The sequence below is a fragment of the Hallella colorans genome (assembly GCF_003096815.1).
Classification (GTDB): Bacteria; Bacteroidota; Bacteroidia; order Bacteroidales; family Bacteroidaceae; genus Prevotella; species Prevotella colorans.
The window spans coordinates 1-44,247 of the sequence record NZ_QENY01000025.1 but is presented as its reverse complement, the minus strand read 5'-3'; the positions used below and the strand labels follow the sequence as shown (position 1 = coordinate 44,247).

At 45.4% G+C, this 44,247-nt stretch carries 45 protein-coding genes and 1 pseudogene; 28 read left to right on the top strand and 18 right to left on the bottom strand.

Going from position 1 to position 44,247, the window contains the following annotated elements:
* The 11 genes and pseudogenes from C7379_RS11110 to C7379_RS11065 all read left to right on the top strand — a co-directional run.
* Window positions 1-359, top strand: a pseudogene (locus tag C7379_RS11110) (DUF1858 domain-containing protein); the annotation flags it as partial.
* A 14-nt stretch (window positions 360-373) separates the two neighbouring features.
* Window positions 374-1,252 carry a hypothetical protein gene (locus C7379_RS11105; protein WP_116617357.1) on the top strand — a complete coding sequence of 293 codons (879 nt, stop codon included), beginning with the start codon at window positions 374-376 and terminating at the stop codon, window positions 1,250-1,252.
* Between the two features lie 14 nt (window positions 1,253-1,266).
* Window positions 1,267-2,712, top strand: coding sequence for a PepSY domain-containing protein (locus tag C7379_RS11100; protein WP_116617360.1), 1,446 nt, complete (start codon window positions 1,267-1,269; stop codon window positions 2,710-2,712).
* A 45-nt stretch (window positions 2,713-2,757) separates the two neighbouring features.
* A complete protein-coding gene (locus C7379_RS13040) occupies window positions 2,758-2,946 on the top strand; it encodes a hypothetical protein (RefSeq protein ID WP_243406789.1) in 189 nt (62 codons plus the stop codon).
* A gap of 55 nt (window positions 2,947-3,001) precedes the next feature.
* Window positions 3,002-3,124: a hypothetical protein gene (locus C7379_RS13110; RefSeq protein WP_262500772.1), complete on the top strand. Its 123-nt coding sequence runs from the start codon at window positions 3,002-3,004 to the stop codon at window positions 3,122-3,124.
* 38 nt (window positions 3,125-3,162) lie between these two features.
* A complete protein-coding gene (locus C7379_RS11090) occupies window positions 3,163-3,777 on the top strand; it encodes a TetR/AcrR family transcriptional regulator (protein ID WP_116617356.1) in 615 nt (204 codons plus the stop codon).
* A gap of 293 nt (window positions 3,778-4,070) precedes the next feature.
* Entirely contained in the window at window positions 4,071-5,858 is a 1,788-nt protein-coding gene (locus tag C7379_RS11085; RefSeq protein WP_116617355.1) for an ABC transporter ATP-binding protein, read from the top strand.
* Window positions 5,855-7,618, top strand: a complete 1,764-nt coding sequence (locus C7379_RS11080; RefSeq protein WP_116617354.1) for an ABC transporter ATP-binding protein — start codon at window positions 5,855-5,857, stop codon at window positions 7,616-7,618. The genes C7379_RS11085 and C7379_RS11080 overlap by 4 nt, the downstream gene beginning before the upstream one ends.
* 12 nt (window positions 7,619-7,630) lie before the next feature.
* Window positions 7,631-10,006 carry an efflux RND transporter permease subunit gene (locus C7379_RS11075; RefSeq protein ID WP_116617353.1) on the top strand — a complete coding sequence of 792 codons (2,376 nt, stop codon included), beginning with the start codon at window positions 7,631-7,633 and terminating at the stop codon, window positions 10,004-10,006.
* 10 nt (window positions 10,007-10,016) lie between these two features.
* Entirely contained in the window at window positions 10,017-10,796 is a 780-nt protein-coding gene (locus tag C7379_RS11070; RefSeq protein ID WP_116617352.1) for an outer membrane lipoprotein-sorting protein, read from the top strand.
* Window positions 10,797-10,798: 2 nt separating this feature from the next.
* The gene (locus C7379_RS11065; protein ID WP_116617351.1) at window positions 10,799-12,106 is read left to right on the top strand and encodes a DUF1302 family protein; all 1,308 of its coding nucleotides are present in this window, start codon (window positions 10,799-10,801) and stop codon (window positions 12,104-12,106) included.
* Between the two features lie 21 nt (window positions 12,107-12,127).
* Here the strand turns inward: C7379_RS11065 and mobC are convergent, their stop codons facing one another.
* From mobC to C7379_RS11050, 3 genes are all read right to left on the bottom strand, one after another.
* Entirely contained in the window at window positions 12,128-14,131 is a 2,004-nt protein-coding gene (mobC, locus tag C7379_RS11060; protein ID WP_116617350.1) for a conjugal transfer protein MobC, read from the bottom strand.
* Window positions 14,132-14,210: 79 nt separating this feature from the next.
* Entirely contained in the window at window positions 14,211-15,491 is a 1,281-nt protein-coding gene (gene mobB / locus C7379_RS11055) for a conjugal transfer protein MobB (RefSeq protein WP_116617349.1), read from the bottom strand.
* Complete coding sequence (locus C7379_RS11050; RefSeq protein WP_102698303.1) at window positions 15,488-15,925, bottom strand: plasmid mobilization protein; 438 nt, start codon at window positions 15,923-15,925, stop codon at window positions 15,488-15,490. Before C7379_RS11050 ends, mobB begins: the two co-directional genes overlap by 4 nt.
* A gap of 590 nt (window positions 15,926-16,515) precedes the next feature.
* Between C7379_RS11050 and C7379_RS11045 the strand changes: the two genes are divergently transcribed.
* The 16 genes from C7379_RS11045 (at window position 16,516) to C7379_RS10970 (ending at window position 29,558) form a co-directional block, all read left to right on the top strand.
* Window positions 16,516-17,319: a nucleotide-binding protein gene (locus tag C7379_RS11045; RefSeq protein WP_006948356.1), complete on the top strand. Its 804-nt coding sequence runs from the start codon at window positions 16,516-16,518 to the stop codon at window positions 17,317-17,319.
* Window positions 17,306-17,824, top strand: coding sequence for a DUF3408 domain-containing protein (locus C7379_RS11040; RefSeq protein WP_006948357.1), 519 nt, complete (start codon window positions 17,306-17,308; stop codon window positions 17,822-17,824). Before C7379_RS11045 ends, C7379_RS11040 begins: the two co-directional genes overlap by 14 nt.
* Window positions 17,821-18,597, top strand: coding sequence for a hypothetical protein (locus C7379_RS11035; protein ID WP_116617348.1), 777 nt, complete (start codon window positions 17,821-17,823; stop codon window positions 18,595-18,597). The genes C7379_RS11040 and C7379_RS11035 overlap by 4 nt, the downstream gene beginning before the upstream one ends.
* A 156-nt stretch (window positions 18,598-18,753) precedes the next feature.
* Window positions 18,754-19,056, top strand: a complete 303-nt coding sequence (locus C7379_RS11030; protein ID WP_004378854.1) for a DUF4134 domain-containing protein — start codon at window positions 18,754-18,756, stop codon at window positions 19,054-19,056.
* A gap of 4 nt (window positions 19,057-19,060) precedes the next feature.
* Window positions 19,061-19,396 carry a DUF4133 domain-containing protein gene (locus tag C7379_RS11025; RefSeq protein WP_088401310.1) on the top strand — a complete coding sequence of 112 codons (336 nt, stop codon included), beginning with the start codon at window positions 19,061-19,063 and terminating at the stop codon, window positions 19,394-19,396.
* Complete coding sequence (locus C7379_RS11020) at window positions 19,393-21,906, top strand: TraG family conjugative transposon ATPase (protein WP_116617347.1); 2,514 nt, start codon at window positions 19,393-19,395, stop codon at window positions 21,904-21,906. The genes C7379_RS11025 and C7379_RS11020 overlap by 4 nt, the downstream gene beginning before the upstream one ends.
* A 27-nt stretch (window positions 21,907-21,933) precedes the next feature.
* Complete coding sequence (locus C7379_RS11015; RefSeq protein WP_004353763.1) at window positions 21,934-22,563, top strand: DUF4141 domain-containing protein; 630 nt, start codon at window positions 21,934-21,936, stop codon at window positions 22,561-22,563.
* A 51-nt stretch (window positions 22,564-22,614) separates the two neighbouring features.
* Window positions 22,615-23,652 carry a conjugative transposon protein TraJ gene (gene traJ / locus C7379_RS11010; RefSeq protein ID WP_024985800.1) on the top strand — a complete coding sequence of 346 codons (1,038 nt, stop codon included), beginning with the start codon at window positions 22,615-22,617 and terminating at the stop codon, window positions 23,650-23,652.
* Between the two features lie 45 nt (window positions 23,653-23,697).
* Window positions 23,698-24,321: a conjugative transposon protein TraK gene (traK, locus tag C7379_RS11005; protein ID WP_116617346.1), complete on the top strand. Its 624-nt coding sequence runs from the start codon at window positions 23,698-23,700 to the stop codon at window positions 24,319-24,321.
* A gap of 4 nt (window positions 24,322-24,325) precedes the next feature.
* The gene (locus tag C7379_RS11000; RefSeq protein WP_004353772.1) at window positions 24,326-24,628 is read left to right on the top strand and encodes a hypothetical protein; all 303 of its coding nucleotides are present in this window, start codon (window positions 24,326-24,328) and stop codon (window positions 24,626-24,628) included.
* Window positions 24,621-25,889 carry a conjugative transposon protein TraM gene (traM, locus tag C7379_RS10995; protein ID WP_116617345.1) on the top strand — a complete coding sequence of 423 codons (1,269 nt, stop codon included), beginning with the start codon at window positions 24,621-24,623 and terminating at the stop codon, window positions 25,887-25,889. Before C7379_RS11000 ends, traM begins: the two co-directional genes overlap by 8 nt.
* Window positions 25,890-25,938: 49 nt before the next feature.
* Complete coding sequence (traN, locus tag C7379_RS10990) at window positions 25,939-26,889, top strand: conjugative transposon protein TraN (RefSeq protein ID WP_116617344.1); 951 nt, start codon at window positions 25,939-25,941, stop codon at window positions 26,887-26,889.
* A 5-nt stretch (window positions 26,890-26,894) separates the two neighbouring features.
* Window positions 26,895-27,476: a conjugal transfer protein TraO gene (locus C7379_RS10985; protein WP_116617359.1), complete on the top strand. Its 582-nt coding sequence runs from the start codon at window positions 26,895-26,897 to the stop codon at window positions 27,474-27,476.
* Between the two features lie 12 nt (window positions 27,477-27,488).
* The gene (locus tag C7379_RS10980; RefSeq protein WP_116617343.1) at window positions 27,489-27,947 is read left to right on the top strand and encodes a DUF3872 domain-containing protein; all 459 of its coding nucleotides are present in this window, start codon (window positions 27,489-27,491) and stop codon (window positions 27,945-27,947) included.
* A gap of 11 nt (window positions 27,948-27,958) precedes the next feature.
* Window positions 27,959-28,465 (top strand): glycoside hydrolase family protein, encoded by a 507-nt coding sequence (locus C7379_RS10975; protein WP_116617342.1) that lies wholly within the window; start codon window positions 27,959-27,961, stop codon window positions 28,463-28,465.
* A 124-nt stretch (window positions 28,466-28,589) separates the two neighbouring features.
* Window positions 28,590-29,558 carry a hypothetical protein gene (locus C7379_RS10970; protein ID WP_024999446.1) on the top strand — a complete coding sequence of 323 codons (969 nt, stop codon included), beginning with the start codon at window positions 28,590-28,592 and terminating at the stop codon, window positions 29,556-29,558.
* Between the two features lie 170 nt (window positions 29,559-29,728).
* Here the strand turns inward: C7379_RS10970 and C7379_RS10965 are convergent, their stop codons facing one another.
* The 14 genes from C7379_RS10965 to C7379_RS10900 form a co-directional block, all read right to left on the bottom strand.
* Complete coding sequence (locus C7379_RS10965; protein WP_116617341.1) at window positions 29,729-29,947, bottom strand: hypothetical protein; 219 nt, start codon at window positions 29,945-29,947, stop codon at window positions 29,729-29,731.
* Window positions 29,948-29,951: 4 nt separating this feature from the next.
* On the bottom strand, window positions 29,952-30,206 hold the full coding sequence (locus tag C7379_RS10960; RefSeq protein WP_004378742.1) for a hypothetical protein: 255 nt from the start codon (window positions 30,204-30,206) through the stop codon (window positions 29,952-29,954).
* A 21-nt stretch (window positions 30,207-30,227) separates the two neighbouring features.
* Window positions 30,228-31,499, bottom strand: coding sequence for a PcfJ domain-containing protein (locus C7379_RS10955; protein ID WP_007136037.1), 1,272 nt, complete (start codon window positions 31,497-31,499; stop codon window positions 30,228-30,230).
* Between the two features lie 17 nt (window positions 31,500-31,516).
* Window positions 31,517-32,047: an antirestriction protein ArdA gene (locus tag C7379_RS10950; protein WP_007136038.1), complete on the bottom strand. Its 531-nt coding sequence runs from the start codon at window positions 32,045-32,047 to the stop codon at window positions 31,517-31,519.
* Between the two features lie 12 nt (window positions 32,048-32,059).
* Window positions 32,060-32,476 (bottom strand): PcfK-like family protein, encoded by a 417-nt coding sequence (locus C7379_RS10945; RefSeq protein ID WP_116617340.1) that lies wholly within the window; start codon window positions 32,474-32,476, stop codon window positions 32,060-32,062.
* 6 nt (window positions 32,477-32,482) lie between these two features.
* Entirely contained in the window at window positions 32,483-32,914 is a 432-nt protein-coding gene (locus tag C7379_RS10940) for a hypothetical protein (protein ID WP_006948377.1), read from the bottom strand.
* Between the two features lie 356 nt (window positions 32,915-33,270).
* On the bottom strand, window positions 33,271-33,621 hold the full coding sequence (locus C7379_RS10935) for a hypothetical protein (protein ID WP_025000187.1): 351 nt from the start codon (window positions 33,619-33,621) through the stop codon (window positions 33,271-33,273).
* A gap of 140 nt (window positions 33,622-33,761) precedes the next feature.
* Complete coding sequence (locus C7379_RS10930) at window positions 33,762-34,229, bottom strand: DUF1896 domain-containing protein (protein WP_006948380.1); 468 nt, start codon at window positions 34,227-34,229, stop codon at window positions 33,762-33,764.
* Window positions 34,230-34,256: 27 nt separating this feature from the next.
* Window positions 34,257-35,489, bottom strand: coding sequence for a site-specific integrase (locus C7379_RS10925; protein ID WP_187116451.1), 1,233 nt, complete (start codon window positions 35,487-35,489; stop codon window positions 34,257-34,259).
* Between the two features lie 506 nt (window positions 35,490-35,995).
* A complete protein-coding gene (locus C7379_RS10920) occupies window positions 35,996-36,634 on the bottom strand; it encodes a hypothetical protein (protein WP_025078137.1) in 639 nt (212 codons plus the stop codon).
* Between the two features lie 9 nt (window positions 36,635-36,643).
* A complete protein-coding gene (gene metK / locus C7379_RS10915; protein WP_004344871.1) occupies window positions 36,644-37,903 on the bottom strand; it encodes a methionine adenosyltransferase in 1,260 nt (419 codons plus the stop codon).
* A 4-nt stretch (window positions 37,904-37,907) separates the two neighbouring features.
* Window positions 37,908-38,969, bottom strand: coding sequence for a Gfo/Idh/MocA family protein (locus tag C7379_RS10910; protein WP_004344873.1), 1,062 nt, complete (start codon window positions 38,967-38,969; stop codon window positions 37,908-37,910).
* A 5-nt stretch (window positions 38,970-38,974) separates the two neighbouring features.
* On the bottom strand, window positions 38,975-40,036 hold the full coding sequence (locus tag C7379_RS10905; protein ID WP_116617339.1) for a radical SAM/SPASM domain-containing protein: 1,062 nt from the start codon (window positions 40,034-40,036) through the stop codon (window positions 38,975-38,977).
* Between the two features lie 59 nt (window positions 40,037-40,095).
* Window positions 40,096-42,495, bottom strand: coding sequence for a T9SS type A sorting domain-containing protein (locus tag C7379_RS10900; protein ID WP_004344877.1), 2,400 nt, complete (start codon window positions 42,493-42,495; stop codon window positions 40,096-40,098).
* A 139-nt stretch (window positions 42,496-42,634) separates the two neighbouring features.
* On the opposite strand from C7379_RS10900, the gene C7379_RS10895 reads away from it, so the two are divergent.
* On the top strand, window positions 42,635-43,795 hold the full coding sequence (locus C7379_RS10895) for an IS4 family transposase (protein WP_336469927.1): 1,161 nt from the start codon (window positions 42,635-42,637) through the stop codon (window positions 43,793-43,795).
* 305 nt (window positions 43,796-44,100) lie between these two features.
* Here C7379_RS10895 and C7379_RS10890 read toward each other — a convergent pair.
* On the bottom strand, window positions 44,101-44,247 hold a 147-nt coding region (locus C7379_RS10890), incomplete at its 5' end, for a helix-turn-helix domain-containing protein (RefSeq protein ID WP_133241896.1).

Sequence of the window (44,247 nt, the reverse complement as noted above, 5' to 3'; positions counted from 1 at the left end):
CTCGCATTCGTACTCTCACTGGGTCGCAGACGCTTCTCACATGGGCAGACGAAAAAGAGAAGTATGCCACACCGCCCACCTCTACAATGACAGACGCTATGGAAGCAGAGAAAGATGACGACAAACAGATAGCAGAGATTACCGAAGACACTATGCTCAAAGATCTTTTTTCTCAATATCCTGGTCTAAAGGAAGCCTTGGCTCAGCAATACGCACCTTTTAAAATGTTGCAAACAGCATTGGGAAAATTGATTCTGAAAAAGGTTACCATCAAGATGGCGGGAGAACGGTCCGGATTAGGAACACAAAAGCTCATCACGATGATACGGCAGGCCATACATCGTATCAGTCAATCATAACATATCTCAATAATATGGATAAAAAAGTAAGAAAATACTACTGGTGGCGCACCATCGCCTCATTTTTATTGGTGCTTTTTGCCATGCCCTTGGGTCATGCGCTGATGATATTGATGGAGAAGTTCATGAACGAAGGCGCCATGCATGTAGCAGGGTTTGCGATGGGTTTCGTGGGGCTTGTCCTCGTTATCGTCGGCGTGTTTGTGAAGGGCGATACCCGACAGACGCTGTGGGGACTCTTCGGTGGACTGCTTTTCTGGACGGGTTGGGTGGAGTTCCTCTTCCTGTATTATGCCCGACGCTATGGCGTGCAACCAGAGATAGAGAATGGCGTGGTGGTGACGAAGCCCGAATACCTTATCATGCCTGCCTCGTTTGGCTTGTGGATGATGGTGATGACCATGTATGTGTTCAGCACAAAGAACGGCTGCGACCTGATTACATGGATACAAAAGGTATGTTTCAGAAGCAAACGCAAGGTTGTGGTGGTGCAACCCATGACGCGCCACACGAGCATCGTCACGTTCATGGAACTGAACATGATTCTTTGGGCAATGTACTTGCTGCTCATGTTCTGCTACGACAAGACTTTCCTCGGTGATCATCACCCTGTAACGTTCCTTGTTGGAGTGGGGTGTCTCGCGGGGTCTATCTTCATGTTTCGCCACCAATTGCACATCGCTGCATGGGGCGCAAACATACGAATGGCGATTGCCACTGTCATCATCTTTTGGACACCTGTGGAAATATTAGGAAGGATGAACTTCTTCCAAGAGTTTTGGGTAGAGCCAGAAAAACACGTGTGGCAAATGCTTGTCATCCTCATCGCGTTTGTTTTGTTGGGTGTTTATCTTTGGTTCAAAGGCAAACAACGAAAGAGAGCAGAGCAATGATGAAAGGAGTTGGGATGAAGAAAACAACATGGAGACGGCAGCATAAATGGTTAGGAATTATCTTGGCTCCGTTCGTCATACTCTTTTGTCTCTCGGGAATAGTACTCAATCATACCAAGTTGTTTCAAGGCATCGATATCAGCAGGACACTGTTACCCTCAGAATATCGATATAGCCAGTGGAACCAAGGATTGTTTCGTGGTACGCAGAAATGGAGAAACAAGGTGTTGATATATGGCAACGCTGGCATTTGGGCGAAAGAGAAGGATGCCGACACGATAACCGACTTTAACCGCGGATTTCCCAAGGGTGCCGACCTGAGAAACATTCGTGGAATGACGGTCATGCCCAATGGCTGTTTATATGCCATGAGCCAACGTCATTTGTATCGGTTGAACAACCATGGCGTATGGGAACAAGTTGATATTCTTCAGGGTAAGCACGAAAAGTTGAGTGATATTACACAGAAGGGCGACTCGCTCATCATCACGGGTCGGTCTTACGTTTATCTGTCTCGTTATCCTTACCACGACTTCCAAAAAATCACCTTGAAGAAAACAGACAATGACAAAGGGAAGGTTTCGCTCTTCCGAACGATATGGCTTCTTCATGGAGGCGGACTGTTTGGTATGGCTGGCAAGCTCTTTGTCGATGCGGTGGGACTAATCCTCTTGTTTCTCTCCCTATCAGGCGTATATTATTCCTTTGCGCCTCGTTCCCATTCATTGTTGGGAACACGTACGAAGCGAAGGCTGATAACATGGCACAACAAGTTGGGACGAGGTGCGATGTTCTTTCTGTTGCTGCTCACCATTACAGGCTGGATGCTACGTCCGCCTGCGCTCATAGCCATAGCCTCTGGCAAAATACCGCCCATACCTTTTTCTTCCATGGATAGCGACAACCCATGGAATGGTTGTCTGCGCTCACTGCGGTATGATAAGGATAAAGCCGACTGGCTGTTGTGTACGTCGGACGGTTTCTATTCTCTTCGTCATTTGGGCAGCACACCGCAAAGAGAGAAGGTGCAACCTCCTATGAGCGTTATGGGCATCAATGTCGAGCAACACACTCATCAGAACACATGGCTGGTAGGTTCGTTCAGCGGCATGTATGTATGGGATAGAGCGCATCAGTCCGTCACCGACTATTTCACGCGTCAAAAGGTGCAGTCTGTGAGTGGGAATCCTTTTGGAAGTCATGCCATTGCAGGATTTTCATCAGACTTGGACGGTAAGGACATGGTGGTGGATTACAAGAAGGGTAATTCTCGCCTTCGTATGCCTGACAGCATGACAACGCTGCCCATGTCATTACGCAACGTTTGCATAGAAGTGCACACAGGGCGAATCTTTACCTTTTTGGGCATGGCGTCTCTATTTTACATCTTTCTCATGGGCGTGGCTTGCTTATGGTGCCTTTGGAGTGGTTGGAAGATATATAGAAGATACCCTCATTGAGTTTACATTTCATATTATAATTTTTATCAACAGTATTTCCAAACAATGAAGAAACAGATATTTACTTTCTTTTTATCGCTTATTCCTTTCATCGGTTGGGCGCAGGAGCAGACGGCTTCGCCTTTCCATGAGGACGACCACGAGGGCGGACTGTTCGTAGGCGGTGCCCTTACTTATTGGAACAACACGAAGACCAAAGCCACCACTTTGCAGCTTTATCCCGAAGTAGGCTAGTGTTTCAACGAAACGTGGGCGGCGGCATGATGCTGGGCTATGCCTCTGTATGCGCATGGGCTTTGCAGACTACCGCAAGAATTATTTCGTCGGTGAGGAACAAGAGATAGGCAACGATGGCTTCGGGCTTCGCTTTGCTCCCGAGGAGGTGATGATAGGGCTGGAGCTGGAATTTTGATATAGACGAAGGCGATTTCTCTCACTAAACATGATGCCATGCAGACATTGAAGACCGACATTAGACAGCGCATCCTTTACGCGGCACACAGGGAATTTATCAGGAACGGCGTGAGGCAGACCTCCATTCGCACGGTGGCAACCCAAGCGGGAGTGGCGGTGGGCAACGTCTATCACTACTTCCGCAGCAAGGACGAGCTTTTCTGCGAGGTGATGCGCCCGTTGCTCCGTGCCCTCGACCGCTATATCCTCTCGCATAATGATGAGGAATTTCTCTCGCTCGACGTGTTCGATTTGCGGCAACAGCAAATCAATCACATCATGGCGATGCTCACTCTTGTCAAGCAGTTCCGCCCCGAGCTGCGGCTGTTGCTCTTCAATGCCGAGGGTACGTCGCTGGCAAACTACAAGGACAAAATCATCGACCACCAGATGCAGGTGGGCGTGGAATATCTCCGACTGATGAAGGAACGCTATCCGCACCTTGACATCAACATGTCGCCGTTCTTCCTGCACCTGACCTGCTCTGCGTGGCTGACTCTGTTTTGCGAGCTCGTAGAGCATGAGGAATATAACGAGGAGGAAATTAGACTGGCACTTCAACAGTATGTGACATACGGCATGGCAGGGTGGAAGGAGTTGATGAAACCATAAAATACCTATTTTGCAGCGTAAAAATACCTATTTTTCGGTATTGCCATTCCGTTTCTCTCTTCGTATCTTTGCATCGTAAATATTGATAAGTATGTATAAATTGAAATGTCATCAAGGGCTAATGCCCTACACTGCGATACACGAGGCGCACCGTTCTTTACTTGGACGGTGCGCTTTTTTTTTGAACAGATTGAAACATCATTCATTATTGTACCCCCGAACCGTACTCAATAATGCTTTTTTCGTAGGAACATCATGAAACAGTAATATCATAACATTCAAACATAACAAATATGATCAAGACTCTCAAACGTTTAGGAGCTTACATGGGAGGGCGCAAGTGGTTGCTGCCATGCTCCGTCGGGCTGTCGGCAGTCAACGGACTGCTGTCGCTTGTCCCATTCATACTTTTGTGGCTCGTGGTGCGCACACTACTAATCACCAAGGGCAACCTCTCAAACACACCCCTTATAGACTATGCCCTATGGGCTTTTGTCATATCGGTGGCAAACGTGTTGCTTTACTTTTTGGCACTGATGCTTTCTCACCTCGCAGCATTCCGTATCGAAACCAACATGAGGCGCAAGGCGATGCAACGGTTAATGCGTGCACCATTGGGCTATCTCGATGAACAAAACACGGGGCGTATGCGCAAAATCATAGATGAGGATTCGGGAGAGACCCATACTTTTGTGGCACACCTGCTACCCGATGTGGCAAGCTGTGTCGTTGCTCCGATAGGTGTTATCGTACTGTTATTCGCTGTGGATTGGCAGTTGGGTGCGGCTGCAATAATACCTCTCGTTGGCGCGATAGGCATTATGGGATATATGATGAACCCGAAGAACAACCAATTCCAAAGACTCTACCTTGATGCGCAGGAAAAGATGGGGGCAGAGGCAGTGGAATATGTCAGAGGTATTCCCGTGGTCAAGGTGTTCCAACAAACGGTCTTCTCGTTCAAACGCTTCTACGATAGCATTATCAGCTACCGCGACCTTGTCATCAAGTGTACGCTTGTGTGGCGCACGCCAATGTCATTTTATATACTGGCTATCAATGCCTTTGCCTTCATCCTCGTTCCTACTGCTATTATCCTGATAGGACACGGTGGAGATACAAGCACAATTATCGCCAACGTGATACTTTATGTGGTGATTGCACCGCTCATCGCTTCCAATGTGATGAAAGCCATGTATCTCAGCCAGGACCTTTTCTTAGCAAACGAGGCTGTTGAACGATTAGAGCAGCTCACTGATATTGCACCGCTCTCGCAGCATGACGAGCCAAAACGGGCAGAAGCGTACGACATTCGTTTTAACGATGTTTCGTTCCGATATGAGGGAGCGGAGAAAGATGCAGTGAGTCATATCAACCTTACCATTCCCGAAGGCAAGACGGTTGCGCTTGTAGGAGCCTCGGGCAGCGGAAAAACCACGATAGCAAGATTGATACCCCGTTTTTGGGACGTATGTCATGGCAGCGTTACCATAGGAGGCATAGACGTGAGGGATATGCGCAAGGACGAGCTGATGCGCAACGTGTCGTTCGTCTTCCAAAACACCCGTCTGTTCAAAACTTCGCTCATCGAAAACCTACGTTACGGCAATCCTGATGCAACGACTGAACAGATCAACCGTGCCATCGACCTCTCACAAAGTCGCGAGATTATCGACCGTCTGCCACAGGGATTGGATACCGTTATCGGTGCCGAAGGCACTTATCTTTCGGGAGGTGAGCAGCAGCGTATTGTCCTTGCTCGTGCCATTCTGAAAGACGCTCCTATCGTGGTGCTCGATGAGGCAACCGCCTTTGCCGACCCCGAAAACGAACAGCTTATCCGTAAGGCACTGGCACATCTCACCCAAGGAAAAACAGTGCTGATGATAGCCCATAGACTTACCACTGTGCAGGATGCCGATAGTATCGTAGTTGTGGACAACGGCGAGATTGTCGAACAGGGAACGCACAAGGAACTATTGAGTGAGGAAAAGTATTACCACCGTATGTGGAATGAATATCAACAATCTGTTTCGTGGAAACTATCATCTATTAAAAGTCATAAAGTCATAAAGTCATGATTAAATATTTTCAAAACCGTTTCGCTCTTACGGAAAAAGGGGCAAAAGACTTGCGCCAAGGCATCGTCTTTTCGACACTGCTCAACCTTGTGCTGATGCTGCCTCCCACTTATTTGTTTTTCTTCCTGATGGAGTATCTCGATAATATGCCAATGAATGCCCCTCATACGTTGTGGTTTTATCTCCTCATGGCAGCAGGGCTTATGGTCGTGATGCTCGTCGTGATTCGTCGGCAATACGACAGTACCTATACCACTGTATATAATGAGAGTGCACAACGCCGTATCTCTTTAGCCGAGAAACTGCGCCGCTTGCCTCTCGCCTTTTTTGGTGAGCGCAATCTCTCCGACCTCACTGCCACTATTATGGAAGACTGCACACAATTGGAAACAACGTTCTCGCACGCTATTCCCCAACTATTTGCTTCAGGGGTAAGCATTGTCATTATCGCAGCGGGAATGTTTTGTTACGACTGGCGATTAGCTATCGCACTGTTTTGGGTAGTACCTTTTGCCTTGGTGGTGTTATTAGTTTCACGAAATCGAATGGACAAGGCTTTTACACGTATCTACCACATCAAACGAGGAGTGAGCGAACAGATACAGGAAGGACTGGAATGTGTGCAGGAAATCAAGTCGTACAATGGCGAGGACGAATATAACCAGCGGTTCGACCAGCGATTAAAAACATTAGAAAAAGGACTTGTTGCCGTTGAACTCTTGGCAGGTGTTTTTGTCAACATCTCCGCTGTACTGCTTAAATTAGGCATGCCTACCGTCATCGTTGTAGGCGCATGGATGCTTCAGCGTGGCGACGTATCGGTGTTCGTCTATTTGGCGTTCCTCCTTGTTTCGGCAATGGTTTATAATCCTATTCTTGAAGTATGCAATCACCTTGCCATTCTTACTTTTCTCGATGTGCGTATCAAGCGAATGAAAGAGATGGAGGCAATGCCCATACAGACGGGCGACACCAAGGTGGAAGTTTCAAACTATGACATTGAGTTCCACAACGTCAGCTTTTCCTACGAAACAGACAAGCAGGTGCTTCACAATGTTTCATTCACTGCCCGACAAGGCGAGATAACCGCACTCGTTGGTCCATCTGGTGGTGGTAAGAGTACCACTGCCAAGCTCGCTGCACGTTTTTGGGATATCAATAGTGGGAAGATAACGCTGGGCGGACACGACATCTCGGGCATAGAACCAGAGACGTTGCTCAAAAATTACGCCGTAGTGTTCCAAGACGTGATGCTCTTCAATGCCTCTGTTGCCGACAACATACGCATAGGAAAGCGCGACGCCACCGATGAGGAAGTAAGGCATGTGGCGCGATTGGCACAGTGCGATGAATTCGTCCGTCGTATGCCACAAGGCTACGACACGGTGATAGGCGAAAATGGAGAAACCCTTTCGGGTGGGGAGCGGCAGCGTATCTCCATAGCCCGTGCACTCTTAAAAGATGCTCCTGTCATCCTCTTGGACGAAGCAACCGCCAGCCTTGATGCCGAGAACGAGACAAAGATTCAGGCTGGTATCTCCGAACTGGTGCGCAACAAGACTGTCATCATCATTGCGCACCGCATGCGCACCGTATTGGGTGCCGACCACATCATAGTACTCTCTGGCGGAACAGTCGTGGAACAGGGTACACCCGATGAACTAATGGCACACAATGGGACTTTTGCACAAATGGTAAGACTGCAACAAGAAACTACTTCAAAAAACATCTCATCAGAAAAAGAAACAGAAACAAAATAAAAGGAAACAATCATGAAAATCGAAAAAATCAACAACCTTTTCAGGCAGCTGGCGAACTGGATTTTGCGCCATCGGCTTGTTGTGGGTGTGCTGTTTGCGGTGGTCATCGCCTTTTCGCTCGTTGGAGCCAAGCGCATCGTGGTAAGAACTTCATTCGATGACTATTTCCTAAGCGACGACCCTATACTGCTCAAGACCAACGAGTTCAAGTCTATCTTTGGAAACGACTACTATGTGGCAGTATTGGTAAAGAATAAGGACATCTTCTCCAACCGCAGTCTCACACTCATTCGTGAGCTGAGCAACGAACTGAAAGATAGTTTGTCGTATGCCGACAAGGTAACATCGCTCACCGACCTTGAGTTTGCCTCTGGTACGGAAGAAGGTATGACCATTGAGCAGATTGTACCCGAGCAAATTCCATCGGATGCCGCGGGACTGAAAGAAATCAAGCGCAAGGCTTACAGCAAACCCTATCTGGCAAAGAAAATGGTATCGACCGATGGAAAGATGACATGGATCATGGTAAAGCTGCGTCCCTTCCCTGCCGACAGTGTGTGGAAGAAGACGAGCGACATGGCTCCCGACATGATTACTGGCAGGGAAGCTGGACATATCATAGGCAAGGAGAAATATGCAGAACTGTCGCCCGCTGCTGCGGGAATGCCTTATCTGAGCTATGAGAAGGTGGTCTATCTTAAGGGCGAAATGGGACGATTGTTCCTCTTCGCATTTATCATCTCTATTGTAGTAATGCTCATTGTAACTCGTTCGCTACGTGGAGTAATAGCACCGTTGCTCACCTCTGTCTTAGGACTGCTCATCAGCTTTGGCATCATCGGCTGGACAGGCATCTATATCGACATGACAACCATGATGATAGCCGTCATTCTCACCTTTGCTTGCTCCATTGCCTACAACATCCACCTGTACAACTTCTTCAAGACGCGCTTCGTAGAGACAGGTAGGCGCAGGCAATCCATCATCGATGCGATGGGCGAGACTGGTTGGGGCGTATCGCTCTCGGCACTCACCACCGTGGCTGCCATGATGACATTCCTTTCCATGAACATCGTACCCATGCAAGCAATTGGTCTCAATACATCAATCAGTCTGCTCGCCGTATTGCTAACCTGCCTTTTCATCACTCCCCTTCTGTTGTCGTTTGGCAAAGATAGAAAACCAGCCGCCAACATGTCGAAGAGCTTCGAGGGCTATATTGGCAATCGGTTTGAGCAATTCGGAAGTTTTGTGATATGCCATCATCGGGGCATTGTCGCTTTGTCGGTGGTGCTGACAATTTTCTGTGGCATCGGGCTCTTCTTCATCGAGCCAGCATTCGACATTGAGAAGACGATGGGGAGAAAAGTGCCTTACGTCAACAAATTCCTCAACCTTTGTGAAACGGAACTCGGCTCCATGTATGCCTACGATTTGATGATTACGCTACCGCACGACAACGATGCCAAGAAACCAAGAAATCTGCAGAAGCTCGACCTATTATCAAAAATTGCTGATGGCTACAAGCTAACTAAACGTCACAACTCCATCACTGACATTGTGAAAGACATGAATTGCACTCTAAACGGAAACAAGCAGCAATTTTACACTATTCCCAACAATGCCGATATGGTAGCACAGTTGCTGTTACTATACGAAAATGCTGGAGGAACGGAGTCGGAATACTGGATGGACTACAACTACAAACGGCTAAGGCTACAAATAGAACTGAAAGACTACAACTCCAACGAGGCGGAAAAAGAAATGAACAACCTTCAGGCGGAGGCACGCCGTCTCTTCCCCGATGCACACGTCTCGGTGGTGGGGAATATTCCGCAATTCACCGTCATGCAGCAGTATGTGGAGCGAGGACAGATGTGGTCGATGATGCTGTCGGTATTGGTGATCGGCATAATCCTCGTTCTGATTTTTGGAAACTGGAAAGTGGGACTCGTAGGTATGATACCCAACATTGCCCCTGCCATCATCGTGGGTGGAATGATGGGCTGGCTTGGCTACCCACTTGACATGATGACCGCCTCGCTCATACCAATGGTGCTGGGTATAGCCGTCGATGATACCATTCACTTCATCAACCACAGCCATGTGGCATACGAAAGATGCGGCAACTACGAAACAGCCATCAACCGCACCTTCCGCACCGAAGGACTTGCCATTGTGATGTCCACGGTCGTCATCTCGGCTACATTCATGGGCTTCGTCTTCTCCGATGCCACACAGATGAGCAACTGGGGCATACTGGCAGTAGCTGGCATGGTATCGGCTTTGTTGGCTGACCTCTTCCTCACGCCTATCCTCATAGACTATCTCCACATATTCAAGCAAGAGAAAGCAAACATTAACAACAACATTCAAAATAACAATTAAACCCTAAAGTATGAAAACAAGAAATTTTACATTACTGCTCATCGCTCTGTTGGCAATTGGCAGCGCACAGGCAGCAGGGCTGTCTGGTAGGGACATTATGCAAAAAGTAAAGAACCGACCTGATGGCGACACACGCTACGCTACCGTAGAGATGACGCTCATTCAGCGAAGTGGACACAAACGCATCAGAAAACTCAAGTCATGGGCTATGGACGTAGGCAAGGACACAAAGAAAATTATGTTCTTCACTTATCCCGGAGATGTGAAGGGAACAGGATTCCTCACATGGGACTACGACAATCCACGCAAGGTGGACGACAAGTGGCTCTATCTGCCTGCCATGAAAAAGACAAGACGCATTAGTGGTAAGTCGTCGAAGACCGACTACTTCATGGGTAGCGACTTTACCTACAACGACATGAGTATGCGCAATGTGGACGAGGAAAAACACCAGCTCCTGCGAGAAGAAAACTTAGGCGGACATAGATGCTGGGTGGTACAGTCGATTCCCAATGACAAGGACGAAATCTATACACGTCGAGTAACGTGGATAAGACAAGACTGTTTGATGGCTGTCAAGGCTGAATACTACGATAAACTGAACAAGCTACACCGCCGTCTTACCATTTCCAACATTGATAAAGTGCAAGGCTTTTGGACTATGCACCTTATGCAGATGGAAAACGTGCAGACAGGACACAAGACCATCATTCGTATGAACAACCAGCGGTTCAATGTGCGAGTGTCGCCCAATCTCTTCACCGTTTCCAAATTGGAGAAAGGACTCTGACCATGAGAATGCTGCGATTATGGACGACGCTCTTGCTTGTGCCGATGCTCTCGGCACAGGCATTTGCCCAGATTGACACCTCGGCGGTGGAGACCGATTCCGTTGATGCGGAATATGTGCAAGAGGAAGAAACGGAGGACAACGCCCTGCGCGTTCAGGCAAAGGGCTTTCTCGACACCTACCATGCTTTCAGAACAGAGGGAAAAGCCGACTGGATGGCTTCGAGAACCCGTGTACGCGGAGAGGTAAAACTCGAAAAAGGTGTTGCTTCCCTTTTTGTTTCCATGAACGCCACCTACAACGCTATACTGAAAGACCGCACGGGAATGGAGTTGCGCGAGGCATATCTTGCATACGCCAAAGGAAACCTTGACCTTCGGTTGGGGCGGCAGATTGTGGTGTGGGGCGTGGCAGACGCATTGCGCCTGACCGATTGCGTGTCGCCATTCGACTATACGGAGTTCCTTGCGCAGGACTACGACGACATCCGTATGCCCGTCAATGCCCTGCGTGCCAAATACACATGGCGCGCAGTGACATTCGAGGCGATAGGCATTCCCGTGGCGGACTTCTTCATCCTGCCCACCGATCAGCGCAATCCGTGGGCGTTGAGCCTGCCGTCAGCCACTCTTCCTTATACCATAGATATGGAAAGTGGAAAACCGGAGAAAAGACTTCGCAACATGGAGTACGGCGGACGGATAACGGTCAGCCTCAGCGGGATTGATTTCTCCCTGAGCGCACTGCGCACATGGAACAAGATGCCCGCCCTCTCGCTTGCCTTTTCTGAGGACGGGAAGCAGCTTCAGGTCAAGGGAGAATACCGCCGGATGACGATGCTCGGAGCCGATTGTTCGCTGCCAGTCGGGCAGTTTGTCCTTCGCACGGAGGCTGCTTGCTATTTCGATGAGGTGCAAAGCAGAGGTGTAGGAAAAGATGTGGTATGCCGAAATACGTACAATATCCTTGCCGGTGTGGACTGGTATCCGGGCAACGATTGGAACTTCAGCGCGCAATACTGCCATAAATATACGGCAGGAAACCTTGACGGTCTTTCCGTTTATCGCAATGCCGGACTTGCCACGGCAAGAATATCGAAAGAACTACTGCGGAATATGCTGAAACTTTCAACATTCGCCTATATAGATGTAGCCAATGGCGGCGTTTTTAACCGTTTCTCTGCATCCTACGCCTTGAACGACCAAATCGAACTCACTGCCGGATACGATTTCTTCCATGCCGACAAAGGCAAGTTTCAGATGTATGACCGAAACTCTGAAATATGGGCAAAGATGAAATATAGTTTTTGAATGACATAAAGACATTGCGTCTCATTCTTTTATAAGATGACAAAGAGAAGGATCTTCTTTTATCCTTTTTATTTCTTTTTCAATCAAAACAATTATTTCCCGCTTAACACATTTATAGTTGGCTTCGATAGTCTCTTTGAGATTATCGGAGCCATCTTCGTTTTGAAACGCATTGATTTCAGGAATGGACTGGTATTGCTTCATTTCGGCAGAGACTTTTGCACTATCCACAACAATTTCAGCGTGGAAAATCTTCTGGTCGATGCGTTCATCAAAGTTATCGGACACTGCTCCCACGAACATTCCTTGCGTGAGATTGCTGATTTTTGATGCAGGGATAAGACTATCCATCTGTGTGGAGATAGACGTGGATTTATCGTTGCGATTGATGGTCATAGACTGCCGTTGTTGAAGCACCTTGCCAAAACGTTCTGATAGAGTCTTAGCTGTTTCTCCTACCACCTGACCACTAAAAACATTGCCCACGGTATTCTGTATCACCTTGCTCTCCTTATCGCCATAGTCGCGGGTAAGCTGCGAGAAGTCTTGAAAGCCCAAGCAAACAGCGACCTTGTTGCTTCGAGCAGTAGCGATAAGATTATCAAGCCCGCGAAAGTAGATAGTTGGAAGCTCGTCAATGATTACAGAAGATTTCAGTTGCTTCTTTTTGTTGATGAGTTTCACAATACGGCTATTGTAAAGTCCGAGTGCTGCCGAGTAGATATTCTGGCGGTCAGGATTATTACCCACGACAAGCACTTTCGGCTCATTGGGATTATTGATATCGAGCGAGAAATCATTGCCCGTCATCACCCAATAGAGGGCAGGAGAAATCATGCGTGAAAGCGGTATCTTTGCACTGGCAATCTGTCCCTGCAACTGATCCTGCGCTCCTCCTTCCCACGCGTCCATAAAGGGCGAAAGGTAGTTGGCAAGCTCATCGTAAGCTGTTAGTATCGGGAATATCTGTGCGTAGGGACGATTGAGAAACTCGATGGCGTGCGGAAAGGTACAGAACTTACCGTTTTCATATATCTTCAGAAACCAAATGATGGCCGCCAAAAGGATAATAGGCGACTCCACAAAGAAATCTCCCTGCTTCTGAATCCACGAGCGGTTGAGATTGAGCATAATGGTATATGCACTTTCATAGGCATCCGAAATATCCGTCATAAAGGACGGATTGATGGGATTGCATCGATGCGACTTGCGTGGATCGTCAAAGTTAATCACAAAGAATTGTGGCTTTACTTGGTACGCATCAAGATGGTTGAGCAAATGGTTGTAAGCGATTTCTGAAAGGTCGGGGAACTTGTAGTCGTAGATATACATTGCAAATCCTTTTTCTATCTGCTGCTTGATGTAGTTGTTTACGATGGCGTAGGATTTACCCGAACCAGGAGTACCGAGTACCATTGAAGCACGGAACGGATTGACAATATTAATCCAGCCGTTGTTCCATCTTTTCTTATAATAGAAGCGTGTAGGAAGATTGACCGAGTATTCATTTTCCATCAGTCGTGTCTCCTGCATAAAACTCTCATTTTCGGTATTGAACACGTCGTCCATCAAGTTATTTTTGAGCAGTCGGCTCATCCACACACCTGCCATCAGCAGACAGATATAACCCACAGAGAGTGTGAAGATATAGAGCGAAGCAGCACCCACCTTACCTATGGGCAATGTCAACAGCCACCAATTCAGAAAGAAAAACACAAAACCAGCGAAAAGCACCGTCCAAATCTTTGGCCATGTGATTTTCTCCTCCTTCACGCCTTTTGTGCCAAGACAGGACAGTGCGAGGAATACCACACAAAAGAGTTTCGTCCATAAGATAGATGAAAATAATCCCGTGGAGCGTTGAAAGTTCATCAGTATCTTGTTGATGATACCGAGTGTGAAGTGCCACGATTGAAATGTCTCGTAGCAGAACCAGTAACAGTTAATCAGGAGGAATATCACGGATATGCCCCGCATAAAGTCCATGACCTTACCCAATGCCCTTAAATCGTCTTCTTGTGCCATAATAATGTATTTGTAGCCTCCCCCAACCCCTCCGAAGGGAAGGGAGTTGGAAAAAAAATCGTTTATTGAATGTGTTTATTTAATGTTTTCTGCGTCTAAGTTTTATCTTGCTTTGTTTTCGGAGTTTGCGTTGCCATGCCGCTTCTTTCCAATCATCGTTACCCGATGAAGAGAAGGATTCTCCCACCATATCGTCGATAAGTTCATCAACAAGGTTGTCGCCTTCCTCTGTGTCTTGTTGTAATAACCGCATGTTATTTATCTGTTCATGGCTAACGGACGGATTACCATAAAGCGTTTCATCCGAGAATGGATTGTGAGCAGGGCTAGAGAAGTACTCGTTAAATTTATTGGCAGCATATCCTTTACCTAATCGAGAGCCATTGAGCGCAATGCCCCTGTCATCATCAATGAACGTGATACCATAGATGCGTCCACCCTCATTCTTCCGGATTACCACTCGCAAGCCTTGTTCCTTCAATCTTTGTCGGAGTTTTTCTTCTGTGTCGGGAGAAGTACGCATCGTTTCTAATACCTTCCCTCTGATGGTTGGTATCAAGGGCTTAATCGCCTCCTTCGATTTCTGCATCTTATTTTGGACGGCAGCATAGCCCACACCTCTACCTATGTCCGAGGCGTGAATGGGCGTGCTCACCTTATTACCTTTATCATCGGTAGGCACATAGACCAGCCCATCATATCGCTTGCCCCTATACTCGGTCTTTACCTCCTCTACCGCAAGGTTGTATCTGCTCAAAATGGCATTGAGTTCGCCCAAGGAACAGAAGACATAATGCTTCATCGCAGAACGAACAGTATTTGCCACTTGTTCCTTGATATTTCCTTGCGTTGTATCGACCTTTGGCGTTTCTGTTGTTGTTCTATCACTGACCTTTGAACTTGGAATGAGGTTATATTTCTTTTCCAGAGCATCAGTAATCTTTTTGCTTCGCCTGCCCTCATACCTGTCATTGATTTTTCTGCCTTGACTATCCACTCGAAGCGAAACGATGTGAATATGCTCACGGGCAATGTCATTATGCTTAAAAACGATGTAGGGCTGTTTGCCATAGCCGAGTGCCTCCATATATTCCTTGGCAATCTGTACGAGTTGCTCATCGGTGAGTTTTTCGTCCGGATGCGGATTGAGCGAGCAATGGAACACCGTTTTCTTCGTTCGGCATTTCTTCGGTATCAGAGCCTCCATATCAGCAAACACCTCTTCCATCGTATATGTTTCCTCTTTGTTTTGATACAAGCCTTGGGCAAGAAGAATGCTTGCTTCCTCTTTTTCCACCTTTTTGAAGTTATAACCGAGTGCTCCTCCAAGGTTCTCCGTACTTGAAATCTTTGCTATCATTTTTGGACTAAATTTTCAACACTTTTCTTCCTATAATCAATGGTCAAACGGATAGTCTGATCCTGTAAGGCAATGATTTGAGCCGATAAATGCTCCAACTTTTCAAGCAGTATCTGTGCAGTTTTTATGCTGTGATAGCTGTTGATGGCACGCACGGCTTGGTTATACAGCACGCCAATTTTATGGATTTGTGCCGTCAGTTCAGAGAGTTTACGGTAGTATCCCACGGCGGATTTATCCACCGTTATCACCTTGAAACTCTCTCCAAGAATGCGACCACGCACAAAATCCGACTTGGTTTCTGCGCCCGAACGCTGAAACAAATCAATCGCTCTCTGCTGGTCTTTCGGGTTAGGTAACCGCACATGCCAGTTGTCCCATCGGGGCTTATCGGAGGATTTTCGCCCATTGTCCTTTTCCGTCTGCTTATTCACTGTTGTTTTCTTCTTTAATTACGACTTTGGAGTAATTCATCTCCCCTTCGGGGCAAGGGTCTTTGTGGTACAACTGTAAGTTTGTGTTACAAAGACACACCTTGCCAATATCAAGAGTTGATACGATTGAAGTATCCACCCTTGTGGGGTGTCTGCTTCGGGATATTACCTCCATGTATTATTCTCGCCTGCAAAGTTACGGCGAGTTTTCAAATATCTCATTATCAATGGTATTCACTCTTTTTCCTCGCATTTCCCTGCACTTCATTGGTGTCATATAATCAGCCAAAATATCATTTATTTTGCAGTCAGAACGAGCGAACAATGGCATGATGATACAAGTAAAAGATACATCGTATTACCGTTGGCTTACACCAAAGATGACAAGAAGGAACGAAACATATTCATAACAATTTGTTGTCATGACAAACTATTGTCAGTACAACAGATAGCAAGAACTATAAATCGTCCTTTCAGACTATCGCACGAACCATACGCAGCCAGAACAAACTGTCTGCTGATACTTCTCAAGAATGAGAGCACATCCAAACATCAAATAGACAAGTAATATGAACTAAGAAATTATCATTATGGAGAACAAACAACAACGCCCCATCTTTCTGGGGTTCTCCTCGCAAAAGGGAGGAGTGGGAAAAAGTACTCTTGCCGAAATCGTAAGCAGCATATTGTACTACGAACAAGGCATCAACCTCTTCGTGATGGACTGCGACCTGTCGCAAGACTCTTTCTACAAACTGAGGGAACGTGAGAAAAGTATCGTTCAGGAGAGCGAAGAGCTTTCCAAATCCATGCAAGAGTACTTTCATCACCTTGGCAAAAAAGCATACAGAATTTACAAGTCTGCACCCAAGGAAGCCGTCAGGACTGCACGAAGTAAAATCGACGGAATCAGCAACGAGAAGTACCAGTTGGTTATATTTGATTTCCCGGGACATGCCGGAACAACCGAACTGATGGAACTGTCCCTTCAGATGGACTATATCCTATCTCCACTTGAAGCCGACATACAGTCGCTCGTCTCCTGCATGGCATACGCCAAGACCATCACGGAGATTGGAGTTTCGATGTCCGACTCCCAAATAAAGGACATTATCCTTTTCTGGAACAAGGTGGACAGAAGGGTGAGGAACGTCATCATTGACGAATACACGAAGCTCATCCAAGGACATGAGCTCACGCTCCTGCCCGGCTATGTATATGCTACGCACCGCTTCTCCCACGAACTCTCCACATACGGGCTGCGTGGTGTGTTCCGTTCCACCTATCAGCCTCCTGCAAAGGGACTGCGAACGGGTACGGGGCTGGATGAACTCGTCTCCGAGATAATTCAACGTCTCAAACTAAAAACGAAAACAGAAAATGGCAACGATTGAGGAAAGAAAACAGCAACTGGAAAAGAAGCTGAAGAAAATGGCAGAGGACAATGTCGTGGTGAAACCTGTCATGGTTCCCAACCCCTTCGATCCATCCGAGGACACCGAGCCTTCCCTCGCAACATCACGAGAGGAAGACAAAAGTTCGGAAGAAATGAAGACGGCAAAAGAAGAACGAACAGACGAAACAGGAGGAGAGGAAATCGGGAACACGGAACCGAAAAGAGAAAGGAAGCCAAGAATGGAAAAGTCCGGCAGGTCGTCCCTTTCCATAGAGGAATACCGTTCCCTATACTTTCATCCCGTACGTTCGCAAATGCGGACAGCTTTCTCCATCAATTTGGAGACATTACAGAACCTGCGCAATGTGCTACAAGACTTAGGAGAAAGGGTATCTATTGCTTCCTATATTGATAATATCCTCCGGGAGCATCTGCGGGAACATCAGGAATTGCTCAATAATGCAGCAGCAAAGCAAAGACGTAAGACAACAATAACACTATGATGGAAACAATACTTTTCAGTTTTATATTGGTACTCATCATCATTTGGATGATGCTTGGTATCCTGTATTTCTATATGCGGTATGTATCTCCGTATGGCATCCTTATCAAGAAAAACGGAAAGAGCGATGAAGATAGCAAGAAGAAAGGAGCAACGAAGAAAAAAGACGGACAGAAAGGAAAAGGAACAATAGAGCAAGCCGAGTTTGTACTGATTGGAAAAAGCCGTTCCACTTCCCCGATTATCCCACAAATTCCCTCTGTTTCATCATCTGAAAATTCGGAGCAGAATAATAATAATTTTGCACCGCAGAACTCCGAAAAGGAGAAAGAAATGAAAGAGGACAACGAAATGGACGTTGATTTCGAGATGGAGAGAGTGGACGAAGATGAGATTGTCCGTGAGGAATTAAACCTATCCATCGAGTCCACATCGGGCGAAGCCGAAATTTCGGAGCAGTCCGTCCTCGCACGTGACTTAGTTCGCCTGCAAAAGTGGGCAAAGAACAGTGAGGAGGCTGATGAGGAAGAAGTCAAAGAGACCGTTCTGCGGCTTCAAGACTCAGACCTATTGGATAAGTACAAAGAAAACATCGCCAAGATGCTGGGTGAACAAGCCTCGCTATTGGAGAAAATCCGTAAGGCGGAAGAAAAGGAAGAACAGAGTGCTCAACCAGCAATGCCTTCATCACAAAACCCAACACCTCCTGTTTCTGGCATATCTGACACAGCGGTGGGCGATGCTGACGACAGACCGCTGTCCTATTATCTGTAAAAATGGTTTCTTGATTTTCATATTTTGGAGGAATGCAGGGGTGGTTCAAAAGTAAAACAATCAACCAATATCAGTCATACGATAAAACCGAGCCACCCCTTACCATCTCTACCCAAAAGAAAACAATTCATTTAACAACTTAAAATAAACAGAACAATGAACAACAAAAAGAAAATCACAATGCTACTCCTGATAGCCGCCACTGCCACAGGAGCATACGCACAGGGCAACGGCATGGCGGGTATCAATGAAGCCACAAAAATGGTAACCTCCTACTTCGATCCAGGGACAAAACTCATCTATGCCATCGGTGCCGTAGTAGGTCTGATTGGAGGAATAAAAGTCTATAACAAGTTCTCAAGTGGTGACCCCGATACGAGCAAGACCGCAGCCTCTTGGTTCGGTGCGTGTATTTTCCTCATCGTGGCTGCCACTATCTTGAGAAGTTTCTTCCTGTAAGGCGATGGCAGCATTTGAAATCAACAAAGGTGTAGGCCGGACGGTAGAGTTCAAGGGCTTGAAGGCACAGTATCTCTTCCTCTTTGCAGGAGGGCTGCTGGCTGTCTTTATTCTCGTGGTTATTCTCTATCTCTGTGGAGTCAGCCAAATTACCTGTCTTGTCATAGGTGTAGTGGGTGCCAGCCTTGTGGTATGGCAAACGTTCACCATGAACAGAAAGTACGGGCAATATGGGCTGATGAAGAAAGGAGCAGTGCGTATGCACCCACGCTACCTTGTGAACCGCCGTACGGTCTGCCACCTTATCCGTAACCTTCAACCAAAGAAAGCGAAACAATGAGAAATAAAAGCAAGATAACCACCTTGGAGTCGAAGTTCCCGCTGCTCTCCGTTGAGCAAGGCTGTATGGTGAGCAAGGATGCAGACATCACAGTGGCTTTCCGTGTGGAGCTGCCCGAACTCTTTACCGTCACTTCTATAGAATACGAAGCAATGCACTCTGCTTGGCACAAGGCTATAAAAGTGCTACCCAATTACAGCATCGTACACAAGCAGGACTGGTTTATCAAGGAGGACTATCAAGGAAAACTCTCCGATGGCGGACTGAGCTTCCTTGCCCGTTCCTCTGAACGGCACTTTAATGAACGTCCCTATCTCCACCACTCAGTCTATCTCTTCCTGACCAAGACCAACAAGCAGCGTATGGCACAGCAGAGCAATTTTTCTTCGCTCTGCCGTGGATACCTCATTCCCAAGGAAATCACCAACAAGGACGAAGTGATGAAGTTCATGGAAGCTGTAGACCAGTTTGAACGCATCATCAACGATACCGAGCAGATAAGGATTGTCCGCATGACTGAAGATGAATTGATTGGTACAAAGGAAAAAGGCGGTCTCTTGGACCGTTATTTCTCCCTCTCGGAAGAAAGACACGCCTCGTTGGAGGACATCCGCTTGGGCGCAGACCTTGTACGTGTGGGCGACAATATGATTTGTCTGCATACGCTCTCCGACACGGACGACCTGCCTACAACGGTCAGCACAGACAGCCGATATGAGCGATTATCGACCGACCGAAGCGACTGCCGTCTTTCCTTTGCCTCTCCCGTAGGGTTGATGCTACCCTGCAACCATATCTATAACCAGTACCTCTTCATCGAGGATAGCGACGCCAACTTGGAACGCTTCGAAAAGCAGGCAAGAAACATGCACTCGCTGGCACGCTACAGCCGTAGCAACCAAATCAACGAGGAGTGGATACAGGAGTATCTCAATATTGCCCATTCACAGGGACTGACCTCCATCCGTGCTCACTTCAACGTATTGGCATGGAGTAGCGATAAGGAAGAACTTCGCCAGATTAAGAATGACGTGGGCTCTGCACTTGCTCTTATGGAATGCCACCCACGCCACAACACCATTGATGCGGCAACGCTCTACTGGGCGGGCATTCCTGGCAATGCGGCAGACTTTCCAGCAGAAGAGTCATTCTATACTTTCATCGAGCCTGCCCTCTGCTTCTTTACGGCAGAGACGAACTATAAGGATTCGCTCTCTCCCTTTGGTATCAAGATGGCAGACCGCCTTTCAGGAAAGCCCGTCCACTTGGACATATCGGATTTGCCGATGAAAAAGGGAGTCATCACCAACCGTAACAAGTTTATCTTGGGACCTTCGGGCAGTGGCAAGTCTTTTTTCACCAACCACATGGTACGCCAGTATTACGAGCAGGGAGCACACGTCCTCTTGGTCGATACGGGTAACTCCTATCAGGGCTTGTGCGAACTTATCCACCGCAAGACCAAGGGAGAAGACGGCGTGTATTTCACCTATACCAATGAAAGTCCGATATCTTTCAACCCCTTTTATACGGATGATTACTTCTTCGATGTAGAGAAAAGGGAGAGTATCTGCACGTTATTACTTACACTTTGGAAAAGTGCTGATGAGCATATTACTAAGACCGAAGCTGGCGAACTTGGTTCAGCCGTAAGCTCCTATATTGAGCTGATATGTGCTGACCACAGCGTTACGCCCTGTTTTAATACTTTCTATGAGTATCTGCGGGACGTGTACCGCAAGGATATGGAAAAGCGTGATATCAAGGTAACGCTCTCAGACTTCAATATTAACAACCTCTTAACGACATTGAAGCAATACTATCGTGGTGGTCGATATGATTTCCTGCTGAACTCGGACAAGAACATTGACCTGCTCTCTAAACGCTTCATCGTCTTTGAAATCGACCAAGTGAAGGACAACAAAGACCTTTTCCCTGTGGTAACGATTATCATCATGGAGGCCTTCATCAACAAGATGCGCCGATTAAAGGGTATCCGCAAGATGATACTGATTGAAGAAGCGTGGAAAGCCATTGCTTCGGCAAACATGGCGGACTACATCAAGTATCTTTATAAGACGGTGAGAAAGTATTTCGGGGAAGCCATTGTCGTAACGCAGGAGGTGGACGATATCATTCAGTCTCCTATAGTCAAGGAAAGTATTATTAATAACTCCGACTGTAAGATACTGCTTGACCAGCGCAAGTACATGACCAAGTTCGACGGCATACAGGCGATGCTCGGCTTGTCTGAAAAGGAAAAGAGCCAGATTCTCTCCATCAATCAAAACAATGACCCCAACCGACTCTACAAGGAGGTATGGATAGGCTTGGGCGGTATGCAGAGTGCCGTCTATGCTACGGAAGTGAGCATGGAGGAATACCTGACTTACACCACAGAGGAAACCGAGAAGGTGGAGGTGATGAACAGGGCAGCACAGCTCGGTGGTGATATCGAAACAGCTATTCGTCAGCTTGCCATAGAGAAAAGAAACAATAAAAAGAAATAAGTACAAACCATCAAAACTATAGTAACAATGAAAAAGTACATTTTCATGGCTCTCTTAGGATTGAGCCTTTCTGTTCCCAAAGCCCACGCACAGTGGGTAGTAACCGACCCTGGCAATTTTGCCGGCAACATCGTCAATTCGGTCAAGGAGATTGCAACAGCTTCGAAGACGGTGAAGAACACCCTTGACGGTTTTAAGGAGGTGGAAAAACTCTACAACGACACCAAGAAGTATTATGATGCCCTGAAGAAGGTGAATAACCTCATTGGGGATGCCTATAAGGTCAAGGAGTGTATCCTGATGGTGGGCGATATTTCGGAGATTTACGTTACCTCGTATAAGAAGATGCTCTCGGACAAGAACTTCCGCCCTTCGGAACTCGCAGCAATGGCTTCGGGCTATGCCAAGCTTTTGGAGCAGAGTGGTGAGAGTCTCAAGGAACTAAAGTCCATCGTTAAGAGTAATGTCTTCTCGATGAACGACCACGAACGAATGCAGGCAATTGACCGCATTTATACCACACTGAGGGAAAACCGCTCGCTTGTATCATACTACACAAGGAAAAACATCTCCGTAAGCTATGTGCGTGCAAGGGAGAAGAACAACCTTGCCTCTGTTAAGGCGCTCTATGGTAATACGGCAAGCAGGTATTGGTAAATCCACAGACAAAAAAGAACTTGAAAGAACTTTCATAAAACACTTTTGCTTATGGATTTTGCCAGTTTACATGAGCTGCTACGCTCAACCTATGACGAGATGATGCCACTCTGTGCCCAGATGACGGGCATTGCCAAGGGTATTGCGGGCTTGGGTGCGCTCTTTTATATTGCTCTTCGGGTATGGGCTTCCATTGCCCGTGCCGAGGCGATAGATGTTTTTCCACTTCTCCGCCCCTTCGTGCTGGGCTTTTGCATCATGTTCTTTCCGACAGTCGTACTGGGTACGATGAATGCCGTTCTCTCGCCCGTAGTGCAGGGAACGGAGATGATGGTACACCAGCAGGAAGGGAACCTTGCAGAACTTACTGCCAAGCGGGACAAGCTGCAGGAGGAAGCCTACCTTAGGAATCCTGAAACAGCCTACCTTGTTTCCAACGAGAAATTCGATGAGAAGATAGAGGAAATGGGTATCATCGGACCTGAAGATGCCGTGACGATAGCGGGTATGTATGCCGAGCGTGCTGCCTATCAGACCAAGCAGTGGATCATGAAGATGGTACACGACCTCTTAGAACTTCTGTTCCATGCTGCAGGGCTTATCATCGACACGCTACGCACCTTCATACTCATCGTTCTAGCCATTCTCGGTCCGATAGTCTTCGGCATTGCCGTATGGGATGGTCTTGCAGGCTCACTTACGGCATGGTTCTCACGCTATATCTCTGTCTACCTGTGGCTGCCTGTCAGCTCTATTCTTACGGCACTGCTTACGAAAATACAGGTGCTGATGGTACAGAAGGACATCGAAGCACTCAGTGACCCTAACTACCTGCCTGATTCGGGAACGTGGTACTACATCGTCTTCTTCCTTATCGGTATTGTAGGCTACTTCTGTGTACCTACCGTGGCAGGTTGGATTATCGAAGCTGGAGGTGGTATCGGCTCATACGGTCGTAATGTCAACCAGACAGCACAGCATGGTGCGCAAGGCGCATATACTGGTGGCAAGGCTGCTATGGCTGGCGCAGGTGCTGCTGTGGGAAATGTCGGTGGACGTATCAAGGGTGCACTGCTCAAAGGAAAATAGAAATCGAACAACTATGCTTAATTAATCAACAGATATAAAAGAAAAATGGAATTCAAATCACTTGGTAATATCGAGACCTCATTCAGGCAGATAAGACTTTATGCCTTTGTCTTTGCCATCGTCTGCGTGGTAGTAAGCGGTTATTCCGTCTATGCCTCGTACAGCTTCGCTAAGGAGCAGAGGGAGAAAATCTATGTGCTTGACCAGGGAAAGTCGCTCATGCTTGCCCTCAGTCAGGATGCAAGTCGTAATCGTCCCGTAGAGGCAAGGGAGCATGTACGTCGTTTCCATGAGCTGTTCTTCACCATTGCGCCTGACAAGGATGCCATTGAGAAGAACATGGAGCGTGCCTTCGTGCTGTGTGATAAGTCGGCTTTCAACTATTACAAAGACTTGGCAGAGAAAGGCTATTATAACCGTGCCATATCGGGCAATGTCAATCAGCGCATAGAGGTGGACTCTATCCACTGCAACTTTAATACTTACCCTTATGCGGTAACAACCTATGCACGGGAGTTTATCGTCCGTCAGAGTAACGTTACAGAGCGCAGTCTTGTTACGACCTGCACGCTGCAGAACTCTGTCCGTTCGGACAATAACCCGCAAGGTTTTCTTATGGAGAACTTCCTTGTCAAGGAGAACAGGGACATACAGACTTATAAACGATAAGGCTATGGCAAGGAAAAGAAACTTTTTACTCTCACGTCACTATCTGCGCTTTCACCTATGGCTCCGCCATCGGTGTGAAAGACTTACGATAAGGCAGAGAAAGGAAATCGTCTATGGGCTGAGCTTCATCTATCTGCTCTGCTCGCTTTGGATGATAGCACAGTTCTTCCTTCCTCCAAAGAAGGAAAAACTACCCATTCCCACGGGAAAGCTGACGGACAGTCCGATACGGACAGACAGTACTTTACAAGAGTTACACGGCAATTTTTACCTACAACATCATCAAACAATCAAAGAAAATGGATAATAAACAGAAAGAACAAATGAAGAAAGGCTTGGTCTTCGGAGGATTAGGACTACTGTTTGCCCTCTCGATGTGGTTTATCTTCGCACCTTCGGGCAAGGATAAGACCGCTGCGGAGCAGGGACTCAATGACAGCATCCCGCAGGCAACGACAGAAAAACTAACCGAGAACAAGCTCAAAGCCTATGAATTAGGCGACAAGGCGCACGAGGAAGAACAGACCCGCGAGGAGATGGGCAGGCTATCGGACTATTTTGCACAGAACACTGCTCCATCAGAGGAGCAGCGTGCAGAGACAGCAGCATCTACGGCAAAGATAGAAAGTTCTATGCATCGCTATGAGGAGAACAATCGCCTCTTGAACTCCTTCTACGCTCCTGACCCACACGAGCAGGAGCGTGAAGCCTTGCGCTCGGAAATAGATAACCTTAAAAAGGAACTCTCTGCCAAAGACAGTAAGGAGGACAATGAAGAGAAACGACAGCTTGCACTGATGGAAAAGAGCTATCAAATGGCAGCGAAGTATCTCCCTAAAGCATCAACTCCACCTACCTTCAATAATGGTCTGACGGCTGGAAAGGAGAAGACGGAAGACACTGCTGGTGGCTCTGAAGCCGCTAAGGGCAAGACCATGCAGAATGAAAAGCCTGCAATGGAAGTTCTGCCGGAGCGTAGGCAGATAGTTTCTTCACTTGATCAGCCTATGAGCGATGTGTACTTTATGGAGGAATACGGCAAAAAGGCTCGCAACTTGGGTTTCCATTCGCTCGCAAGCACGGCTGTACCTACAATGCGCAATACACTGAAAGTCGTAGTGGACAGAACGAGCACGCTCAAGGAGGGTGACAATGTGGTCCTTCGTCTGCTTGAAAGTGCCAAGGTAGAGGGGTTGCACATTCCACGGCAGAGCCGTTTGATAGCTGTCGCCAAGATAGAAGGCAACCGTATGCACCTGCTTATCAAAAGCATTGAGGTAGACGGGCATATCATAGCCGTCAAGCTCTCGGCATACGACACAGACGGACAGGAGGGCGTGTATATACCAGGCTCGGAGGACATCAATGCGCTTAAGGAAGTCGGGGCGAACATCGGCGGTTCAATGGGAACATCCTTTACCTTCGCTTCCTCTGCCAAGGACCAGATTATATCGGAGGCTGCCCGTGGGGTGATGCAGGGTGCAAGTCAGCTGCTTCAGAAGAAGCTGCGCACCATCAAGGTAACGCTCAAGGGTGGCTACCGCCTTTTCTTGGTTCAGTCCAAATAAAACAATCGAAAATGATAAGTAAAAAATAACATCAAATAAAAAAGGAACAATGAAGAAAATTATTTTATCAATGGCTATGCTTGCCATGGTGGGAGCAACAGCCACAGCACAGGAAAACAATGATGGTCTGACACCGAGCCGTCCGCTTACTTCGGGCGAACTCTTTCAAGGTATGAGCCGTGCCATACCAACGGGACGTGTCGTTCTGCCGTATGGTCTGGACGTTACCTTTGACAAGACCGTGCATCTTATCTTTCCTTCTGCTATTCGTTATGTAGACTTAGGTTCGCAGAACATCATCGCGGGGAAGGCGGAGGATGCAGAGAACGTACTGCGTGTAAAGGCTTCGGTGAAGGACTTTGAAACGGAGACTAGCATGAGTGTCATCTGTGAGGACGGCTCTTTCTATGCTTTCAACGTCAAGTATGCCGATGAGCCGGAGAAGTTAAGCATCGAGATGAAAGACTTTCTCTCTACGACGGAAGGTAGACTGCCAAGCAATCGCTCTGACATTTACTTTAAGGAACTTGGTAACGAGTCGCCCGTATTAGTAAAGCTGATGATGCAGACTATCTATCAGAATGACAGACGCAGCATTAAGCATATCGGTGCACAGCAGTTCGGCATGAAGTTCCTGCTTCGTGGCTTGTACGCCCATAACGGCTTGCTGTATTTCCACACTCGAATGGAAAACGGTACAAACATGCCGTACTCGGTGGATTTTATCACCTTTAAGGTAGTTGATAAGAAGATGGCAAAGCGTACCGCTATACAGGAACAGGTGTTGCAGCCACTTCGCGCCTATCATCAGGTGATGCAGGTGCGTGGTATGGGCAGTGAACACACTGTGTTTGCGCTCGAACAGTTTTCTCTTGCAGAGGACAAGCAGCTTGAAGTGACGCTTTATGAAAGAAATGGCGGTTGTACGCTGACTTTCCATGTAACGGCAGAAGACCTGCAATTGGCAAAGAAGATTGATAACCTCAAACTGAAGTGGTAGACATTATGAAGAAGAAAATCATTTTATCGGTTTGTGCAGCGGTGGCAATGGCTTTCAGTCTGCCATCGCAGGCACAGCGACTGATACCTAAGCAAAGGGGCATAGAGGTCGTAGGGAGTGTTCCGCTTATCAAGGGAGAAAAGTTTCTTGCTGCTGACAATTTCGGCATGGGAACATCACTCACCCGATATTTGGGGCATGAGAATTATACTTTTGTTATGGCAGAGTATGAACAGCAGAATATGCCGTACAGAAGTTATAACGTAAAACTCAAGGATGCACTCTTGCAGGTGGGTTATATGCACCCTGTTCTTTCCGACAGAGGTAAGAATGTGTTTCTTTATGGTGGCATATCCGCCTTGGGTGGCTATGAGCAGCTGAATGAGGACAAGAAGTTGCTGCCCGATGGGGCGACACTGCTCGACCGTTCCCACTTTGTCTATGGCGGTGCCATGCATGGCTCGGTGGAAGTGTTCTTAACAGACAGGGTTCTCTTTCTTGTAAGGGCACAGGGACGTTTCCTCTTTGGAACGGACGTACATCGTTTCCGTCCGGCTGTTTCAGCAGGACTAAGGTTTAACTTTTAAGTAGAAGAAAAGATGAAGAAGATATTGAATACGATTTGGGTAATGGGTGTGCTGTCCCTTGCCGTGTTTTGCCTATCTGCTTGTGATAGGGATTTGGATGTTCAGCAGTCTTATCCGTTTACGGTGGAGACAATGCCGGTTCAGAAGGATATCATAAGGGGACAGACGGCTGAGATACGCTGCACGCTCAAACGAGGTGGTGAGTTTGCCGACACTCGCTATACGATACGTTACTTCCAGTCTGACGGCAAGGGCTTGCTAAGGATGGACAATGGCACGGTATTCAAGCCAAACGACCGCTATCCGCTGACAAAAGATGTGTTCCGCTTATACTACACTTCGCTGTCATCTGACCGCCAGACGATAGATGTATATGTGGAGGATAGTTTCGGTAAGGTGCAGCAGCTGACTTTTAGTTTTAACAACGAGCGGGAAGAGGGCAAGGATAAGCCTGCATCTTCTCGCCACTAAGACCATAATTGATGCGAACGATAAATTCTTTCATTTTACTTTGTGTGTTCTGCCTGTTCTGTCAGCCGACCCTTGCCCAGCGCAGGGTGCGGCTGGCAGACTTGCCACCTTTTGAGCGTGCGGTAGTCGTAGTAAAATACTTTGAGGGATTGCACGGCTGGAAGAATTATCCGTATGTTGGCTATGGGCATCAGCTGCAACGGGGAGAGCGTTTCACGGCGGATATGACGGAACGGCAGGCGGACTCCCTGCTGCGTGCCGACCTTTGGAAATGCTTTGAACACTTCAAAGGCTATGGTAAGGATGCGCTGCTGCTGACCTTGCTTGCCTACAATGTGGGTGTAGGGCGATTGCTCGGTTATGGTAAGCACCCCAAGAGTAGGCTGCTACGAAAGATAGAGGCAGGAGATAGGAACTTTTATCGGGAGTATGTTTCGTTCTGCAGGTACAAAGGAAAAGTTTTGAATGGATTGGTCAAACGACGAAATGTGGAGTTTGCCCTGTTTTATATACCCTAATTGTCAAATAAGTAGAGATTTTGCTTAGGAAGATGTTACACGCATACCTAATTCTGCAAAAAAAACATCAATAATTTGGACTTTTTGATTTTTTATAGTATATTTACAATAAATATTTTTGATTATGAATAATTGTAAAATCCCCAAGCATCCTATACATGTTTTGTTAGATGAGTTTTTCGCCAATGCGGAGATGGAAGGTGTAATTGCTGAGTATCAACACAAGAACTCAAGTTGTAGCAAGTGGCTGATGTTCAGTGACTATTGCCTTGATGACAAGAATAAAGCCAATGATGTGATGACTTTTGTACTTATGCCATTTGAGAACGAAGCGAAGTACACTGAAATGCAACAGAAGATTCACGACATGCAACCATCAGACATCAAGAAGACGAACACGGTGGACAAAGACTTCCTGTCTTACTTGAAGAACGAAAACGTGTTGGTATTCTCATTTGTGTTCAACGACAGAAAGCATTTCCTTGCTCGAACGTACGGCCAATGTTTGAAGAAAGTCAAAGAAACGTTTCAAATGATATGCGACTGCTATGAAGAATGGAAGAAAACGGCTTGCAATAAAGAAATTCTAAAGCATTATGAGAAAGTGGTGAATACAATAAACCAGCAACTCGCAACGCTTAACGGCAAGAATCCTGACATTAAATTGTTCAACGACATCTTGATTACGGCATTTCTCGGGGCATATGTATCGGTGAAGGTTCTTGAGAAATTGCCGATAGAGATATTCGGATGGTTCAGCGACCGTGACAAAGTTATCTCAGGCAAGGATAATATAATTGTGCCGATATTCAGATTCTATCAGCACAACATGCTTGGTGGTAAACAGTTTCAGTTCTGTACCTCCACTCCTGACGACAAGGTGAAGCCTTTCTTTGATGATTTTAACCGTATCGCAGATGTGGTTACTGGAGCGCTAGCTGACTACAATATAGAAGAGAACTACATCACTGCTGACAAGTTCGACACAGTGCTTATCAACTTCCTTGCTGACAATAAGCGAGTCTTCATTTTCCGTATCCACAAGATAGACGAAAACTATCGTGTGGGGCAGATTGAGATGCATCCCAAATAGGAAGGGACTCCATCTAAAATCTAATTTGGTTCATCTTTTATTTTGTGTGATATATAATATTGGCAAAATAACTCTTGCGACTTTCTTTTGCTTCTTTTCTTTGGTCGCCTGCTTGTTCAAAGAGAAAGAAAAGAAGCCACGCAATTTTTGAGGTTGCGTGGCTCATTGTGTTAGGACTTTTCAATAGTTTCAATTATCCGTTCTTCGGGGTGGGTTTCAAAAGCCCAGTTGATTTGTTCATCGGACAGGATGGTATGTACTCCTCTGCCCATCACCATACCACAATCTTCAAGGATTTTGCGCTCGGCTTCCTCTCGGTTTGTGGCTACTACCTCAAACATACCTTCAAAAACGTATTGGGTGCGTACTCTGTAAACTTTTCTTTCCATATTTTCAAAATTCAGCAATGAGTAATCTGTGTTCCATCGGCTCGCCATTCGATAACCTGCGATGAGTGAGCCAAAAGTGATGCGCTCCGTAACCATAGACAAAGAACTTGTCAAGTTCCGTTTCTTGGGAGATTTGGAGGAGTGCGGTCTGCAACTCCTCCTTGTTCTCGGCTATGCTTATGGCATTGATAACTCTCACGATGACGTTGGGTATCTCATCTGCCCAATTACAAATAATGCCTTCTACCTGTACTTTCATATTCCCTTGTTTAATGGATTGTTATGCGGTTGCTCTCTGCTCTATCATCCTCATATTCTTCTGCATCAAGGCGAGTATCTGCTCGTGGTACTCAGTGTTCTTGTTGTACACTCCACGACTTTGCACCACTTTCATTGTTTCCAATGATACCTCGATGGTCTCGATGCGCTCGCCGTCCTTTGTTGCAGAGAAGATAAGCGACTGCGGTTTGCTGTAATAGTGTGCGTCATATACGCAATGATGCATTGCCGTGCCTTCCTCCAAATGCTCCTGCACACTCTCCAAAACGTGGATGCGGATAATGCCGTCCGTAAACTCTATGCCAAAGAATTTTGCTTTGAGTTGCTTGTATGCTTGTTCGGCTTCCATCGCTTCCTTGCGCTTCTTGATAATGTTCTCACGCTCCTGCCTTGCCCTGCGCTTGGTTTGGTAATGGTCGTGCGCTGCTCTTAGGTCGGTGGGGCAAACATACTTGGCATTGTGAATATCCTTGCCTAATTGATTGAGCATATCCACCATATCACACCATAGACTTCCGTCCTCTATATGGTAGCCGTTTCGCAAACAGATGCGGATAGATGCCCAATAGCTATCAATGCTTCTTCGACCATTGTGCATGAAGAATTTGAGTAGCGGGATTTGTCCCGACTTCAACAAGGTTTCTACACGGCTATCGGAAAGCAATGCTGGTATGAGTTCAGTAGGCACTATATTGTGGAAGTTGTCCTCAAAACCATTCCTGCGGAGTGTGTCCGTAACCTTGAACTTGGGATATATCGGTGAGTACGATATATGGCGGTAGGCTTCGTTGTCGTTGCGTACTGCCATTGGCGAACAGAAAGAAAAGGTGTCAATGTATCTGCCTAATGTTCGTTGAACGGCAATAATCGTTTTTCTTCCTTGTGCGTTCCACCAATACTGACCGATTTCAAAGGTATATGAAGATGCCTTGCAACCTTTCTCCATTTCCACGGAAAGAAGAAACATTCTTAGTACTTGGTACTCTCCGCAAGCGGTAAGTATCGTAAAGTACTGCTTCTGCCTAATCTTGCGTTGAAAGGTTCCCTTGACCTGCAACCTTGCCCCGCAATGGGGGCAGGTGCAAGTGTCCGTAGGCTTTTCTATTGTCCAACTATGCCCACAATCCATACACGTTGTGCGACCTTTGGGCAGTCGGTAGGCGAAATGGTCTATACATTCACGGAATGCCCATTTGCTCTGTGTCTTGGTTATCGGGCGAAGGTGCTTACTCTCGGCAAGGACTGCCTTCTCATATTTATTTCTTGGTTTCATTTTCTGTCCTCCTTGTTTTACTCGTCGCGGAATACATATCCACTCTCAAACCAATACCCCTCGTCAAAGAGTTCGTCCGCATACTTGTCATAATCGAAATATCGTTCTGCAAACTCGGATAGTTCGTGTTCCATACTTACTATTTCCCTTGCAAACTCTTCTTTGTTCACATATCTGCCTACAAAAGCGGAATTGAATTGTCTCATTAGGTAATAGACGGACTCGGTTAAATCCTTGCCGGTATTCTCTACCCATATCCAAAAGGCACTCACATTCATACCGTCCAAATTCTCCACCTCGTCCCTCAGTTCAAAGAAGTTGCTATCCAAATGCCCCTCGTCAATGAGTTCTTCGGGTATGTTCTCCCAATCTTGGAACATCAATTCGGGTTCTTCCTCGTCTTGGTGGAGTTCGTGGCATACCTCCATAAACTCGTCTTGGTCGTAACAATCAGAAAGGTCTATCCACTTACCTCTTAGTGAGCCTTCGTTGTACTTGGCATAAGTGCCTACATAGATGCGTGCTTCGCTTAAATCGTATCGTTCCATAGTCTTTGCTTTTTAGAAGTCAAACAATGAAGGTTGTGCAACCTCTGCCGTTTCTTTCTTTTGTGGTCTTGCGTTACGGCTCTGTATCTTGGCGAGTTCCTCACGTTGGTACTGCTTGATGGCTTCTTGCCTTGCTTCGGCTTTCTCCTCCTCTGTGAGTTCTACAAGATGATTTACTGCCATTCTGCAAGTGATTTCCTTTCCTACTTCAATTTCATCCTCGTCATAGTAGTGTACCGCCATTGAGTAGATTTCATCGTCCTCAAATCCATTGCAGCCACTCGCCTGCACTTGGTTCAAGATGTAGGTTACACACTCCTCGATGCTCTTGTTAGGCTTCATCAAGTTGGGCGCAAACAAAGGGTCTGTCGCTGCACGCTGATTGAGATACTCGGCTATTGCTCTCGTAAAATGTTCTGTTCCTTTCATAGTCGTTTAATATTTGGGAATTTCTACTATTTGATTGATGCGTCCATATAGGTAGGCTCTTAGGCTTGTTCTGTCGGGTGCGTAATACTCTGCCCAATGTCCGTATTGATTGACCAAATACTTCTTCAATACGTCCATAAAGTCAAACCGATAACCCATAAGGGGTACGGCTGTACGGAAGTAGGTGTTAGTGTTCACCGCTTCGGCAAGCCAATTCTTTTCCTCACGGCTCATTCGCTCCCCACGATTGAGTTTCACACGCAATAAATAAACCTTGCTGTGGCTCAAAGTTTCCAAAGGCTCAACATCCCACTGCACAAACTTAGTTGCCACCAAACGCTCACTTTCATCAACCACCGAACTTATGCGGTAATGAGAGGAGGAGCTATATCCTTTTTTCTTCATCGAAGATGTGATATTTACTTTCTGCTGTTCCATAATGACATTTTTTTTATGCGTCCAAAGATCGGAGTATGCTGATTCCTTTTTGTAGCAAGAACAAGGTAGGGGGCGCAGCCGGCACAAGGTTTTGTAGGAAAAAACTACCCGAAATGAAATGTAGGTGTGGAGATTTTCCGTACAAACCAAAGGCACTGACCTTGTGCAAGCCGTAGCCCCTTACTACCTTTGCGAATAAAAAGAAATCAGCACCGACTTATGGCATATCAAAGTGGAATATGTGGACGTGAGAAGCGAAAGTGCAACGCCAGTATGGAAAATGAAAAAGGTGGCTACCTCAATCGAGATAACCACCCATAAAGAAGAATGAATCGAAGAATATCTTTCCTTGTGCCTTAGAGCACACAGAGCAGGATTGCCAAGATGACGGCAAGCCAGAACAGCCAACGCAGGATTGTAAAGGTTACTTGCAGTATCACTCTGACAATGAAGCGTAGTATCAGGAAACCGAGAATAACCGAAACGGCGGTTACGACTTGTGGCGTAACTATCTTCGAGATGAGGTAAACCGCACCGATAACGATGGAAAGCAGAACAGCGAGTTCGATGAAGCGTGTCCAACCGAAGCGGCGGACTTGCTTGGGAGAACTCGGTGGCTGCCTGTTCTTCTCGGTTTTATACGATGCGTCTGCCTTGATGAAGGCGGGCTGATGAATGTCTTGATTCATGATGATTATATTATTCATAATCGAGGCTTTTAATAGTTTCAAGAGCGATAACAAGATGCGCACACGACACAAAGACAAGTGTTTGCAAAACTCTTGACGTGTGGAGTGGAGCGTTTATCTTGGCTCTTGATACTACAAAAGCCCCCGATGGTGAAGTATCAAGCCATGTTCTCACCGCCTATCGTCGGCAGACCATTGACCTCAATGAGCAGCACGATTGTACCAGTCAGTTCGGTGTACAGTTTGTCGTATTCTGTACCTGCCGCAAAGTTGTCTGTGAGTTCGTACTTAGCAAATACCGCTTGAATTGCCTTGTTTTTCAGCAGGATTAGTGCTAACCTTTCGGGAAGCGGACTTGGCAGTTCCTTCTCAAACTCCTGCTCCAGTACGGAAACAATGGTATCATACTTTGAGAAGTGTAGGTCGTGGTACAGCACCTCGCTTGCCATCGTCTCTGCTTCGGGGTAGGAGAACCCTTGCGCCACGGCATCGCAGTAAGCCGTCAATGCCTCGTCTGCGCGAGCGGTTACAAACGCATTGTCATTCTCTCTCTCAGGGAAATGCTCTCCGAGATACGCTTCCAACTTCAGACGGAAGTAGGAAAGTTCTTTCTTTGTTGTTGTCATAAATTCAAAATTTTAGAATTATATACATTATTTTGAGGAAATGCCTAATGCCGTATTGAAAGTACCCAACTTGTCAGCCAGTTCATCCATATCGTGTTCTATCTTCTTATTGGTAATACGGGCGTAAATTTGCGTTGTCTTGATGTTGGTGTGTCCTAACATCTTACTTACGGATTCGATGGGAACTCCCTTGGATAGGGACATCGTGGCAAATGTGTGCCGGGCAAGGTGGAAGGTCAGGTTCTTTTTGATACCGCAAATATCGGCAATTTCTTTCAGATAACTGTTCAGTTTTTGATTCGTCAGCATGGGGAAAAGTTTGCCGTCACGATAGGTCTTGCCACTATATTTTGCAATGATGCTCTTGGGTATATCGAGTAAAAGGACGTTGGTCTCCACGCTCGTCTTCTGCCGCTTGGTCATTATCCACTGCTTGCCGTTGAGCGTGACGATGTTTTCTGGAGCGAGGTTGTACACGTCTATGTACGCAAGTCCCGTGAAGCACGAGAATACGAACACGTCCCTTACAAGTTCCAAACGACCGATGCCGAAATCCTTGTTGGCAATTTTAAGGATTTCCTCGTCTGTGAGAAATCCACGATTGACCGGTTCCATGTGAAAACGGATGTTGAGGAACGGATCATGGTGCAGGACACCAAGTTTCCTGCCCAGAATGGTGATTGTCTTGAAGGTTTTCATCATCCTCGTGGCGGTGTTGGGATTCTGCCCGACAACCGTTCTAAGATAAATGTCGAAGTCGTGTATCACGATATAGCCGAGTTCGGACAGGCGGATGTCAGATCGACCGTATTTGTCACGAAGGAAATTTGAGAAGTGTTTCTTGCAGACGTTGTATTTCTGTAAGGTTGCTGCTTCGACCGACACGCCTACCTGCCGTGCAACGTCACTGTTGTGTTTGTTGAAGAGGCTCATTAGGGTGTCCACATCCTCCTTCTTACCAAGATACTCCGACTTGATACGCTCCAAGGACACCTCGTCCGTCATCTCGACTTTCTTGAAGATGGTCTGGAGTCCGCTCTGAATGTTGTCAAGTTCGAGGTTGGTGGAAAGTGCTTCAGTTGTCCTTCCCTTCAACCGTTCCTTCTCCCTGTCCCATTGGGACTGTTGGACAGCAATGCCCGTCGAGCCGATGGAAAGGCGTTCGTTGTTGAGATAGATTCTCAGCATGACGGGGGTCTTGCCCTCCTTGTTCACATAATTGCTTCTGAGATAGAAGACTGCTCTGAAAATAGCTTTCATACATTTTACTGCTTTTAGTTGTAGCCTGAACAGAAGTCTTGTCCTAACACCTGCCATCTGTAGCCGTGGCTTGTCGGACACATTGTTGCCCGAAGTGGTGTATGGTAACAAAAACACCTCTGTAATCACGCTGCAAAGTTCAACATATTTGTTTGAATAGCAGTAATTTACGCATACTCCTTATGTACTCTGTATGTACTCTTGGCTACATTTTTATTTTGCCTTGAAAATGTGTAGCCTGATTGTAGCCTTTTTAGAGCATTTTGGGAGTTTCTGCCCCCTCCGTGCATACTCTGAAATTTGGGATGGGTATAAAAGAAAAGTATCATAACTACTTGTAGCTATGATACTTACGATTTTCTTAGATTTCTCTCTGATGTTCATTTCAGAGTACCTAAAGCGGAGAGAGAGGATTGTGAACTTTCGGATATGGCTATGTAGATAAGATTGACAAATACAAGAAGGTTTTTCTTAGCTGTCGTGCATATTCCTTGAAGGCAACAATTCTATTGCCACAAATAGTCGTAATTATGGTTACTAAACATCTCATTTTCCCCTCGCTCAAAATATATTGTCTTAATAATGAAACCTTCCCTTGCTTTGGACATCGAATACGGAAAGAGAGATTGGTCAACAAATCCTATAGAGTTTACATATCTGCCCAGCGGAGTGTCTATGTATTTGTATTCCTGATGAAGCGACAACTTTTCTCTGCTGATTTGCCTGATGGTATCAATTATATGGAAACTTCTGTCATCAACCAAAAATGCTGAAACAGGCTTGCCTATTTTCCATTCAAAATCATAGACAAGTAAGGGTTTGGGAATGAACTTGTCGTAATAAAAAATTTGTTTTCCCTGCTCGTGGAGGTAGAAAACGGCATTTTTCTTGCCATTTACATAAACTTTCCTGTATTCGTCTCCCTTAATGATGGTGTCTTCCCTGACAGTATATAGATAAATCTGATAGAAAAAAGGACGGAAAGGGTCTGTCACTATTTCTTTCCATGAAGTGCCTTCAGGGTAATAGATGTACTCATATTCTTCCCTGTCGTTTCCACACCCGGAGAGACAAAGAAATTCCACGAGTCCCAAAAGCAATTCCAAAATAAGCAACATGACAGAGAGTCCCTTAGTCCTTATCATCGTCCCTAATTATTTTATGCGGAAACTATCTTTTATCGTATCCACCATGTCTAATTTCTCCCATGTAAACAATTCCACCTGAATGTTTTTTGTTCCATGATACCTGCTTGTAAATGTTTTGTTCACAACTTCATTTTTCCGTCCCATGTGACCATAGGCTGCCGTTTCCGTGTACATCGGCTGGTTTAGTTTAAGCTGCCTTTCAATGGCTTTAGGGCGCAGGTCGAACATTTCAAAAATCTTCTGTGCAATTTCTCCGTCCGACATTCCGACATTATTGTGTCCATATGTATCAACCGATACGCTGACAGGAGCAGCCACACCGATGGCATAAGCCAGCTGCACAAGAATTTCATCCGCAACCCCTGCTGCTACCATATTTTTGGCAATATATCGTGCCATATAAGCAGCACTGCGATCTACCTTGCTTGGATCCTTTCCAGAGAAAGCACCTCCGCCATGTGCTCCTCGTCCCCCATATGTATCCACAATTATTTTTCGCCCAGTAAGCCCCGTATCCCCATGCGGACCTCCTATAACAAATTTTCCTGTTGGATTTACAAGATACTTTATGTTACTGTTGAACAGCTTTTGTATTTTGGAATCACATTGGGAAATGACACGAGGCATAAGAATGTTAATCACATCGTTCTTAATCTTGTCCAGCATCTTCTTGTCGTCCACGTCAAAATCGTCATGCTGAGTACTTACCACTATTGTGTCAATGCGCAGAGGTTTTTTGTTCTCGGTGTATTCTATTGTTACCTGACTTTTTGCATCGGGGCGTAAATAAGTCATTTCCTTGCCCTCCTTGCGTATGTCGGAGAGTGTTCTCATAATGAGATGTGCCAAATCAAGAGAAACTGGCATATAATTTTCGGTTTCATTGGTAGCATAGCCGAACATCATACCTTGGTCTCCTGCACCCTGTTCGTCCGTATCTTTATTGGAAACGCCTCTGTTTATATCATCGCTCTGCTCGTGAATAGCCGTGAGGATACCGCATGAATCACCGTCAAACTGATATTCAGCTTTTGTGTAACCAGCCTTGTTTATTGTTTCGCGGGCAACATTCTGAAGGTCGATGTATGTACTGGAACGCACTTCACCCATAATGACCACCTGCCCCGTCGTTACGAATGTTTCTATTGCACAGTGAGCATTTCTGTCATAAGCAAGGAAATAGTCAAGCAACGCATCTGAAATCTGGTCTGAAATCTTATCGGGATGTCCTTCTGAAACGGACTCCGATGTAAATAAATGTCTCATCTTTTTATCTTATATTGTTTAATTCTTCTAATATAGCGTATGTGGAACGCAGCGTCATGAAATCCGTATATTCTTCTGCTGTACCATTTTTCATTTCCGTCATTTCCACGAACATCTTTATCTCGTTAAAATATCCCTGTGTGTAAATCTGATTGTTTGCCAAAATGGGATTGAAGTTGTTTCTTGATAAAAGACACTCGTTGGATAATTTGGTGGGGAGCACTTTTTCGATTGGTACTCCACCTATGGTACATACTGATGGCACAAATGACAGTCGCTCCATCTGGTCTATTTCATACGTTCCGTCCTGCGTGTTCACTCTGACATTTTCACTAGCATCTTTCCAAGAATAAAGTGTGGATAATTCCAAAGTACCAATAATATTGTCATGTTCCAGCATCAGCAGGTAGGTCACACCACCTTTTTTTGTACTTTTGACTTTATGCATCGCCAGTATCTTAGCCCCTCCAAAAAGAAAAACGACCAAGTCGATAGGGTGTATAAACAAATCGTATATCTCATTGCCTTCGGGGTACAATCCCGTTTGGTAACGTAGGCTGTAACTATTTAATTCCCTGCCTTTTATTTCCTTTCTCAATCTGGAAACAAGCGGAGAATGTCTTTTTTGCATTCCGACAACTGTGGTATTAAATCCAAATAACCTTTGCTTGTCAATAAGGCTGTTTAGTTCCTTTAAACACATACAGGGAGGTTTTTCTATAAAAAGAGATTTCCCCGATTTTATAACTTCTGATGCAATTTCAAAATGTGACGCAGGTGTGGCTGACACAAACACTCCTGCGACTGTCTCGTCATTGAGAATATCCTTTATAGATGTTGTCCCTATTATGCCCTTGAATTTTTTCCCTATCAGTTCTGCCTTTTTCGTGGAAGAACAGCACACATACTTCACGTTGACTTGTAGAAATTGGATGACGGGGAAAAGGTTGTGGATGGTGTGGTTTCCAAAACCAATTATAGCATAGTTCTTCTCATAACAGTCGGAGAGATATTTATTATCCCTTCTGCGCTTGTAAAGTCTGATGATTTTCTGAATGTCTGTCATTTAGGCTATATTAATCCTTTGAAATATTTGCGGTACGTGCATTTTTCATCAGCAGTCCACTGATATTTCCCGTAAAACGCTTCGATAAGTTTTTTAGGGAAAAACCTCTCGGCTGCACGGAGAAGTATTATGTCAAATTTACGATGGTAGTTAATCCAGCATTTGTTGCAGTCATGGGAATACTCACATTGAATCTTAGCAGTCCTTTGTGAATTGAAGATTTCGTCAAGAGTATTGTTGTGAACATTGCCGAGAATCACATCCAGATTTTGGCACAGGGGAACATTCCCATTGGAATGGATTACCAGTTCATTGTATATACTGTGGCATCTTAGGCGCAGATTTCCTTTTTTCCATTCATCGTACAGAGCCACAAAGTCAAAATTTTCCTGTGTTTTATGGATAGATTGCGGAATCTTTTTTATGTAGTCATTTCCGACCTCCATTAGGTCCTCGGTGGTATCAAAGAAATCCATCGTATTGTAAATGCCTATTCTGACATCAATGTTATAGTGTTTGGCAAGCTGAATAACATAGTCCATGTCCTCAAACGTGTTCCATGGAGTAAGGCAGAACATGAACGATATGGGAACAAAGTCCTTACAGCTTTCCACCACCTGAATGACCTTGTCATATCCGTCACGCCCTCTTAGAGTTTTATATGTTTCCTTGTTCCCATCTAAGGAAATATACAGATGTTTGGGCTTGTATTTCTTTACAGCTTCGATAACTTTAGAGGGTGCAAGGCAATTTGATAGCAGGGTGTAGTTTGTATGGTTGTTGTGAAACCAGTTCAGTATTGCATCAGCTTCAGGATGTAAAATAAATTCCCCCCCCTCCAGACCGACGGTTGTCCGTTTTGTTACGCACTTGCTCGACATTATCCGAATGATGTCCGATAATGACAAATGCTCTATTGGCTTTTTCCAAATAGAGCAATGTTTACACCGTGACTGACAAAGTGATGTGGAATAAATCATCAAGGATGATAAAGTCTTATCTGTAGGTACTGTTATGTTTTTTACAAATGCACCTCCAGTTACGAGATAGTCTAAAACGTTATACATTGATTATGTTTATAGTATTCTCCGCATACCAAGTTAACTTGGTATGCGGAGAAAAAGAATTATTCAACGATTATCTTTTGCTGTTTTGTCTTGTTATTTTCACTATAACTTATAACGTATGTACCGCTATGAGGCAATGTCGCCTTGTATGAATAAGAACCCTTGTACTTATTCTGTTTATAAGAGGTAACAACATGCCCATAAACATCTGTTATAGTCATCGAGAATTGACAATCATTCTCAAGGGTGTAGCTTATGCTAAGAGTGTTCCCTGAGACTTCTACACCAAAGCTGCTGCCATTTTTTGTAGGATTGGCTGAATCCTCTTGAACCACAGGAGTTAAATCCATACCGCTGAGCAATCCTTTCACATATAGCATCGTGTTTGCATAAGGAGAAACCAGCTCGCTTTCCGTAATGACCACAGGAGCGGTCAGCACAGGCTTAGCCCCAAATTTTGTCTCTTTTTTGATTGTTGGAATTTGTGGTACCAAATCTTCCAACAGTTTAGTCATAAAGATGTTGCCTTCTCCCAGTTCCTTATATACCAAGAATTGACTGGACGGAACAGATGCGCAATAAGATTTAAGCTGACGATAACTGTCATATTCTCCTAATTGTTCAAAACTGCTATAAGGAGATTGGTTTATATCCTTATCCCAAAGTGCAACTAAACTCTTGAACTTGCTTTCTGTTCCAGCAGGCAGCAAGGCAATTCTGCTTTCAATGAGACCTTGCTCCAAATCGGTAAACGAAACCTGTGCTACTTTTGCATCGGCACTTAACTGTGGTTTTGTTCCCAACGAAGTGTCTTTACGGTAATATTCTACGATTTCCCCATAGGAATTACCTCTCACTCCGTTTCTAGGATGGAAAGTTCGTGCCAAAGCACCAGGCTTACTTTCCCAGTCATATCCATGCAAATTGCCATCAGCCCCATCCCGAACAGAAGCATGTGTATATTCTCTTTTTCCATTCCGCACGATAGCCCATAAAGCAACTGTCCCGTTTTCAGCATTTGCACCAACCCTTGTAAGTCCTCTTGACGCATAGAATTTGTCAAAAGCCCTCAACGGGTCAGGGTCGTAGAAGTTAGAATGCGTCGAAGGAGGCCATTCCCAATAGGATGTTATTCCTCCAGACCAGCTTATACAGTTATAGGTTCGAGACTCGGGAGCGGACATAATCGCATCGTCTTCCTTCAAGTAAGGAAAAGAGCCAGCATATGTAACGTTATTTACGCTGCTTTTTTTACATTTTATGTAAACATTGCAAAGAACTTCTGGCTGATAAGAGCTGTACTGCGACAACAAAACGGCATTGCCTGCTACTGAGTACTTTTTGTTAATTCGCGCCCATCTTCCCCAATCAAAGTCTCCATTCCCTTGATAATCATCATTGTAAGCGATAATTCCAGATGGATTTCCGTAAGATTCTATCCAAACCATCGGATCACCTCCCTTGGAGCATACAAAAGTGTTATATACTTGATCTGTTCCTTGATTACATACTATTCCCAAACTAAACAAAGGGACATTGCTGTAATAATTTTCTCCGTTGATATTGACATTAGCAAGTCCGCTTGTGGCATTGAGCCATGAACGTACTCTGACGTAGTAAAGTCCCGTCTCAGGAATGTTGACATTCAAGGAAGCAAGGCATTGATTGTTGGAATGTGCATTCCATGTGTATCGCTCAGGATTGTTTGCACTGAACAACTCAAGAACATGGTCATAGTTGTCAATTCCGTTTGTCGCTATAAATATTTGCTGTCCTCTCTGGAAAGAAACTGTCTTGAAAAAAGAGTACTTTATTTTGCAATTTCTAATGTATTCAAAATCATACAAAGGAGAGTCGTAGGAAACACTTCTTGCTTTTGCAAACAAAGGTATAGCCAATGTGTCTCTGCCACAGAAATTCAAAGACGGTTCTGCATTACTGAGTGCATTCTCATGAGATAAGGTCTTAAGTTCTACCTTATAGTCATTGTAATTTTGAGACGAAATGGTAGAATTTCCCAAATCCTTAGAAAGTCTGACAAATTCAACCTCTGGAACGTCAGGAGCAGTCCCAACAATAGAGATGGTGTTCTTGCCTTTTCTCAGGAACACCTTTGAAGACTTCTTCAAGCCTATCGCCTGCCAGTCGTTTGACACAGGGGCTAAGACATCATCTTGCAACTCGTTGTTTACCATTACTTTGTAAACAGATAGTGTGCCATCTGCTTTCTTCGTCCCTAACACCCAGAAGTTGGCATAATGAAGCCCCGAAACTGGAGCTTCGACTTCAAAGGTGGTGAAAGTCTGAGCCTCTGTAATTGATTTTGTACACTTGAGAATCTTCACATCGCCACCTAAGCTTGGATTCTTCTCGTAATAACTAATGCTCTCCACACTTTGTGAGAAAGCAGCAACTGTTGTTGCAAATAAAATTAACAATGTAGTAATACCTTTTTTCATAAGTTCTTTCACTAGTGTCCGGTTAAATTTTCCAGACTGTCATTTAGTTCGTTAATTTTCAATGATATACAGCGATTTTAAAATTTTCCGATTTGAATCCTTATCTTTGTACTGTCTCATATATAAGATAGCACAGGATATGAATGTAGGAAACACTGTACTCTCGCAACTGATGTCTCTCATCCCTGATTACGAACTCAGGAAATGTGTTGACAGATATCGAGGGGATTTTCACGCAAGACGTTGCACTTGCCGTGATCAGTTTCTTGTCATGAGTTATGCTCAATTTACTAGCAGTGCAAGTCTTCGAAGCATAGAAGCTCAACTTACTGCATTCAACTCCAAATTGTACCATGCGGGGTTGAAAATCATACCAAAGTCTACTCTTGCTGATATGAACGAAAAGAAAGACTGGCGTATTTATCAAGACTATGCAATGATACTTGCTGGTAGAGCTAAGGCCCTTTATAAGGATGATTATTACCGCCTGAACATCGACAACATGGTCTATGCTTTTGACAGTAGTACCATTAATATTTGTCTGCAGCTTTGTCCTTGGGCAAAGTTCCATCATGATAAAGGAGCATTCAAAATGCATACCTTGGTTGATGTTAAGAACAGTATACCTAACTTTGTTCTCCTTACTCCTGGCAATGTACATGATAGCCAAGCTATGGATATGCTGCCTATCGAAACAGGCGCCTATTACCTTATGGATAAAGGATATGTCGATTTTGATCGGCTGTTCCGAATCTTTCAACAGCAACATGCATACTTTGTTACCCGAGCAAAGGATAATATGAAGTACAATGTTTTCGAGACAAGAGAGGTTGATAGACAGACTGGTGTTATCTCTGATGAAACAATCAGTCTCACGGGTCTGCTTACTGCCAAGAAATATCCAGACGTATTGCGATTGGTTACATATGAAGACTATGCTCAGAACGTTGTGTATCGATTCCTGACTAATGACTTCATCCTTCCAGCAATTACCATTGCAGAACTCTACCGAGAGCGTTGGACTATCGAGACGTTCTTCAAATGGATCAAGCAGCACTTGCATATCAAGTCGTTCTATGGAACAACACAGAATGCAGTCTTTACGCAAATATGGATAGCTATCTGCGATTATCTGCTTCTTATTATTGCTTTGAAGATGTATCATATTAAGCAAAATCTTTACATATTCTCTAACGTCATCGGACAAGTTCTCTTTGAGAGGACTCCGTTGAATGAACTATTTGATAAAACAATTACTAATCAAAATTCGGAAAATGACCGCCAACTTTCGCTTTGGTGAAATTTAACCGGACAGTAGTGAAGTTCTTTATTAAAAGGGTTTATACTAAATTAGACGGTGTAAATTTAGGGAATTTGTGTGACATTTCCAAGTTTTTAGTATGATTTCTGAGAAAAATACTGCGTTTTAGGTACATATAAACAGAATTACGAAGAAAGAAGTTTGTTAATGCGTTTGATGGCACTGTGTTTCATTCCTATAAAAAAAAGAAAAGGTCAAGGAGAAATACCTCCTGACCCAAACATTATGTTACAAAATATTTCTATAATTAAGGCTGTATCTTTCCCTTAAATATTTCATAACATCTACGCAATGGAATTTTCTTCTAATAACTTCTCCAAATCCGAAGCCTTGTATAGTATTTTCCCTGCGAATTGCGTGTAGGGGATAACTTTCCTGTCCCGATAGTCCTGCAAGGTACGAGGGCTGATATACAGCCGTTCGCATACTTC

Excerpts from the sequence above, each read along its gene's own strand:
- traN (WP_116617344.1), top strand. The coding sequence starts at position 25,939 with ATGAAGAAAATTATTTTATCAATGGCTATGCTTGCCATGGTGGGAGCA.
- C7379_RS10925 (WP_187116451.1), bottom strand. The coding sequence starts at position 35,489 with ATGAAAGCTATTTTCAGAGCAGTCTTCTATCTCAGAAGCAATTATGTG.
- C7379_RS10910 (WP_004344873.1), bottom strand. The coding sequence starts at position 38,969 with ATGACAGACATTCAGAAAATCATCAGACTTTACAAGCGCAGAAGGGAT.
- C7379_RS10900 (WP_004344877.1), bottom strand. The coding sequence starts at position 42,495 with ATGAAAAAAGGTATTACTACATTGTTAATTTTATTTGCAACAACAGTT.
- C7379_RS11040 (WP_006948357.1), top strand. The coding sequence starts at position 17,306 with ATGGCAACGATTGAGGAAAGAAAACAGCAACTGGAAAAGAAGCTGAAG.
- C7379_RS11100 (WP_116617360.1), top strand. The coding sequence starts at position 1,267 with ATGAAGAAAACAACATGGAGACGGCAGCATAAATGGTTAGGAATTATC.
- C7379_RS13040 (WP_243406789.1), top strand. The coding sequence starts at position 2,758 with ATGAAGAAACAGATATTTACTTTCTTTTTATCGCTTATTCCTTTCATC.
- C7379_RS11025 (WP_088401310.1), top strand. The coding sequence starts at position 19,061 with ATGGCAGCATTTGAAATCAACAAAGGTGTAGGCCGGACGGTAGAGTTC.
- C7379_RS11075 (WP_116617353.1), top strand. The coding sequence starts at position 7,631 with ATGAAAATCGAAAAAATCAACAACCTTTTCAGGCAGCTGGCGAACTGG.
- C7379_RS10930 (WP_006948380.1), bottom strand. The coding sequence starts at position 34,229 with ATGACAACAACAAAGAAAGAACTTTCCTACTTCCGTCTGAAGTTGGAA.
- C7379_RS13110 (WP_262500772.1), top strand. The coding sequence starts at position 3,002 with ATGGGCTTTGCAGACTACCGCAAGAATTATTTCGTCGGTGAGGAACAA.
- metK (WP_004344871.1), bottom strand. The coding sequence starts at position 37,903 with ATGAGACATTTATTTACATCGGAGTCCGTTTCAGAAGGACATCCCGAT.
- traK (WP_116617346.1), top strand. The coding sequence starts at position 23,698 with ATGGAATTCAAATCACTTGGTAATATCGAGACCTCATTCAGGCAGATA.
- C7379_RS11070 (WP_116617352.1), top strand. The coding sequence starts at position 10,017 with ATGAAAACAAGAAATTTTACATTACTGCTCATCGCTCTGTTGGCAATT.
- C7379_RS11090 (WP_116617356.1), top strand. The coding sequence starts at position 3,163 with ATGCAGACATTGAAGACCGACATTAGACAGCGCATCCTTTACGCGGCA.
- C7379_RS11030 (WP_004378854.1), top strand. The coding sequence starts at position 18,754 with ATGAACAACAAAAAGAAAATCACAATGCTACTCCTGATAGCCGCCACT.
- C7379_RS11015 (WP_004353763.1), top strand. The coding sequence starts at position 21,934 with ATGAAAAAGTACATTTTCATGGCTCTCTTAGGATTGAGCCTTTCTGTT.
- traJ (WP_024985800.1), top strand. The coding sequence starts at position 22,615 with ATGGATTTTGCCAGTTTACATGAGCTGCTACGCTCAACCTATGACGAG.
- C7379_RS11000 (WP_004353772.1), top strand. The coding sequence starts at position 24,326 with ATGGCAAGGAAAAGAAACTTTTTACTCTCACGTCACTATCTGCGCTTT.
- C7379_RS10975 (WP_116617342.1), top strand. The coding sequence starts at position 27,959 with ATGCGAACGATAAATTCTTTCATTTTACTTTGTGTGTTCTGCCTGTTC.
- C7379_RS10945 (WP_116617340.1), bottom strand. The coding sequence starts at position 32,476 with ATGAAAGGAACAGAACATTTTACGAGAGCAATAGCCGAGTATCTCAAT.
- C7379_RS11065 (WP_116617351.1), top strand. The coding sequence starts at position 10,799 with ATGAGAATGCTGCGATTATGGACGACGCTCTTGCTTGTGCCGATGCTC.
- C7379_RS10935 (WP_025000187.1), bottom strand. The coding sequence starts at position 33,621 with ATGAATAATATAATCATCATGAATCAAGACATTCATCAGCCCGCCTTC.
- C7379_RS10960 (WP_004378742.1), bottom strand. The coding sequence starts at position 30,206 with ATGAAAGTACAGGTAGAAGGCATTATTTGTAATTGGGCAGATGAGATA.
- mobB (WP_116617349.1), bottom strand. The coding sequence starts at position 15,491 with ATGATAGCAAAGATTTCAAGTACGGAGAACCTTGGAGGAGCACTCGGT.
- C7379_RS11045 (WP_006948356.1), top strand. The coding sequence starts at position 16,516 with ATGGAGAACAAACAACAACGCCCCATCTTTCTGGGGTTCTCCTCGCAA.
- C7379_RS10905 (WP_116617339.1), bottom strand. The coding sequence starts at position 40,036 with ATGTATAACGTTTTAGACTATCTCGTAACTGGAGGTGCATTTGTAAAA.
- C7379_RS11020 (WP_116617347.1), top strand. The coding sequence starts at position 19,393 with ATGAGAAATAAAAGCAAGATAACCACCTTGGAGTCGAAGTTCCCGCTG.
- C7379_RS11035 (WP_116617348.1), top strand. The coding sequence starts at position 17,821 with ATGATGGAAACAATACTTTTCAGTTTTATATTGGTACTCATCATCATT.
- mobC (WP_116617350.1), bottom strand. The coding sequence starts at position 14,131 with ATGGCACAAGAAGACGATTTAAGGGCATTGGGTAAGGTCATGGACTTT.
- C7379_RS10985 (WP_116617359.1), top strand. The coding sequence starts at position 26,895 with ATGAAGAAGAAAATCATTTTATCGGTTTGTGCAGCGGTGGCAATGGCT.
- C7379_RS10965 (WP_116617341.1), bottom strand. The coding sequence starts at position 29,947 with ATGGAAAGAAAAGTTTACAGAGTACGCACCCAATACGTTTTTGAAGGT.
- C7379_RS10970 (WP_024999446.1), top strand. The coding sequence starts at position 28,590 with ATGAATAATTGTAAAATCCCCAAGCATCCTATACATGTTTTGTTAGAT.
- C7379_RS11105 (WP_116617357.1), top strand. The coding sequence starts at position 374 with ATGGATAAAAAAGTAAGAAAATACTACTGGTGGCGCACCATCGCCTCA.
- C7379_RS10895 (WP_336469927.1), top strand. The coding sequence starts at position 42,635 with ATGAATGTAGGAAACACTGTACTCTCGCAACTGATGTCTCTCATCCCT.
- C7379_RS10980 (WP_116617343.1), top strand. The coding sequence starts at position 27,489 with ATGAAGAAGATATTGAATACGATTTGGGTAATGGGTGTGCTGTCCCTT.
- C7379_RS10955 (WP_007136037.1), bottom strand. The coding sequence starts at position 31,499 with ATGAAACCAAGAAATAAATATGAGAAGGCAGTCCTTGCCGAGAGTAAG.
- C7379_RS11085 (WP_116617355.1), top strand. The coding sequence starts at position 4,071 with ATGATCAAGACTCTCAAACGTTTAGGAGCTTACATGGGAGGGCGCAAG.
- traM (WP_116617345.1), top strand. The coding sequence starts at position 24,621 with ATGGATAATAAACAGAAAGAACAAATGAAGAAAGGCTTGGTCTTCGGA.
- C7379_RS10950 (WP_007136038.1), bottom strand. The coding sequence starts at position 32,047 with ATGGAACGATACGATTTAAGCGAAGCACGCATCTATGTAGGCACTTAT.
- C7379_RS11080 (WP_116617354.1), top strand. The coding sequence starts at position 5,855 with ATGATTAAATATTTTCAAAACCGTTTCGCTCTTACGGAAAAAGGGGCA.
- C7379_RS10940 (WP_006948377.1), bottom strand. The coding sequence starts at position 32,914 with ATGGAACAGCAGAAAGTAAATATCACATCTTCGATGAAGAAAAAAGGA.
- C7379_RS10920 (WP_025078137.1), bottom strand. The coding sequence starts at position 36,634 with ATGATAAGGACTAAGGGACTCTCTGTCATGTTGCTTATTTTGGAATTG.